General features: G+C 56.8%; 41 protein-coding genes and 9 pseudogenes (2 of these 50 cut by a window edge). 15 read left to right on the top strand and 35 right to left on the bottom strand.

Annotated features, from left to right (window positions below; genetic code table 11):
* From P9254_RS24365 to P9254_RS24340, 6 genes are all read right to left on the bottom strand, one after another.
* A protein-coding gene (locus tag P9254_RS24365; RefSeq protein ID WP_063169305.1) for a DUF4231 domain-containing protein crosses the window boundary here: on the bottom strand, positions 1–838 show its 5' portion. Its footprint begins 23 nt before the window's first position; 838 of the gene's 861 nt are visible here — the first part of the coding sequence; the start codon lies at positions 836–838; its stop codon lies beyond the left edge, outside the window.
* Between the two features lie 1402 nt (positions 839–2240).
* Positions 2241–2738, bottom strand: a complete 498-nt coding sequence (locus tag P9254_RS24360; protein WP_063169306.1) for an Lrp/AsnC family transcriptional regulator — start codon at positions 2736–2738, stop codon at positions 2241–2243.
* 493 nt (positions 2739–3231) lie between these two features.
* Entirely contained in the window at positions 3232–4755 is a 1524-nt protein-coding gene (locus P9254_RS24355; RefSeq protein WP_063169307.1) for a fumarate hydratase, read from the bottom strand.
* A 27-nt stretch (positions 4756–4782) separates the two neighbouring features.
* Positions 4783–6216 carry an NAD-dependent succinate-semialdehyde dehydrogenase gene (locus P9254_RS24350; protein ID WP_063170369.1) on the bottom strand — a complete coding sequence of 478 codons (1434 nt, stop codon included), beginning with the start codon at positions 6214–6216 and terminating at the stop codon, positions 4783–4785.
* A gap of 193 nt (positions 6217–6409) precedes the next feature.
* Positions 6410–7336: a LysR family transcriptional regulator gene (locus tag P9254_RS24345; RefSeq protein ID WP_063169308.1), complete on the bottom strand. Its 927-nt coding sequence runs from the start codon at positions 7334–7336 to the stop codon at positions 6410–6412.
* Between the two features lie 167 nt (positions 7337–7503).
* Positions 7504–7905 (bottom strand): hypothetical protein, encoded by a 402-nt coding sequence (locus P9254_RS24340; RefSeq protein ID WP_063169309.1) that lies wholly within the window; start codon positions 7903–7905, stop codon positions 7504–7506.
* A gap of 1485 nt (positions 7906–9390) precedes the next feature.
* On the opposite strand from P9254_RS24340, the gene P9254_RS24335 reads away from it, so the two are divergent.
* Positions 9391–9738, top strand: coding sequence for an IS66 family transposase (locus P9254_RS24335; RefSeq protein WP_063169310.1), 348 nt, complete (start codon positions 9391–9393; stop codon positions 9736–9738).
* Positions 9739–10451: 713 nt separating this feature from the next.
* Positions 10452–10826, top strand: coding sequence for a zinc ribbon domain-containing protein (locus P9254_RS24325; protein WP_063169311.1), 375 nt, complete (start codon positions 10452–10454; stop codon positions 10824–10826).
* Between the two features lie 22 nt (positions 10827–10848).
* Here the strand turns inward: P9254_RS24325 and P9254_RS24320 are convergent.
* From P9254_RS24320 to P9254_RS24275, 10 genes and pseudogenes are all read right to left on the bottom strand, one after another.
* Positions 10849–11006 (bottom strand): annotated as a pseudogene (locus tag P9254_RS24320) (integrase core domain-containing protein); the annotation flags it as partial.
* A gap of 24 nt (positions 11007–11030) precedes the next feature.
* Entirely contained in the window at positions 11031–11933 is a 903-nt protein-coding gene (locus P9254_RS24315; RefSeq protein ID WP_210326668.1) for an HpcH/HpaI aldolase/citrate lyase family protein, read from the bottom strand.
* A 133-nt stretch (positions 11934–12066) separates the two neighbouring features.
* The gene (locus P9254_RS24310) at positions 12067–13218 is read right to left on the bottom strand and encodes a CaiB/BaiF CoA transferase family protein (protein WP_063169312.1); all 1152 of its coding nucleotides are present in this window, start codon (positions 13216–13218) and stop codon (positions 12067–12069) included.
* 11 nt (positions 13219–13229) lie between these two features.
* Positions 13230–14483, bottom strand: coding sequence for a methylaspartate ammonia-lyase (locus P9254_RS24305; protein WP_063170371.1), 1254 nt, complete (start codon positions 14481–14483; stop codon positions 13230–13232).
* Positions 14484–14936: 453 nt separating this feature from the next.
* Positions 14937–15932, bottom strand: coding sequence for a succinylglutamate desuccinylase/aspartoacylase family protein (locus tag P9254_RS24300; protein ID WP_063169313.1), 996 nt, complete (start codon positions 15930–15932; stop codon positions 14937–14939).
* Positions 15933–16251: 319 nt separating this feature from the next.
* Complete coding sequence (locus P9254_RS24295; RefSeq protein ID WP_127273917.1) at positions 16252–16494, bottom strand: hypothetical protein; 243 nt, start codon at positions 16492–16494, stop codon at positions 16252–16254.
* Positions 16495–16518: 24 nt separating this feature from the next.
* On the bottom strand, positions 16519–18297 hold the full coding sequence (locus tag P9254_RS24290; protein ID WP_063169314.1) for an ABC transporter permease subunit: 1779 nt from the start codon (positions 18295–18297) through the stop codon (positions 16519–16521).
* A gap of 20 nt (positions 18298–18317) precedes the next feature.
* A complete protein-coding gene (locus P9254_RS24285; RefSeq protein WP_095769045.1) occupies positions 18318–19397 on the bottom strand; it encodes an ABC transporter ATP-binding protein in 1080 nt (359 codons plus the stop codon).
* Positions 19398–19596: 199 nt separating this feature from the next.
* Positions 19597–20703: an ABC transporter substrate-binding protein gene (locus P9254_RS24280; protein WP_063169315.1), complete on the bottom strand. Its 1107-nt coding sequence runs from the start codon at positions 20701–20703 to the stop codon at positions 19597–19599.
* 62 nt (positions 20704–20765) lie between these two features.
* Positions 20766–21929 carry a M20 aminoacylase family protein gene (locus tag P9254_RS24275; RefSeq protein WP_063169316.1) on the bottom strand — a complete coding sequence of 388 codons (1164 nt, stop codon included), beginning with the start codon at positions 21927–21929 and terminating at the stop codon, positions 20766–20768.
* A gap of 443 nt (positions 21930–22372) precedes the next feature.
* Here P9254_RS24275 and P9254_RS24270 point away from each other — a divergent pair, with 443 nt between their 5' ends.
* A complete protein-coding gene (locus P9254_RS24270; protein ID WP_164548526.1) occupies positions 22373–22543 on the top strand; it encodes a hypothetical protein in 171 nt (56 codons plus the stop codon).
* A gap of 85 nt (positions 22544–22628) precedes the next feature.
* Positions 22629–23260 (top strand): annotated as a pseudogene (locus P9254_RS24265) (IS5 family transposase).
* A 2-nt stretch (positions 23261–23262) separates the two neighbouring features.
* Here the strand turns inward: P9254_RS24265 and P9254_RS24260 are convergent.
* Positions 23263–24438 (bottom strand): M24 family metallopeptidase, encoded by a 1176-nt coding sequence (locus P9254_RS24260; protein WP_063169317.1) that lies wholly within the window; start codon positions 24436–24438, stop codon positions 23263–23265.
* 258 nt (positions 24439–24696) lie between these two features.
* Between P9254_RS24260 and P9254_RS24255 the strand changes: the two genes are divergently transcribed.
* The 3 genes and pseudogenes from P9254_RS24255 to P9254_RS29145 all read left to right on the top strand — a co-directional run bounded on the left by P9254_RS24255 (position 24697) and on the right by P9254_RS29145 (position 26464).
* Complete coding sequence (locus P9254_RS24255; protein ID WP_164548527.1) at positions 24697–24852, top strand: hypothetical protein; 156 nt, start codon at positions 24697–24699, stop codon at positions 24850–24852.
* A gap of 276 nt (positions 24853–25128) precedes the next feature.
* Positions 25129–26120: pseudogene (locus P9254_RS24250) on the top strand (MFS transporter).
* Positions 26021–26464, top strand: coding sequence for an MFS transporter (locus P9254_RS29145; RefSeq protein ID WP_224570031.1), 444 nt, complete (start codon positions 26021–26023; stop codon positions 26462–26464). Before P9254_RS24250 ends, P9254_RS29145 begins: the two are co-directional and overlap by 100 nt.
* Before the next feature lie 830 nt (positions 26465–27294).
* Here the strand turns inward: P9254_RS29145 and P9254_RS24245 are convergent.
* The 4 genes from P9254_RS24245 to P9254_RS24230 form a co-directional block, all read right to left on the bottom strand.
* Complete coding sequence (locus tag P9254_RS24245) at positions 27295–29634, bottom strand: penicillin acylase family protein (RefSeq protein ID WP_063170375.1); 2340 nt, start codon at positions 29632–29634, stop codon at positions 27295–27297.
* A 352-nt stretch (positions 29635–29986) separates the two neighbouring features.
* Positions 29987–30748, bottom strand: a complete 762-nt coding sequence (locus tag P9254_RS24240) for an amino acid ABC transporter ATP-binding protein (protein ID WP_164548528.1) — start codon at positions 30746–30748, stop codon at positions 29987–29989.
* Positions 30749–30824: 76 nt separating this feature from the next.
* Positions 30825–31799, bottom strand: a complete 975-nt coding sequence (locus tag P9254_RS24235) for an amino acid ABC transporter permease (protein WP_063170377.1) — start codon at positions 31797–31799, stop codon at positions 30825–30827.
* Positions 31800–31859: 60 nt separating this feature from the next.
* On the bottom strand, positions 31860–32702 hold the full coding sequence (locus P9254_RS24230) for a transporter substrate-binding domain-containing protein (RefSeq protein ID WP_063169318.1): 843 nt from the start codon (positions 32700–32702) through the stop codon (positions 31860–31862).
* A gap of 449 nt (positions 32703–33151) precedes the next feature.
* Here P9254_RS24230 and P9254_RS24225 point away from each other — a divergent pair.
* Positions 33152–33445, top strand: a pseudogene (locus tag P9254_RS24225) (alanine dehydrogenase); the annotation flags it as partial.
* Between the two features lie 447 nt (positions 33446–33892).
* Positions 33893–35110 carry a serine hydrolase domain-containing protein gene (locus P9254_RS24220; RefSeq protein WP_063169320.1) on the top strand — a complete coding sequence of 406 codons (1218 nt, stop codon included), beginning with the start codon at positions 33893–33895 and terminating at the stop codon, positions 35108–35110.
* 484 nt (positions 35111–35594) lie between these two features.
* Here the strand turns inward: P9254_RS24220 and P9254_RS24215 are convergent.
* The 12 genes and pseudogenes from P9254_RS24215 to P9254_RS24160 form a co-directional block, all read right to left on the bottom strand.
* A pseudogene (locus tag P9254_RS24215) lies at positions 35595–36059 on the bottom strand (IS110 family transposase); the annotation flags it as partial.
* 212 nt (positions 36060–36271) lie between these two features.
* Complete coding sequence (locus P9254_RS24210) at positions 36272–37927, bottom strand: MFS transporter (protein WP_063169321.1); 1656 nt, start codon at positions 37925–37927, stop codon at positions 36272–36274.
* Between the two features lie 1148 nt (positions 37928–39075).
* Positions 39076–39282 carry an SDR family oxidoreductase gene (locus tag P9254_RS24200; protein ID WP_199489648.1) on the bottom strand — a complete coding sequence of 69 codons (207 nt, stop codon included), beginning with the start codon at positions 39280–39282 and terminating at the stop codon, positions 39076–39078.
* Positions 39270–39551: pseudogene (locus P9254_RS24195) on the bottom strand (SDR family NAD(P)-dependent oxidoreductase); the annotation flags it as partial. The pseudogene P9254_RS24195 and the gene P9254_RS24200, both read right to left, overlap by 13 nt.
* 27 nt (positions 39552–39578) lie before the next feature.
* A complete protein-coding gene (locus P9254_RS24190; RefSeq protein ID WP_063169323.1) occupies positions 39579–39776 on the bottom strand; it encodes an SDR family oxidoreductase in 198 nt (65 codons plus the stop codon).
* A gap of 31 nt (positions 39777–39807) precedes the next feature.
* Positions 39808–40053, bottom strand: a pseudogene (locus P9254_RS29140) (SDR family NAD(P)-dependent oxidoreductase); the annotation flags it as partial.
* A gap of 462 nt (positions 40054–40515) precedes the next feature.
* Positions 40516–41409 carry a polysaccharide deacetylase family protein gene (locus P9254_RS24185; RefSeq protein WP_224570030.1) on the bottom strand — a complete coding sequence of 298 codons (894 nt, stop codon included), beginning with the start codon at positions 41407–41409 and terminating at the stop codon, positions 40516–40518.
* Between the two features lie 145 nt (positions 41410–41554).
* Entirely contained in the window at positions 41555–42958 is a 1404-nt protein-coding gene (locus tag P9254_RS24180) for an aspartate aminotransferase family protein (protein WP_063169325.1), read from the bottom strand.
* Between the two features lie 13 nt (positions 42959–42971).
* A complete protein-coding gene (locus tag P9254_RS24175) occupies positions 42972–44450 on the bottom strand; it encodes an NAD-dependent succinate-semialdehyde dehydrogenase (RefSeq protein WP_063169326.1) in 1479 nt (492 codons plus the stop codon).
* A gap of 973 nt (positions 44451–45423) precedes the next feature.
* Positions 45424–46602, bottom strand: a complete 1179-nt coding sequence (locus P9254_RS24170) for a M24 family metallopeptidase (protein ID WP_063169327.1) — start codon at positions 46600–46602, stop codon at positions 45424–45426.
* Positions 46603–47003: 401 nt separating this feature from the next.
* Complete coding sequence (locus tag P9254_RS24165) at positions 47004–48152, bottom strand: M20 family metallopeptidase (RefSeq protein WP_063169328.1); 1149 nt, start codon at positions 48150–48152, stop codon at positions 47004–47006.
* 36 nt (positions 48153–48188) lie between these two features.
* Positions 48189–49367: an aminotransferase class V-fold PLP-dependent enzyme gene (locus tag P9254_RS24160; RefSeq protein WP_063169329.1), complete on the bottom strand. Its 1179-nt coding sequence runs from the start codon at positions 49365–49367 to the stop codon at positions 48189–48191.
* A gap of 844 nt (positions 49368–50211) precedes the next feature.
* Here P9254_RS24160 and P9254_RS24155 point away from each other — a divergent pair.
* From P9254_RS24155 to P9254_RS24145, 3 genes are all read left to right on the top strand, one after another.
* A complete protein-coding gene (locus P9254_RS24155) occupies positions 50212–50679 on the top strand; it encodes an Lrp/AsnC family transcriptional regulator (protein ID WP_063169330.1) in 468 nt (155 codons plus the stop codon).
* A 409-nt stretch (positions 50680–51088) separates the two neighbouring features.
* Entirely contained in the window at positions 51089–52276 is a 1188-nt protein-coding gene (locus tag P9254_RS24150) for a M20 aminoacylase family protein (protein WP_063169331.1), read from the top strand.
* 79 nt (positions 52277–52355) lie between these two features.
* Entirely contained in the window at positions 52356–53789 is a 1434-nt protein-coding gene (locus P9254_RS24145) for an amidase (protein ID WP_063169332.1), read from the top strand.
* Between the two features lie 808 nt (positions 53790–54597).
* Here the strand turns inward: P9254_RS24145 and P9254_RS24140 are convergent.
* Complete coding sequence (locus P9254_RS24140) at positions 54598–54903, bottom strand: hypothetical protein (RefSeq protein ID WP_164548505.1); 306 nt, start codon at positions 54901–54903, stop codon at positions 54598–54600.
* A gap of 2 nt (positions 54904–54905) precedes the next feature.
* Here P9254_RS24140 and P9254_RS24135 point away from each other — a divergent pair, with 2 nt between their 5' ends.
* From P9254_RS24135 to P9254_RS24125, 3 genes and pseudogenes are all read left to right on the top strand, one after another.
* On the top strand, positions 54906–55235 hold the full coding sequence (locus P9254_RS24135; protein ID WP_272482847.1) for an ATP-binding protein: 330 nt from the start codon (positions 54906–54908) through the stop codon (positions 55233–55235).
* A gap of 771 nt (positions 55236–56006) precedes the next feature.
* Positions 56007–57014 carry a D-alanine--D-alanine ligase family protein gene (locus P9254_RS24130; protein ID WP_063169333.1) on the top strand — a complete coding sequence of 336 codons (1008 nt, stop codon included), beginning with the start codon at positions 56007–56009 and terminating at the stop codon, positions 57012–57014.
* 188 nt (positions 57015–57202) lie between these two features.
* A pseudogene (locus tag P9254_RS24125) lies at positions 57203–57483 on the top strand (integrase core domain-containing protein); the annotation flags it as partial.
* A gap of 51 nt (positions 57484–57534) precedes the next feature.
* Here the strand turns inward: P9254_RS24125 and P9254_RS29135 are convergent.
* Positions 57535–57671 (bottom strand): annotated as a pseudogene (locus tag P9254_RS29135) (transposase) (its annotated part continues 298 nt past the right edge of the window); the annotation flags it as partial.

The following is a 57671-nucleotide window of genomic DNA, read 5'->3' as shown; positions in this document are numbered from 1 at the left end:
ACTGGGTGTGCTCCCGTGAGAAAGCCAGTTCGGCTTCGTTCACCGCGGCGGAGAATGCCTCATCCGAGTTGGCGTCCGTAATAAGGTCGGCAGTCAAGCCGATCTCGTGAGCTGTCAACGTGTAAGCCGATGCCAATTCGTTAAATTTCTTGATCTGGGTCCACCCAATAAGGGAGGCGGCGATGACAATTAGCGGCTCGGTCGGCCAGCCTGGCATCGCGGGGTCAGCGATGCGTACTACGATGAACGAGAATCCCAGAGCGTATGCAAAAATACCAAGGCCCATCCAGACTTTCGCGGACCTCTTGTTCGAGCGCGCCTTCTTCTCGTACCACTTCCGTTGGTCGCAGATTCGTCTCTGCAGATATAGGTCTTTTCTTTCTTTTAGCGGGGAGTCCCTTATCGACATCATCTGGTCGGTTGTTTGGGGGGATGCTGAATCGGTGCCGCTCAACGCGCTACCAAGGTGACGATTGCTATCAAGGATACCTTCCATGAGCTTTCGAAAATCAGCTCTGGCGTCAGCGGCGCGCGCGTCATCGAACGGCTGTGCTCGCATCGCGAAGCGCCAAGTCAATGTCTTCACCGACTCTGCCAGAGCTCGAGCCTGATACCAGACCTGCTCGGGCTTTGTGACCGACCGGAAAATGAGGACTCCCATTGAGCAAAGAAATACCGCAGCATAGACACCGAAATAGGCTTTTGATGGCGACAAGTCCAAAGAGAGCACCGACGCTAAAAAAAGAAGAACGTACTCTGCCCGGATCAGGCGCAGAAACGTCGCCTGCTGCTCGTTGGATGCCACGTCGGCGCTATTATAGAGTCCAGGATATTTCATTTTTGAAGCACACCAGTCTATTTTGTGGCGGTAAATTCTTTAAGCCAGGATTTGGCAAACGTGAGGTTAGCAGTCGAGCTTACAGAGCCTATTCTTGAGCGAGGCGCGGTCCCTCTGTTCATAAACAGGAATGCAGGTCCTGTCCCATCAATGTAAGGGTATAGGCCCAAAAATTCTTGCCCGGAGAATGTTTCCGAAGAATTTTTTGCCACGGGCAGAACCGCTACCGCGGTCCGAAACCCATCGAAAAAGCCAAGCTCCCAAGGCATCCATCTGGATCCTGGAGAATTGTTTGAATGCACATAGATTAGCGTCTTTGACTGCCTCATACGGGTCCGCAGCAACTCGGCGGTGGCCGAGGAGACTTTTGTGCGGTCCAGTTGTGAATCTTCGACCCAATCTACGTAAGCAGTGAACCCAAGCTCCTCGAAAATTCGCTTCACACCGAGAACGATCTCTGCGTCCTTGAAAGAATGTGACAGAAAAACGTCGAATGACGATCTGGCTGTAGCTGCGGCCGTCTCTTCCTTTAGAACGATCGATGCGGCTCTATGTCCTCGACTGGCATTCGCAACTCTTTTCAGCTCTGCCTCGGTCAGTAGCACTATTCAAATCCCCCCATGATCTGTTCGCAATCTATGAACTTGACGCCCATTCGATTAAGCGACCCTTGTCTTGTGAAAACTGGCACCATGCTCTCCAGCCGGTAGCGCAACCTCCACCTTCTCAAAGACCACGTCGGGTGGCAGGAGTGACCGGCCTTGTCACCCACCTACGCGATCCCGGCACAGCCATGCTCCTCGCTTAGAAGGCTGCGGAGACCAGCAATGTCAAACAGGACAGACGATCTCCTAATCTCGAACAGCAACGAACTTAGGACGTAAAAACGCGATCTCCGAATGTCCGCAGGCGTCGAGGGCCGGGTTGGTCGCCAAGGCCGAGCGGGCCAGCTTGCACTCCCGCTACCCGTCGGCTTGCCAAACCCTCGCTGTAGATTTCGCCCCCTACACGGATGCGCTGACCGCGACTAAGCTCAATCGCCACTGATCGCCAATCCAGGGCGAAAGTTCCCCCCTTGAAGTAGCGGTAGAGGCATTTTTCGGCACTTCGCATCTTAGATATGGACGCCTCCTCAACCAGGCACGATCCGGTTTGGCTTCTCGCCGTAACCGTGCTGGGCAAGTGCGTCCGATGGCTGCTTCGATCCTCTCCTGGAATAGATCGGTTCCAGATTGCTCAAGCGCATCGTCCTTGCTCGCGATCAACTGGCGGATAGCGCTCGGCCACCTTTTTCCAGCAATTAGTATACCGCAAATGTCCCTTGAGTTTCGTCGGAATGGGTGCCTTTTGCCGACGAATCTACGGGATCCGTGCCAAACGCCGTTGAAACTTAGCTTTTGGGTTACCGTTGCCTCAGGGCGGACAAAGGTATCGGTGAATTGGACTTCACTGGTTTCGTGACGACAAGGCTATAGTATTGATCAATCCCCAAGCCTGCCTGCAGCAGTCCCTCCATGAAATCCTGATAGGCGGCCATAGAACGAGATGCGACCCGCATCAGATAATCCACGCGCCCCCCAATTGCCCAGCAGTCCAGGATTTCCGGAATGTCTTGGATAGCAGTTTCGAAGTGTCGTTGGTCCTCAAGACGATGACGATCCAGCACGACCTCCACCATCACAAAGATCATGCCGCCGATGAGGGCAGGACTCAGCCGCGCATAAAATCCCTCAATAATCCCCGCGGCCTTGAGTGCTCGGAGCCGCTCCGAACAGGCGGACGCCGAAAGATGAACTCGTTTTGCAAGCTCACTTTTTGAAATCCGACCGTCTGCCTGAATTTCGGAGAGGATCCGCAGGTCCCAACTGTCGAGTTGCACGGGATCGGGTTTCGACTTCATAACCTATGCTCTCAGCGATGACATCGCGTTGTGTGCCGATCAATTCTATCATCAATTGAAACGAGCGAATGTAGCAGTGGAAGGCATCCGTTCCAGGCCCGAGATGTGCCAGAATGGGGTACGAAAATCAGCTGAGGGTGAGCGATCCGCTGAGAAAAGCTGCAGAAGTAATTTGGCTATCGCCCCAACGCCCAACGGGGCAATGGTGCAGCTGGAGAGAATAGTCGGCGGCGGCGGAGACCATGATAAATAGATAACCGATTTTCTTGAATCTCGCTGCCGTACTTGATAGACGCGCGACTGCATTCGACCCTCGATCGCATGGACGGCATACTCAATGCAGTATTCACTCGCACATTCAACTATTAGGGTGAATTGAAGGCCTTGCTTGGCCGGCTCGCCGAGGCGCAGGGCACCGCAAATGCCGCTCGTCTTATGGCTTGCCCGATAATTTGGCGCTCGGGTCTGGCCGAAATCGCCCAACCGGAAAGACTCAAACACCGATGTTGCGTGCGATGCTGTCGGCTGCCATACGCTTACGCCACTCAAGAGGCCCGGAATTGTGAATGGAGTTTCCCTCAACATCGACAGCCATGACGACGGGCATGTCCTGCACATCGAATTCATAGATGGCTTCCATGCCCAGGTCTTCAAAGGCGACAATCCGCGCCGCCTTAATCGACTTTGAAATCAGGTACGCAGCGCCACCCACTGCAGCAAGGTATGGCGTTCTGTGTCTTACAATCGACGCGATGGCCGCCGGTCCCCTCTCCGCTTTGCCCACCATCGCGAAAAGGCCGGTTTCGGCGAGCACCTTGTCCGTAAAATCGTCCAAGCGGCTGGAGGTTGTTGGACCGGCGGGTCCAACGACTTCATTCCTCACTGCCCGGACGGGACCGACGTAGTAGATCACGCGGCCCCTCAGATCGACTGGGAGCGGCTTGCCGGCATCAATCAGTTCGACCATTCGTTTGTGGGCAGCGTCACGGCCCGTCAGCATCTTTCCAGAAAGCAGGAGCGTTTCACCGCAGCGCCACGATGCCGTCTCTTCCTTCGTAAGCGTATCTAAATTGACCCGCCGGACGCCGGCTGGGTTCAATTCGTCGGCTCCGATGTCGGGCCATTCGCGCAAATCGGGCGGCTGGAGGCTGATGGGTCCAGAGCCGTCCAAAGTAAACTTCAGGTGCCGGTTGGCGGCGCATTGCGGGATGAGCGCCACAGGCTTGGACGCTGCATGAGTAGGATAGGTCGCAACCTTGACGTCAACGACTGTCGTCAGACCACCAAGGCCTTGGGCGCCGATACCAAGCGCGTTGATCCGCTCATAAAGCTCAATCCGCAGCCCCTCTTCTGCGCTTGACGCCCCCCTTGCGATCAGTTCCGCCATATCTATGGGCTCGTTCATGGCCTCCTTGGCCAGCAGCATCGCCTTTTCAGCGCTACCACCGATGCCGACAGAGATCAGTCCAGGTGGACACCACCCGCTGCCAAGGGTCGAAACGGTATTGACCACCCAGTCGGAAACGGAGGCGGTGGGATTGAGGGTGGTAAAACGTGCCTTGTTCTCCGACCCGCCGCCTTTCGCGGCGATGGTGATCTCAATCTGGTTACCTTGCACCAGGTCGACATGGACAACTGCCGGTGTGTTGTCGCGGGTGTTGACCCGTCTAGCGAGGGGATCCGCAACGATCGATGCCCGAAGGGGATTGTCCGGATCGAGATAGGCTTGACGTACGCCCTCATTCACAAGATCCGCGAAACTGGCTGTTGACTTAATGCGGGCATCCATGCCGACCTTTGCGAAGACAACCACAAGTCCGGTGTCCTGACAAATCGGGCGCCGCCCAAAGGCCGCCATGCGGGAGTTCAGCAGAATCTGACCTATGGCATTCTTCGCCGACGGGCTCTGTTCTCGCGTGTATGCGTGAGAAAGAGACCGGATATAATCTGGAGGATGATAGTACGAGATGTACTGAAGGGCGTCGGCGACGCTCCTTGTGATGTCGCTACCGGCCATGGTCCGTGTTCTGTTTCCCACCGGATTTTATCCAAATGAACCGAGGCCATTGACCATTTTCAGAATCTGGAAGCTTCGCACCCCCTGCTCGCCGCCTTCATATCCATAGCCGCTTTGTTTGACTCCTCCATAAGGGGCATCAGCGGAAACCCCTTTCAGGTAATTCACACTAACAGCGCCCGCAGAAAGACCGCCCACAAGCCTCTGTTGCGTATCGGCCGCGCCAGTAAACAAGTAGGCGGCCAGACCGTACTCCGTGGCGTTGGCTTCATCGATCGCCTCTTCGATCGTATCGAAAGGAGCCACGGTGAGAATTGGTCCGAACGGCTCTTCATGAAGCACTCTCGCTTCCTTCGGTACGCCAGTCAGGATGGTTGGCGGCCAGTAAAACCCCGGTCGGTCAAGGGGGATGCCACCGGTCTCGATTTGGGCGCCGCCCTCTACCGCATCTTTGGTCAGGCGTTGCATGGCCTCGATTCGCCGCGCGTTTGCCATGGGACCCATCTGCGTTGCAGGGTCATCCGGTGGACCGATCCTGATTTTTCGGACCGCCTCCGTCATCCGGAACAGGAATTCCTCATAGCGGGATCGGGCGACAAGAATCCTGCTGGGCGCATTACAACTCTGGCCCGCGCACTCGAATTTGTATTCCGAAATAGCCGGTATCGCCGTTGCCAGGTCGGCATCTTCGCACACAATAACCGGGGAATGTCCACCGAGCTCAAGGATGCAGCGCTGCAGATTATTCGCGGCCAGTGTGGCCAGCTGTTTCCCAACAGCGGTCGACCCCGTGAACGTCAAGACTTTGACAATTGGCGAACTGAGCAGATGCCGTGATATATGCACAGGAACACCGAACACCAGGTTGACCACGCCTTCCGGTATCCCTGCTTGACGCAAAGATTCCACGACATGGACAGCCACGCTTGGCGTCTCTTCGGCCCCTTTGAGGATCACCGGGCAGCCTGCCGCCAGCGCGGGGGCGAGCTTGCGGGCGATGAGAACGGCTGGATAGTTCCACGGCGTAAAGGCAGCGACGACACCGAGGGCCTCCGGGACGATCATCCTGTTCGGACCCAACGGAATCGGGGTCGACAACTCATCGGCATGCCGGCCATTCCATTCCAGCGTTTCGACTGCGCGCGCGTACTCTCCTGTTGCTTCGGCAATCGTCTTTCCCTGTTCGGACGACAGGTCCCTGGCTGCGGCGCCAGCTTTCTCAGCCAGATTGCTGGCGGCAGAGACGAGGATCTCGCCACGCTCTTTGGCGGGGCGTGAGGACCACGCCTTGCGGCTGCGTTCTGCCGAAGCAAGAGCTTCATCCAAGTCTGGAACCGTAGCCGAGGCCACTGAGGCAAATACCTTCTCCGTCGCCGGGTTGATCACCGGCAAAGTGGCTCGGCTACCACCGGCTCGCCATTTGCCATTAATGAAGAGCTCGTAGCTCCTGGCGTGGGACATCGCGGGCTCCACTTGTGATTCTGGCCATGCGAGCGCCGTTTCAATTTTCGAAGCCGCTGAGCTCGCTTGAGCCAGTTTCATCGCGATGGTCGCAGCGGGTCAAATATCGATTAGTGCCTAAATCCATCTGGAATCCAGATCGATCTGTTCCGACAGGAAGGAAGTCATGCCGTTGTTTACAGATCGATGGTTCTCAGGTCGCGTCAGGAGCCGATGCTACCCAGCCCCGGCTCTCAATCAATTCTCTGGCGACCTTCGGAATGAGCTTGCGGACCGCAGAAACGGCCGCAGAACGCTCATCTTTGGGATTTACAGCAAGCACCACGGAGCGGGTAATTACCGGATCGACTATCTTGACCGTCCGGACCAGCCCTTGAGAGGCTTCTTTCTGAACGGCAGACGGGGCGAGAATAGAATGCGCTTTTCCCTCTACGACCATGTTGATGATCGTTGAGAGCGAGTCCACTTCAAACTTGACGTCCATCGCGCAACCGTGTTGTGCGACGACATCAGCCACCGAACGCCTGACATTGTTGTTGCGCATGGGAACCGCCAGGGGGAATGCATGCAGGTCGGCCAGAGATATCGCATCTTCAAACGGTGGCTCGCCGGACGGAACCACCAGACAAAGGTCTTCGCGCGCTAGCACAGTCATTCGCCCCACACTGTCCGCAGTGCGGTACAGAACCGCCAGATTGAAGCGTCCAGCCGCCATCCATTCCTCTAGCGGTCCCGTCATACCCTCGACCATCTTGAGGGACACCTTGGGCAGTTCGTGTCTTACCGTCTCAAGCAGCGGACCGCTCAGGACGCGAGCAGCTCCAGACGGAATGCCAATAGTCACCTCCCCGGCGGGGGAAGCGGCTGTGTTGGTCAATTCCACCTCGGTAATTCGAATTTCTTTGAGAATCGCCCGCGCCCGCTCCAGGAGTTTGGCTCCTGACGCCGTCACGCTCACGCCGGTCCTGTCGCGTATCAGCAGCTGAGTGCCGAAGCCTTCCTCCAATTGGCGCACATGCAGACTCAGCGCACTCTGGGCGACATTCAGAAAGCCAGCGGCCTTCGTGAAACTGCCTGCTTCGACCACGCCAACAAAGTATCTTAACTGCCTGATTTCCACGGGTACTCTTCCGAGGGCGGACTGCAATGATGTAATCTATCTCGAAATGTGATGGCGCGACAGCAATAATTGCAGAGCGACATGACGCCTAACTGTCGTGTCATCTCAGTGTGGTTTGACCAAAACCGTAACCTATGTGTCCAGAATGGACCCAACCCGCCGAGGCTTCAACCGGCCAACTCGGCGCCCTGATCCATGGAGATGATTTCTCGGACCCTTCGAATAACCGGTAGATCGACCATCTTCCCGTCCAATGTGAACGCGCCTTTGCCTTGCGCCGTCGCATCTTTTTCGCCGCGAGGACACGACGGGTCCCTCGAGTTCTTGTGCGCTTGGTGAAAAGCCCCATCGATGTTTAAATGGATCGCCTGCGGCCCCACGAAGTTATCATTGTCTAAGAATCGCCGATGCTTCCTATCGAGCCGAGACTGCCGCATGGGGAACAGAACGGAAAGGTTCGGCGTCAAAAGCAGGTCGAGTTCTGGGGCACCGCCAACAGCTGCACTGAAGTCTTCAGTACCAAGCGCCATTGCAACCAGCGGCGCTAACAAGATGGGAAAGGAGGTCATTGCTATTGCCGCTGGCGGACTTCGGCCGGCCACCCCATTTCCTCTTCCGAGAGGTGAATTGTCCAACCAACCCTGCTGACTAATGACGAGCATGATCGTATCGTCAACGTGTCACAGAATTGCTTGCAAGCTCACGGCCTCAGCTGGGCCAACGAACATTGAACTCCGTGGACGAAGCCTGGACCCGTCGTCATCCAAGTCAATCCGCGCCTCGATGAGGGGACAGATCCTCAATTGGTTCAGCTGGCTTGCAGTATTGCACCTAGCAGTCACGGCGAGGACTGGGATTTGCGAAGAAGGCATTCTCGCAGTGCGGCCGTACGGTACCTCATTCCTGGCACACTGGATTAGATCGCTGGCGACATTAAGATCAGGTGTGACCGAGGTGAAATTTTATGTCGAAAACCTGAAGGCAGGGCGTCAGGCAGGGCGATTACAGAGATCCTATCGGACATGTCATCGCAGTTTCATCCACCATTGCTCGACCGAGGCGACACTCATCGTCCCATCAACCTAATCCATTGGTCGATCACGCCGTTCACGACCCTTGGCGAAGAAGGAATCAGCAGCCCCTAGGCTCAATTGGAAAGCGGGGCGGGGTCCATACGTATCTTCGTTTCCGGGCACCTCATGCTAATGAAGCCGCGACAACAGGTTGGTTATGCACCCAGGTGCTGGCCAATCCGGCTTGACTGGAAAGTTTCATACCCAGGCCTGGCACAGGCGAGCGTGATGCCGCTCTCGCTATGTTGGACCGCAGACGCCGCGACGGCGCATCGACTGGCGCTGGCGAAGCCTAGGACGCGCCAGTCAAGGACCTGCAAAGAGCAAGATCACGCCGCGCGTTGCCTTCAACGCCCATTTGAGCAGAAAGCAACAAGCCTCGCGTATAGCGATCGATGACCGCACGAAGCGCCATCCGGGCTATGATCTCAGTCAGCACTGCCCTAAGGGGTCAGAGGAGGGTTCGGTCAGTCAAGACCTCAGACGGCATGGCCAAGGTCAAGCTGCGAGGATGTGCCACCGCGGGCGCGGCATAACTTGGCGGGCTACAATTTGGTTCGCTTGCCCAGGCTGCTGGCAGCGCCGGTAGTCGGCCGCGCCGGACTGGCACCTACGTCTGGTCCATGAACGGTTGCTTTAGCAAAACCGAAGTCCTCGCCAAAACTCTTCGCCGACGTGCGACGACCGCGCCGGTGCTCGTTCCGGGGTCGGCAAGACGAAGACAGGCCTACTCTGGATTTATGCCCGCGATGACTGATTAGGGAGGGAGCGGACCGCCGGGCGTCTTATGTCTATGCGCCGGACCGAAAAGGCCCAGCGTGCGATCGCTCATCTCGCAGGCTCTCTACCGGAACTTGCAGGTCGACGGCTATAGCGGGCCATCGCTTGCTGGCCGACGAAAAGCGGCTTCACGCTCGCCTTCTGCCATGCCGCGCCCGATCGAGGCGCTAAGAAGGATCCGCGAACTCTAAAAGATCGAGGATGACATCCGTAGCCGAGGCCAACGAGGCCTTGCTGCACGCAGGCAAAAAGTGCTCAACCATCACGGCACTGGACCCAGGGCGGCTAGAGAAGCTCGGCCAAATCAGTCAGAAGACCAAGCTCACAGCGGCGATCCCCTACACGCTCTCGCGCTGGGAAGCGCCTCTCGCGCATCCTGGACGAGGCCATATCAAGATCGACAGCAACGTGGTCGAACGCTCAATCATACGCAACTCTTTTTGCAGCTCCGGCGGTGGCGCTGAGCACTGGTCAGTCATCGTGTCGCTGGGTGATCGCCGGGATTGGCCGGATAGCCTGAAGCTAAGGCCGTCGAGCCAGACCCTCTGACCTGCCACTGAACTTTCAACCAGTGGCGATTAGCCTCGGCCGTTTCTGTTATGGCGCGGTTTGAGCAACGGGCGGAGGCGCGAAGCCTTCATTGAGTGCAGCGTCGGAGCCGGTTGCGGCGAGGGTTCCGGCGAAGACCGCCGGGGTCAAATAGCGAGCGAGGAATGCGGCCTCACGGTGTTGAACAACACCAGGAAAGAACACCCACAGGACCGAGGAACGCAAGTTTCTTTATCCGTGGCATCCTTGGGCCGGGCGTTGTGTTCACGTTCATGAGGTGATCGAGAACGCCGACCGGGAGGTTTTCCGCTGCAGTCTCTCCCGCCACGCCTCCGATCGGTGGCTGGAAGTTCCGGCCTGGATGTTTGATCGCGGTCTGCACCGCGTGGCGCATTGCCCTGCCCCACATATCGATCCCAGAACGCTTGGCGTCTTGGTGACACTGCTGCAGGACCCGACGGCCAATTCCCACACCCCATCGCAATTGGAGGATTCGGGCGCAGCATCGGGTCCTCACGAAGCGAACCGGGGAGAGGTCCATACCGCGCCAGCCTACGACATATCAGTTCGATCTTCTCCAACCCGCACGACGCGCAGACCGCGCAGATGCCGCCATTCGCTCGCGCAGCCGCCGTAAGGCGCGAGATGCTGGCGCTGATTCCGGGTGCACACGAAGGCTACGTCGGCTGGGAAAGGCGGAAGCGATCCGCAAGATGGTGAGCGACCACGTGCCCACGAGCCGGCATCACGGGGCGCCCAAGCATGGCGACGCTCTGCTCGCCGACCTTGTCCGCTGCCGGCGCTGCGGCCGCGAGCTGACGGTCCGCTACACGGGAACCAAGCACAACATTCCGCGCTATTCCTGCTGGCGTGGTCTGCTTGACAATGGCGAGCCGCGTTGCATCGCCTTCGGTGGACTCGCGTCGATCGAAGGCGTTCATCCTCTGCCGGACGGTCCATGGGTCTTCAGCCGATCAACGCTTGACGAACCGGCGGCTCAGCGCATCGTTCATCGCGCGCGGCAAAACCCAAAATACCCCATGGGATCGCATCCAGATCAGCAAAACCTATTCACTCAAATGACATAGACAGATGAGTGTTATGAACAGGATTTAGGTCCTGCCTCCATTCGGCAGTGGCACTGCGGGCGTGGTCGAGGCCGAAGAACAGGCCATCGTTCAACAGCTCGTCTCGCATTCGGCCGTTGAGGGAATCGCGTAGCCATTTTGCATCGGCTTGCCCGGCGCGGTGTAGTGCCATTCGCTCCTGTTCAGCCGCTGATAACAGGCCAGTCAGTTGTTGCCCACAAGAATCAGGATCTCGTGGGCGCGCCGCACCACTGGCGGATCTATCATTTTGCCATTCAACGAGAATGCGGACAGTCCACGCGTGGCGGCATCATTTGCCGCCGCGACAACTTTATGGGCCCACTCGAGCTCCTGGGCGCTTGGCGAGAAAGCCTCATTGAATATGGCCACCTGTGTCGGATGGATCGCCAAAGCTCCGGCAAAGCCAAGCCGCCGCGCCCGCACCGCGGCCTCACGAAGTTTATGCGTGTCCGAGAACTCGCCGATGCTTCCTATGAAGCCCAGCGGGAGCAAGCCGGCCGCGCGGGCGGCAAACAGAACAGAAAGGTTCGGCGTCAAAAGAAGGTCGAATCCTGGGGCGCCGCCAACAGCGGCGCTGAAGTCTTCAGGGCCAAGCGCCATTGCGACCATCCTTGGATGCGCCGACGCAATGGCCGCAAGCCTTTGCAAGGCGCCCGGGGTCTCAATCTGGGCAAGGAACCGGATGCCTCCCTGCGGAAGATTTCTTTCACGTTCTAGTTCCGAAACCGCATTCGCGATCTCTATAACCCACTCTGCCGAATCCGTCTTCGGAAGAACCAGTGCGTCAACACCCGCCATCACGGCTGCATCGAGATCGGCCGCCAAGGCGCGCAGACCATGATTCACGCGGACCAAAACAGATGCGCCTTTCCGGCCCACCTCTGCCACGCATTCAGGAAGCTGCTGCCGTGACTCTCCTTTCCGATCCTGGGGCACGGAATCCTCCAGGTCGAGAATGACGCCATCTGCGCCCCGCTCATGGGCCGTCTCTACAAAGCGCGGAACGTGAACAGGAACGAAGAGCAGGGATCTCCAGCGCGGTACAGACATCGCGCCTTCAACGGCCGCAAAGGTGTCCTTGATCATGGAGACGCCTTTGCGGCCGATTTTAGCGCGGGCGCTGCCAGTGAGCTTTCTAGGCGGCCGGTGCGCTGAAATGATCCGAGGTACACAGGCATTTTGTAAACCGCGAGCAGTCTCACCTTACTGAAACGCGCGCTCACGCTGACGCGGCTCTTTCGCGCAAAAGCGCCCGCACCTCCTCGCGGACAGCCTCGGTATGAGAGCCAAGAGCCGGGACTGGGCGAAGCGAGGGGAGCTCCGAGTTGAAAATCGCCGCCGGCGCTATCGTCTCGACGGCTCCATCGGGTGTTCCAACCTGCACCCTGCGAATGTGTGGATGCTTTGAAACATCCACCACTTCGTTCAGTCGGCCATATGCCAGGCCGGCCGCCTCGAGCTCCTGCATCGCATCGTGGCAGGATAGTTCAAAAAACCGCTGTTCAATGATCTCATCAAGTTGCGCACGATGAGCGAGGCGCTCCATATTGTCAGCAAAACCAGGTGCGCGTGTGAGCCCGGACTGCTTCAGGAATTTCTCGCAGAAATTCACCCATTCGCGGTCATTCTGAACCGAAAAGATGACCTCTTTGCCGTCGGCACAGCGATAGGCACCATACGGCGCGAGCGACGGGTGTTTCACGCCTGCGCGTACCGTCTGGTAGCCGCTGTAATCATTTTGCAAAACCGGCACGTTCATCCAGTCGGCGACGGCATCAAACAGTGACACCTGGATGCTGGTCCCTTCGCCGGTGACCTCGCGGTGGTACAGTGCCTGAAGAATGGCGCTGTGCGCTGTCATGCCCGCCGAGATATCGCAAACCGAGACCCCTACACGCGCAGGCCCCTGTTGGTTGCCGGTGATAGCGCATAGACCTGTTTCGGCCTGGACGATCAGATCGTAGGCCTTCAAATGGGAATACGGCCCTGACTCCCCGAAACCAGAAATGTCGCAGGTGATCAGCCGCGGATATCGTCGACGCAGATCAGCGGACGCGAACCCCAGTTTTTCTATGCTGCCCGGCTTTAGATTCTGGATGAAGACATCAGCACTGGCAATGAGCGTGTCGAGGACGGCGCGATCCGCCTCCAACCTCAGGTCTAGACAGACCGACTCCTTACCCCGGTTGAGCCAGACGAAGTACGCGCTCTGCCCCCGCACCAGCTTGTCGTAGTTTCGGGCAAAGTCCCCTTCGGGCCTTTCGACCTTGATCACCCGGGCGCCTGCGTCAGCAAGGCGAGACGATGCGTAGGGAGCTGCAACGGCCTGTTCGACCGCCACAACCGTGATGTCCTTGAGACTGTTTAGCATCAGGGCGCTTCCTACGCGGCTTTCAGGTTTTGTGCCCGACGCCGATCAAGCATGGCGAGCAACCGATTTTGTTCGTTGCCTACAATGGAAAGACCTTCGTCGATGCCCATGCCAGGCTTCGCGAGCATCATGTCCGCCTGTGTTGCCACCGAAATGTGAACCGTCGCTCGCGCGGAGAGATCCGTCTCGCTGCAGCTGCCTCCCACATAGGCGTCCACGTTGTTCTCTTTGCACAGAAGCACCGCACGGGCGCTGTCGGCGATCGAGCCCACGTCCGGCGTCTTGATCTGCACGAGATGGGTCGCCTTAGCCTCCGCAAACAGACGCACATCCTCTAAGGTGTTGCAGCGTTCATCGACAACGATGCGCGCACGTGACGCGCGCGCATTCAGAATGCCGACGATCTGCCCGTAATTTTCGACCTGCGCCGGCGTAGACCCGAAGTCGGCTGGCGATTCGATATTCACCGTGAACTCCGGAACCGCGTCAGCAACCTTACTGATGAAGTCGGCGATGCGCTGGACGTCGAGCCCGATCTCCATACCGATCCAGCCGTACACATCGAAATGCAGCACCGGAGAATAGTCTGGTTGGCCGATTTGCTTGACGCGGTGCGCCACCCATTTGACGAAATCCAGAAAGGTTTCTCCCCCAACGCCGAATTTGCTACGCGAGTTGATGAGGCCATGCGGGATCACATCCACCCCCTTCAGGATCATTTTATCGACATTGATTTCGCGCGCATCACCGCTCTGGCAATAAATTGGGACACGACGATGCGGCATGGATAGGCAAAATTCCGAACAAACCACCTCCGCCATGGTACGACGCGCAGCATGGGCAGCAGCGCTTAAAAGGGCTTGGCTGACCCCATATTCGATGCATAGTGGGAGTCGTTTCCCAGTATGGAGATCGAAGACACTGGAGCAGGCTGTCAAAAAGCTGGACGCATCAATGTTTAAGAGCCGCGGGACAACAACACGTGACGTGAGATCCATGATGGCTCCGACGTCAAACAGGGGGTCACGCCCGCCAGCCCCTGAGTATTGCACTCCCATCATATCGCCCCAGGCGACCATATCGTCTTCCAGGACAAGCCCGACGCTTAAGCAAGCTGCCGGAACACGGATATCACGGAAGCCGGGCGTCAATGGCTCGCCGACGTAAACAAAACCGTCCTGGCCAACCCCTGCCCTAATGGCAGCTTGATCGTCATAAAAGAAGGCGCCGTTGCCGGGCGTGAGAATGACGTCTTTGATCTGCACTGAATTATACTCGAGTTTGGCCAAGCTATGAGCTGCGGCCGGATTTGCGCGCTCTGTCCTAAGTTATGCCCCGTTCGGAATCGGTTTTGCCAATATAAAGCCCCGAACGTGCCCATCTCGTTTTAAGATACGATAAAGTTGTTTTACGGGCGTCAGCGGGGACGGCACCGTCCGCCTCCCCTCTTGGTCGCGGTGCGCCGGATCGTCGCCCCTGCTTCCATAACAGAAGCTAGGCGATCAATCCGTCCGGCCAGCTCCCATCTCGGACCGCCACTTTCAACCATGGTTAGTATAAACCAAGCGATCAAGGATCAAGCAATCTTTTTGGCATGATTTTGGAAGACAGGATCAGCCGCTGATCGATCCGAGGAGCTGGCCTATAAGCTCCAGTCGAGGCCAGTGCCTTCATACCGGAGTTACTACAGCTGGCCAAGGCGCGGCTAATCTGTACCTCTAGTTATGCAGCGGCCGCGCAAGGATGGCTACCCCTTCATTGCGGTCGACATGCGCGCCCGATCCTATGGCTAGGACGATTGATGGCCCAGGCGCTCGGATGTCAATGGACGGAGCGGAAACAGAATCCATAGAGTGTAGGATACCTATAAGATCTCCCGACCTCACTTCATCCAACACAGAGCAGCGAGGTTCGAAGATACCCTGCGCGGGCGATTTCAACTCGTCTGATATCAGCGTCTCAAGGGTCTGACTGGACCTTTTGTTACGGAAAGACACGTCCTCGACTTTTCCTTCGACGAGTCCAAGCATAACGAGCGCGTTGCGAACTCCAGCTTCATAAATCGCTAGAGCTTCTGCGCTAACCGTACCACCGCCGAATTCCGCGCAAACGAATACCTTCCCTAGGCTATGTGCCCAACTGTCGAACATCCCAGCCGTGTCGTCATGTTGCCAGAGCAATGTTACGGGCAGCTTAAATGCCGCTGCCATTGCGAGCGTCTTAGCCATGAGATCCGCATCAGCAATTGGATGCGTGATGACCGCCGGGGGAAAATCCCACGTTGGGCCGAAGCTGTGCAGATCGAAAACGATGTCGGCATTTGGCAACAATACGCGTGAAACCGCATCCGCGATTCGTTCCGTAACAGACCCGTCGGCACGGCCCGGAAACACGCGGTTCAGATTCAAACCATCAAGCGGAGTATTGCGGCTCCATGCTTGAACTGCCAATGGATTAAGCACTGGCAGCACGATGATCCTACCACTGGTTTGCGCTTGTGGCAGCCACTCGATAAGCCGCCGCGCGACTAATGGCCCCTCCATTTCATTGCCATGATTCCCACCGGTGATAAGAAGGCGCGGTCCATCGCCCTTATTAAGACTAAAAACCGGAAGCGAGAACTCTTCATGGTCGGCGCCTCCCGGCACAACGAGGTGTCCTCTGCTCACGCCATGCGCATCGAGATCAAACGTAAGATGTGGTGCTTCGTTCATTGCTTAACCTATTGCGGGTGATCTGGCGACTTTGACCGGGCATATGGTCTTGTACACGGCTATTTTTTTCGCCTGGAACTATGCACACGCGGTCACCACTTCGCCAATATAATGTCCGAGACGGCACCATCGCGTTTTCAGATGACCAGGGCTCGCTCTGCTGACCTGTCCCTTGGTTCGTCACCTTGATCCCGGTGCACTAAGGGAGGAGGAAGGTCAAAGTCGCGGTGGGTAGCCGATTTCAGAAATCGCGCGATCAGCCGGTTGACGTTGGCTAGCTGTTCGTTGTTCAGACGGGCGAAGGATCTGTGCGATCCGGTCAGCGCCGTTGACCTCGAATTCCATCCTGGCGCGCAGCAAGAGGATCGGCAGGTCTGAGCTTGCTGGCGAGCAAGGCCGGCCGATCCCAGACATAGTCCGAATCCTTGATCCGCATGTGCCAGATGATAATTGCAAGAGCTTTACTGGTTTCCGTTTTGGACCAGGTGGCCATTTTATCCGCCCGTTGAAGCCCCGAACAGATGCTTGTCGCCAGTCCGTAGGAATAGGTCGGACGCATCATCAGGAAGTGGATCTGCCACGCCAGTTAGGCAGCGGCTTCCTGTAATGTTCGCTGCATGCTCGGTCGAGAACGCCACCAGACGGCATAGAGGACAAGCATCCAGATTAAAGGCAGAAGCATCAAAAGAGAAGCGACTGCAGCAATCGTCGGGTCGATTTGGTGGCGGATATTCTCCAGCATCTTCAAGGGCAACGTCCGCACCGACAGACCGCCGACCAAAGACGTTATGACCGCTTCATCGAATGACTGGAGGAATGCGAACATGGCGCCGCCGATCACTCCCGGCCTGATTAACGGCAGTGTTACGCGAAAAAACGTTTGCAGTGGTCCGGCACGCATACTCTTGGCCGCCTGCTCTAACGTCCGATCGAAGTTGGCCAACGTCGCAGAAACGATCACCACCACAATTCCAACAGCGCCGATACTGTGAGCGAGGGCGATACCACCCTTTGTGCCGATTAGACCAATCTGGATGAGACCCAGATAAGTCGCGATACCGACCACGATAACTGGAAAGGTGATAGGCGTGATTATGATCATTGTCAGCACGCCGCGAAGTCTTGCGCTTATTCGGCTCAATCCGAAAGCAGCAAGTGTTCCCAATAGAGTAGAAATAACAGCTACCTCGACACCAATCTCGACGCTGGTCCAAGCTGCTCCGCTCCAAGATGCATCGCCGAAAAACGAGCGATACCATTGAAGCGACAGGCCCGAAGGCGGAAATTGCAAAAATGCCCCGGAACTGAACGACATGATGACAACGATTATCCCTGGGAATAAAAGAAAGGCCATCACCAAAACGATAAAAACGATCGCGACGACTTTAGGCCATCGCCTTTCCGCCCCAGGCACGTAGCGCCGTCCCGTCCACCGTTTGACACGATAGGGACGCAGAATTTCGCTGAAGTTTCGTTTGATAACAAGAACAATGGGTAGTCGGGACATCGAGCCCTTCGGAGCTCGAGTTTGGCTTTGCTCTTGTTTGCCGGAGAGGTCAAGCCCGACCATGGAAAGCACCACAATGGCAAACCCGAGAAGGATGAAGGACGCAGCGGCAATGCGCGGAATATCGAACGAGCTATTCACCTCGGCCGCAATGAAGGTTGAAAGCATGGCATCGCGCAATCCCCCAAGTGCCGCCGGCGTGATATAGAATCCTAGGCAGAACACAAAAACTAGGAGCGAGCCACTCCGTGCGCCTGGAATGCTAAGGGGGAGAAATACACGCCTGAAAGCGGTGAAAGGTCCCGCTCCCATACTGCGTGCAGCAGCCATCAAGGACCGATCGATCCCCATCATCGCACTAACCAAGGGAAGTATCATCATCGGCAGCATGATGTGGACCATGCCAATATAGACCGCGGTTCGGTTATAGATGAGTTGCAGAGGTCGATCGATCAATCCGACGTCCAGCAAGATGTTGTTGATGACCCCGCGATCCCCAAGAATAACAATCCATGCGTAGGTACGCGCCAGCCCACTGGTCAAATAGGGGATGATCACGAGAGCGATGAGCGTCATGCGCAGAGTCTTGGATGCCGTGACGATCAGATACGCGGTTGGATAGCCTACGATTAAGCAGATGGCAGTTGCGACCAGACTTATTTCTATCGTTTGAAAGAGCACCCGCACATTAGCTGGCTGGGCGAAAAACGCTCCGTAGTATTGGAACGAGAAATCGGGGGCATTGACACTGCTTAGGAAAAGCAAGGTTATAGGGGCACCGAAAACCACAAGCAAAAGCGCGAACGCGGGCGCGGTTAACCCAAGTGGCACCTTGGCCATTCTGCGCAAAAGCTTCATGGATATCCCTTATCAATCGCTTATGGCGAAACGAAGCGAATGTCTGACCGCAGCCACGTGAGGCAAACCTCCTCGCCTGGCTGGAAAACAGGTTGGTCTGCCGCGACATGTTCCCGGACGATGAGAACATTGTTGCCAACGCGAACATGGTATTTTCGCAGAGGGCCGGCAAAAATCATATCGTCGACCGCACCGGCAACATATTGCCGCTGGTCCGTTTGAGCCCACTCCGCAGTCTTCGGAAGTACACTGATGCGCTCTGGCCTTATCATCGCAACGGTGCCGATTTGCGGCGCGTTGCCCCCTCTGGCCAGCAACAAGGCATCCTCGAGAATGTTCGCCTCACCCAGAAATTTAGCGACAAAGCACGATGATGGCCGATCATAGAGGGCCTCTGGTGTATCGATTTGCTCGACACGTCCTGCGCGCATTACAACAATCCGGTCTGACAGAGTAAGCGCCTCCTCCTGGTCATGCGTAACGCACACCGTCGTGATACCGAACTCCTTGTGCAAGCTCTTCATCTCGATCTGCATCTGCTCACGCAGGTTACGGTCGAGTGCGCCAAGCGGTTCATCAAGTAATAGGAAGGGTGGATCGGCAATCAGCGCGCGGGCTAGCGCCACGCGCTGCTGCTGACCGCCACTCAATTGGGATGGCATGCGACCGCCGAATTCCCCTAGATGCACGCGCTCAAGCATACGGGCTACCCGAACCTTCCTCTGATCGGGAGCCATGCCCCGCATTTCGAGAGGGAATTCCAGGTTTCGAGCCACTGTGAGATGCGGGAACAGCGCATAGCTCTGGAACACAATTCCTTGATCGCGCCGGTAGGACGGGACCGAAGCCACTGAATGGCCGGCGATCATAATATCACCCGAACTCGGGGCCTCAAAGCCGGCCAAGAGCATCAGGGTAGTGGTCTTACCCGAGCCGCTCGGGCCGAGAATCGTCAAGAACTCGCCGCGACGCACGGTCAGCGACAGATCCCTGACCGCCGGAACACTCCCGTACATCTTGGTAACACTGCTGAACTGAATTTGTGGCACCGATTGGTTCACATCTGCAGCGTCAACTTCCGAACGGGGGGCGGTATTCATTGCGTGCATGTTCACTGTGGCTCCTCCACCATCGCTGGCGTGCATTAGCAGGCATTTGCCGTACCTTCTGCCGTCGTACCCGATGCCGTGAGCGGAGAGGCTAGTGGGCTACCCCGCTCCCCGTCACATTTTCAGCATCAGTTTCGACTTTAGCCCGGTATGGAGTTACCCCGACCGGACTTTCGCACTTCAACCAACCCTACTGCAGGATCCACTCATTCCACCGCTGGATAAGCATCTCAGTGTTGGAAACACCGCTGGGGCCTACCTCATTGTACCATTTGCCGTTGATGGAAACGCTGCTCTTGATGTAATCTGGGTGGGTAGGGAGCTTGCGCGCAACTTTCTCGGGAAGAAGTTTGAACGCATTGCCGTTGCTTGGTCCCTCAGGAAACAATTGGCAAAATGCTGCCTGACGTTCCGCGCGAGTGGCGAATTCGATAAACTTCTGCGCAGCCTTCGCGTTGGGTGAACCCTTTGGAATGACCCAATAATCCCACTGCAGCTTCGCCTGGTTTCGATTGATCTCCGTCGCGGCGCCCTGATCGATCAACAGTAGAGCTCTTCCGTCATACGATTGAGCGATGTCAACGACCTTATCATGCAACATCTGTTGAATCTCTGATCCGCTGCTCCACCACTTACGGATGTGCGGCTTTATTTTGTCCAAACTGGCAAACACCCGGTCGATATCCATCGGGTAGAGCTTATCGGGAGATACACCGTCCGCTAACAGGGCCTCTTCCCAGGGTCCTTCTGAACCAAACTGGCCGGACACCAAGGTGCGAACGCCGGGAAACTTATCAGCATCCCAGAATTCAGCCCAGTTTGTCGGCCGGGGTTTATCAGCTGGGAATACGTCTGTGCTATATACCATATTATATGAGTAAATCAAATTTGCCACGCCAAACGGTTGCTTGGCAAATTCATAAATTCCGTCTAGCTCTTCTTTCCTGAACAAGGAGTAATCAATTTCTTCAAGAATTCCTTTCTTAGCTGCGACCAAGCCGGACCCTTGCGTAAGCGCCCCGACATCTACCGTGACATTGCCCGATTTTACCATCAACTCGACCTGTCCCATACCCATGTCGTCGGTGATTGGGTTGACCTTGATACCGGTCTCAGCTTCAAATGGCTTAGCGTAAGCCTCAATGTTAGCCTTTCCCCAATCGCCGCCGCCTAGCACTACGTTGATCTGGTTGGGTGTTTGGGCCGCAACGCGGCCCGCAATTGAAGACAGAGCGCCAGCCGCCATGGCGGTCGATGTCGCCTGCAGCAATCGTCGGCGATTTATTTCGTATTTCATGTCGTTACCCTCTTCTTGTGATCTCAGCCTTGATTAGCCAAGGTTGTTTTGCTTGGACAATGTCATGGTGCTAGAGCAGCCTCGGCCAAGTTGACCCAGTATCCAATGCCGTATGGCAGTGCTTCATCGTTAAAGTCGTAGGTTGGATTATGGAGAGCAGCAGTCGATCCATTTCCAAGCAGTATACATGCCCCCGGCCGCGCCTCTAGCATGTACGCGAAGTCCTCTGACCCCAAACTAGGTTTGACTTTGGGGTTCACCGATGAATGGCCGACCAGAGCACGCGCCACCTCTGTTGCCCGACGCGTTTGATCGGGATGATTGACAGTGAGGGGCTCCAGGCGGCGATGCTGAAACTCGACCTTCGCCCCGGAAGCGCGTGCAATATTTTCCGCGCACGCCTCAATCTGTTTTTCAGCGAAGTCGCGCAAAATCGGTGACAGTGTCCTGACTGTTCCGGCAATCTCCGCGCGTTCGGGAATGATGTTGTAAGCTTGTCCGGCGTTCAGCTTTGTGACGGAGATCACCAGGGACTCGGTGGGGTCCGTGTTGCGTGAGACTAGTGTCTGCAAGCCTAAAATGATCTGAGCTGCAACAACGACGGGGTCAATTGTCAGATGGGGAGCGGCCGCGTGACCCCCTCTGCCTTTGACCACAATATCGAACTCGTCGAGCGCGGCAAAAATCGAACCTTCGCAAATGCCGAACGCACCAACCTCCATGCCTGGCCAATTGTGCATGCCAAAGACCTGAGATATCCCGAAACGGTCCATGATCCCCTCCTGGACCATTCTTTGGCCGCCGCGGCCATCTTCCTCGGCAGGTTGGAAGATCAGGGCAACGGACCCTTTGAAGTTCCGGGTCGCGGCGAGGTATTTCGCGGCGCCAAGGAGCATTGCAGTATGCCCGTCGTGACCACACGCGTGCATCTGTCCGGACCTTTTCGACGTCCAAGGTTTGCCTGAAGCTTCGAGTATAGGCAGAGCGTCCATGTCGGCCCGCAACCCGATAGTGGGCCCATCTCCGAGTTGACCTTGGATCAACGCAACCACGCCGGTTTCAGCTATCCTGCACTCGATGTGGTTAATCCCGAAGGAAGCCAGCTTTTCCGCCACAAATGCCGCTGTGTCATTCACCCGATAGTCAAGCTCCGGATTCTCGTGCAGGTACCGGCGCCAAGTCATCGCTTCGATCTCGATCTCCTTGAACCTGTCAACGCCAACCATAGGCACGTTCCCGCATTTGAGTAATTTGGATCAGGCGCCGGTGCGTAATTAATGATCGATGCCACCGGTGTTTTCGTCAAATGCAGTTTGGATATCGTAACCATCTAGAACCGAGATAGCCCCGCGTTCAGGCCTCGGTGTTGGCGCCGGCGACTGCGACCCGATAACAAGCCGTTTGCCCTCAAATGGATAAGCTTCGGCCTTAGAGGACCAGCTGCGAAGTGCTGGCAATCATAAACTCTGGCTCTGCTGGCAACGGCCAATGGCAAAGGTCTGAGTAGGAAGAGCTGTCACCATCGCGACACTCCTCCCCCTCCCACGACCTACTTTCCAGGACTGCATGCGCTTTGCCACTCAATCCGCAAACCGCAGACCCTAGGCGGCGTGGACAAATTCGATGTTAGCAGGGTCGCTTTCCTGCGATCGGGTTGTTAGCATTGGGAATGACACTGGAAGAAGAGAGCGAACGAGCTACGTCGATGCTGATTGGCAAGGTTGTTCGCCGTGTCATGCGCCACCGCGATGGAGAGGTGGTGATCGAGTTTGAGGATGGCAGCCGATTTTTCGCGGATAGCGACAGCCCTCTCGAACTGTCCATCACCTTGGCGGAATAGTATATCCGCCTTACGGAATTTCGGACGTCGATGCGATTGACGTAGCCCAAGAGGATTGATTCAAGGCTGCTTTTTGGAGGCAGGTTTGAGCAGGGGCGATCTCACCGAAGCAGAATGGCGTGTTCTCAAGGGCTTGCTGCCCATCGACCCTGACAAACGCGGCCGAGGTAGACCTCCCAAGCAGAATCGTTCGATCATCAACGGCATTCTCTGGCGGCTCCGCTGCGGCGCTCCATGGCGGGATGTCCCGCCCAAATACGGCAGTTGGAACACCATCTATCGTCGGTTCCGACGCTGGAGCGAGGCCGGGGTCTGGGAGACCGTGGCGGTAATGCTCGCCGAGGTCATGGCGGACAGCGGCCACTACAGCATCGACAGCACCACAGTTCGCGCCCATGTCTCGGCAGCGGGCGGAAAAGGGGGACTCGTGCACCGGACGCCTTCCTTGCGGACAAGGGCTACGATGCCGATACCATTCGCGCCGATCTCGCCGAGCGGAAGATTAAACCCGTCATACCCGGCCGATCAAACCGCCGCGTGAAGATCGAGTATGACCGGGCGCTCTACAAGCAGCGGAACCGAATCGAGCGCATGTTCGGCCACCTCAAAATCAACCGGGCCATTGCCACCCGCTACGATCAATTGGCCAATAGCTTCCTCGGAATGGTCTACCTAGCCACCGCCAGATACTGGCTCAAATTTGTCCACGCCGCCTAGCATCACGCCCGATAAAGTGTTGGCGGGATTTCGCTCAGGAGTTCCGCGCCGCGCTCTGTCACGAGCACGTGTGCGCCGGCACCAAATAGGTAGCCACTTTCGCTGCACAAAATGTTTGGCATGTGCAGGGTCATGCCAGCTCGGAGTGGTTCATTTACATCGGGCTCCAGGCTTAGGTCGCCGCGCTCAGTCCAATTGATGCCAGTTTGGTATCCTGTTCGTTGGCGGAAGACGCCCTTGCGTCCAGATCGCTTCAACACCTCGCCCCCAGCAGCGTGAACGTCCGCCGGCGTAGCACCTGGTCGAATCGAGGAGACAAGGGCCGCAATGACCTCTTCAGCCAAGCCGTGCAAAGATTCGGTTTCGGGATGTTTGCCAAGGACTGCGCATCGAACCATTCCCACTGTATACCCGTGTTTCGAAGCCCCTATCTCCAGAAAGGCAGGTTCGTTGTTGCTGAGAGGATGATGGGTCGCTGGCGCATGGGGCAACTTCACTCGCTCTCCAAACAAAATGGTACCCGGCGCAAGCCCGATATCCCCAGCGGCGTTGCTGGGGTCGTTTGTTACCGCCGCAGCTAGGGCCGCTGCCATTTCGATCTCCGTAATGCCGGGACGAAGCGATTGCTGAAAGGTTCGAATTGCCACGTCAGTGAGTCGAACAGCATCGCGCATACACGCCAACTCAAGTTCTCCTTTCACTGCTGACACTGACGAGACCAGTCGGGTGACGTCAGTAATCTTCAGATCCGGGAGCTGGTCTTGGACTGCGCGCACGTCGGCGGGCGCGAGATTCCAGCAGCCAAGCTCGAAACCGACTCGCTTATTGTCCAGTCCGAGTCGACGCAATACATCGGCGCAGACCCTGCCAAAATCAGGCTGATGTGTATAGGTTTCAATTTCCTCGATGCAGCTATATGAACGTACTGCCTGCTCGTCATATTCTCGGACAACAAATATCGGGACCCGACCCGGCATCAGAATAAGAGGGAAAGGCGCGAAATATCCACCGCTCCCATCGTAGCCGCTGAGATACTTCAAGTGGCCGTGCGCCGTTACTACGATTGCGTCCAAGCCTGCCGTAGCAACCGCATCCAGCACATTGTTTTGCCGGCGCTCATACTCTGATATCGGAAACGGTACACCAGTCAGAGGAATTGCGGAGCGTGTCGTCGCCATATCTCACCTCAATCAGTGTGTCGTGGTTTGGTTGCGCAAAACGCGCGATCGCGTCCATGTTCGAAATTGAACAAAAGCTTCGCCGGCTCATGCGGGGTGACAATCCCCTTTCCTGGCGGCTAGCGTCAAATGCTGTTTTTATATCGGCTGCATCTCGCAGCGAGATGCGCATAGTGCCTTCATCGGCCGCTCAATGCAGGCAACGCTGGTCTCCGACAGCTTTGTTCTCGCCAGAGGATCGCCGACAAAGGCGCCGAGTTGCTCGGCAAGCTCGTCAGCCTCGGCCAGAAGAACCATGCTGACGACCTTGAGCTTGGCAGCGAGTCGGCGCGCCTTCGCATTCTTGCCGGCGAAGCCGCCGACGCCGGGGGAACTGTGCCGGCGCCACGCAACAGCATGTTTGCACTGATGTAAGGCCGCTGCGACACCAGCGACGGCTCTCCGCCGCCACCTCCGCATCTCGCTACCAGATGACACTAATACAAAGACTGCATTTGGCGCATCCGACGTGTAAGAGGATCGTGTCGCGCGAAGTGGTTAAGCTTGGCGGAACCGAATCGGTCGGAGCAATGAGCAAAGCGGCGGGCGCAGATGCGGATGTAGTTTCGCCGAAGACGTTTGCGCCGCTCAGGAATACGACATTTCGCTCAATCTGGTTTAGCCTCTCAAGTCTCTTCCCTTGGCTGGCTGATGCAGACCGTTGCTATCAGCTGGCTAATGGCAACGGTTCCGACCTCCGATCTGATGGTTGCGCTCGAGCAGGCTTCGTCTAACCTGCCCGCTTTCATTTTGTCCATTTTCGCTAGGGGTTCTCGCCGACAACTTCAGCCGTCGAAGAGTCATGTTCGCCGGCCGATGCCTAATGGTAATAGCATCCGCGATGCTACGGCTTCAGTGGTGCTGGGCTTTATCGCCCCGTGGATGATCTTCGGCTTCAGCTTCTTGATCGCAAGTGGTGCCGCGCTCAACGATACCGCCTGGCAGGCTTCTGTTGGCGATATTGTGGACCGACGCGAAGTTCCCGCTGCCGTCACCCTCCTCTCCATTGGCTTCAACACTGCACGGACCGTGGGACCGGCGCTCGCGGCATCATGATTGCGTCGTTCGGACTTATGACGGCTTTCGCTATGTTTACACTCACCTATATGATCCCTTTGGTCACCATATGGCGATGCAAATGGAAGGTTCGCTCCTCACTTCTCCCACGTGAGTCAATGAGGACGGCCATCTATGACAGGCTGCGCTTCACAGCGATGTCATCGGAAATCAAGACGGCGATCGCCCGCGGAACCTTCTTTGGCCTGTCGGGCATCGCCATACTCGCACTGCTGCCATTGGTTGTCCGCGATCAGCTGGGCGAAGGACCGCTCGCCTATGGCACCATCATCGCCGGCTTCGGCACAGGCGCCGTCATGGCTGGCGTCGCCAACAGCCTATTAAGACGGAGCTTGTCAGAAGAGCAACTAATGACGCTGGCATGCGTCGCCTGTGCGGCGTGCTCCCTTTTTCTGGCACTGCCTCTTCCATTGCGAGCGGCGTCCTGTTTCCCCTTCGCGAGGGTCGCGAGGCCGAGCCCGACCCTTTGGAGGAATTCGACGCGCCGGCAGTCGCCCTCAGTCTCAAGCCGAGAAGCGGCCCCATCGTGGTCAAAGTCGAGTACCTCATACTCGTGGAAAATCTAGAAGAATTCCTCGCCATGCGCGGGTGCCGGCATGTACAGAGTCGCGTTGGTGCTCGGCACTGGACTCTCCAGCGCAACCTTCAGGAGCCTGTGCTATGGACGGAGACATTCCGTACGCCGACCTGGACCGACTACCTTCGCCTGAATCATCGCCTTACCGAGGCCGACAAGGAACTGGACGAGAGAATCATCCTCCTCCACAAAGGAAAGCATTCTCCACGAATAACATTGTCAATCGAGCGCCCCACGAGTGCTCCACGCAAGCCTGAGTCATCAACGCCTTTTTTCCCCCGCCATTCAACGAAACGGCCAGCGTGCCACCGCAGGCTGAATGAAGATACATAAGAAGGCACGTCAACTGCTAACCACATCGGGCGGGCAACAAGCATCGCCGCCTTCGGGTATATGACAGACAGAATGTAGCGGACTTGAAAAATGAAAGGCGCTCACCCACCGCCAACATTTCTCGGCTGGTTCCCGGCATTCAAGGTCCTGCGGCTATACGCGAAGGCGGCAAGCCGCGTTGAAGTCGTCGATATTCAGTCGCATCGAAGGACAATGACGTGTTGCCCTGATGCCACTCTCTGCGAGGTTAGCTTGTTTCTCGGATGAGGAGACAGACAATGGTCTGCCCCCTGAAAGGTCCTCCCTGAGGTATGTGTCCATTCTTGAACTCGGCTCGACAATGATAGCGAACCCTGTTGACCGTCGCACTGTCAGTCTCGAATCAAGTGCTCTCCTACAGCAGATGCGATTATCGCCAATGCGTACTGGTAGCGCCCGAAGCGCGCGTTATCGGCAGCCGCCGAGGGCCGTGATGCGGCCGCGATCGAGCCTTGTAGTAACAGACGCGCTCTCCGGTGGTCGGGCCAGCACCTTACCCCTCTTCCCTATGGCCCCAAGGCAGAGCAATTGCCAATGCGGGACATCCCGCTTCTAAGTCTCCTGCAACATTATTGGAGGCCGCGACGGCCCTGCTCGTGACGATCAGGGGTGGTCGCCGCACACCAGCGGGATCATTGCCCCACAAGCGCATCCAGATTCCGGCCGGGCGTTCCGCTGTCAATATCAAAGTCGGCCGGCGGGCGCTAAAGTGTCGATCCTCACCTTGCCGCCAGGTGAGTTCGACCGATATGTTCCTGCTACAATGGTAAGCGGCCTATACTGTCGCATCCTCAACAGTCAGCGGGAGACAGGACGACCCTATGTTCGAGCTCCCTCCGTATGGACTCCTCTGAATATAACAAGGGCTTGTATTCGCCCCGTTGCCAATCGTGATTGAGGTCACGATAATGACTTGAGATCGGAACACCCGACTGACCTGGATTGTTAATAAAGAGACTGTCATCCCATGACCCAACGTCCATGATTATCCGCACTGACGGTCCTTCTGAAACAGAGAATTGGCCGCTTCGGTAACTCGAAAAATTGAGCGTTGAGCTACTTCCGCCGAGGGCTATGGCGCCCAACGACCATTGTTCAGACGTCAGTGCCTGCAGAGGGTGGCGCAAATCAAGCTTATGTATACTGCCCCATGCCCATGAGGCAGAATCGTCGCCAAATCGACATATGCATTCACTCCAGGCAGAAGTTAGGGATTCCATTATGGAATGCTTCAACTTTTCACTAGGCTCTGCCTGTTCGAGCCAAGAGGCTATGGCCGAAGGCTGTAAAGGCACGAGCAGTGCCAACACTTCATCGTCAGCGCTTTCTAAGCGAGCTACTGTCGGGCCAAGGTGTTTGCTAAGCCAAATCTCAAAGAACGCGGCGGCTGGCGAACTCGCATCCAAATGCCGGTCCCAGTTAGAAAATAAGTGCAACGCAGGCATGTTTGCAACCGAACCGAGAAGAGTGTCTAGTTTCGCAAGAATACGAACTGCTATCGGCGAATACACCGAACATTGCAGCGACATGCAGTCCCGCAACGAGATCTTCTCTGATCGTGAGAGAGTTGTATGAAGGGTATCATGTCTGCTGCTGTCAGACCACTCGTAGCCAAAAGCAGGATGCGATCTACTCCATTCCTCCGGAACATTCATTGCGTTGGCAGTGGCGACAAAACCTTTGGCGGGGTTCATCTCGAACGGCCCATCGTCCGGTGACAAATACCCTTCCCATTCGAACCGACCGTCTCCTGGAACCGGAAGCAGGCCGTCCCAATTTCTTCGGACCGGAGCCGCACCTGACGGTTTCCACGCAATTACATTCGACGTGTCCGCATAGATGTGATTAACTGAAGGACAACCCCAGTTTGCTAGACTGGAGGTGTATTCTGAAAATGTCTTAGAGCGCATTACGGCCAAGCTGGCCATGTAAGGTGCCATGCCGGGATCCATCCATACGGTTCTCAGTGCGAAGGCGCGGTCTTTTTCAGCATTTTGGTTTAAAATGGGTCCATGGCGTGTGAACTGAAGCTTTACCTCCTGGTCGGTGTGGGCGCGAACTGGAATTTTCTCGTGTATAGTCTTCACCTGCTCCCAGGCCCCTTTATATAAGTATTTATTTCCCTCACTCTTGGTTTCGTAAACATAAATATCTTCTTGGTCAGCGCCGAAAATAGTCAGACCAAAGGCGGCTGTCCCGTTGTGACCCATGGAGATTCCTGGGATCATAGGCTCTCCAGCGCCAATTACATCGAGCCCGGGCATACTCAGGTGTACAAGATACCTGATGGACGGAAGGACGTGCTTGCGATGCGGGTCTAGAGCAAGGATTGGTCGCTCCGTTGTGGTTTTTGTTGCGGATATGGCCCAGTTGTTTGAGCCCTCTTGGAACACCGTCTGCATGATCTCATCACTCGGTGTTACGCGGGTCCAACGGTCAGCTTCCTGAAGACTTGCTGCAAGTCTTTCCCTCGAGAATGAGACGGGACAGATTGCCAAGCGAAAATCCTGCAGTACTCGATCTGTCATAAAGGCGAGGTCAAGGCCCTCCGCTGGTCGTGGCGCTATCGGAGGTGACAATTCTTGTCTCAACCTGTCGAGGCGGGTACCTCGTTCCACACCTGCCAATGCCATCACCCTGCAGCGCAGAAGCTCCGAAATCGCATTTCGGGTTAGTGAGTGCGTTCGCACGCGAACGACGTCTTCGGGTTTCCAATAGTCGGGAGTGTGACCGAGGAGGCCAAACTCGGGTGGCAAGGCAATCAAACCGTCATGGCAACTGTCTACGTAGGAATTGATCCCCTCGGCAAACGCTGAGCATATCTCTTCGGAATCCGGGCCGTACGCCTGCCATTCTGCACTCATGGCTCCGCGAAATAAAAAGAGACGCGCCGCCCGATCCTGCTCCAAATATCCGGGGCCAAAGTCTCGTGACAGGAGACCGAGACCTCGTTTGCGCGCAATATCAATTTGCCAGAGGCGGTCTCGAGCTGCATTCCAACCCTGCGCGAAAAATAGGTCGTGCAAGTTCTGAGCCTTGATATGAGGAACCCCCCATTTATCAATGTCGATCGTGACCTCACTCTTAAGCTTGTCGGAGCTGTGGCGGTCGAAGGTTATGTTCTTTAACATGTGTTGATCCGTTTGGTTCACCCAAAGATGGTCGGGAATCTGCCAGAGGACGACGTCTGCAGATTGTGGTCGGTTGCGGGCAGAGGGTTGAGGCCGCACTCTTGCAACCTGATCATGTGTGGCGAGCCAATCCTCAGCGCGCCTGGACGCGAACTGGCACGGTGGGCTGCGCACAAGCTCAGCGGGATCCTACTCTCGCGCTTCCGGGAACGAGGCGCTTGCCGAGAACGCTCTGATGTATGTCAGCCAATACGTACGAATACAATATCCGCACATGTTGTCTCGCTGGCCTGAGGCAACGCATTCGATACACAGTAACTCGGTCGAACGGCCTCGTTGAAGGATGGCTCCCTCAATGCGACAAGATCTGGCTGAGAAACAATTTCGTTCTTTCGTGCTGCGGGTTTCTGAAGAAGTCGTGCGGTGTACCCTCTTCGACGATCTCACCTCGATCCATGAAGATTACTCGATCGGCCACGGCGCGCGCAAAGCCCATCTCGTGGGTGACGCATACCATGGTCATGCCGTCGCGTGCGAGTCCGGTCACAGTCTCGAGCACTTCAGCGACCATCTCTGGATCGAGCGAGGAGGTCGGCTCATCGAAGAGCATGACTGCAGGCTCCATACAGAGGGACCGGGCAATTGCGACGCGCTGCTGCTGTCCCCCGGAGAGCTGAGCCGGATATTTGTTCGCCTGTTCGGGAATGCGCACGCGCTCTAGGAATTTAAGCGCGATCTTTCTAGCCTCACCCTCTGGAACGCCCTTTATCCACATCGGCGCCGCCATACAGTTCATCAGCACGGTCATGTGCGGGAAAAGATTAAAGTGCTGAAAAACCATGCCGACGCTTTTGCGAACTTCAGCTACGTTGCGCATTTTGTTATGTAACCTAATCCCAGTGACGGTAATCTCGCCATCCTGGTGCGCTTCGAGCCGATTGACGCAACGGATCAGCGTCGACTTTCCCGAGCCTGAGGGCCCACAGATGACGATACGTTCGCCCTTGCGGACGGTTAGGTTGATGTCAGTTAGTGCTCTGAAGGCACCATACCATTTGGATACATTCTTAGCTTCGATGACTTCGTCGCTCAATATTGCATCTCTCTTGTTCATTGGCGCATCTGTAAGTGCCTTGAAAATGGCCGAACCAACTTAGACGTCTTTTTTAGCTTGACCAATGAATTCACGATCATCGCTTCTTACTTCTGGCAAAATGGTCCTCGATCCGGGATTGGACCAGTTCCAGGCAGGCGGATAAAATCCAATAAATCATTGCCGCTGTTACTAGCATCTCCATAGTATGGAAGGTTGGCTGGCCGAGTGAGTGAGCTAGATACGTCAGCTCCCAAACGCCAAGAACCGAAACGAGAGAGCTGTCTTTGAGCATTGAGATGAACGTGTTTCCCATCGGGGGAATGATAACCGGAAGCGCTTGCGGCAGAATGATTCTGCGCATTGTGAGCGCAAAGCCGAAACCTAATGACCGGGATGCCTCCCACTGGCCGCGATCGATGCTGGCTATGCCCGAACGGAAGATCTCCGTCATGTAGGCACCACTGCATAGCGAAAGCGCCAACACGCCTGCAGGCACGGCATTAATAACGTAACCTACCTGGGGCAAGCCCATGTAGATCAGATAAACCTGCATGAGAAGCGGCAGACCCCGGAAGCATGAAGTGTAGAAGCTGACTATCGCGTAAGCCATGCCGTTGCTTGACAGTTTCGCAATCGCGCCGATTATTGCGATAGCCGACGCAAATAGCAGTGACATCGCTGATACGTAAACTGTAGTAACTACCCCCTGCGTAATTAGAAATGGCAGGTTTGCCCAAATAAATGGCATGCTTAAGTCAAATGCCGCGAAGAGCGAAAGGAACAGTAGCACCAACTCAAACCATACGATCCCGATTTGGATTTTGAGCGGGACAAAACCAATCAGCACGAGGTTGAGGCAGAACATTGCGGCAATTACAAAAGCGATCGCAATGCGACTGTAAAACTTCACTTGTGCGTGATCGCCAATCACGGGCCGTAGGAGTTCGCCCATCGTGGTGCCCGCTACGTTGAAGATAAGAAAAACCGCGAGCACAATTGCAAATATGCAGCCGATAAACCATGGCTTGTGGACGAGCACCTCAGATTCAACTGTATCGTGGTAAAGCATAAGCATTTTCTTCCTAAGAAGAGGCGCCCCCGGGAAGGGGACGCCCACGATTGTGTCATGTTATTTATCGACGCTGAAATCCCCCCCGAACCACTTGACCGAGAGTTTAGCAAGAGTGCCGTCATCCTTCATCTTCTTGACCGCGGCAGCGACCTTGTCGATAAACTCCTTATCGCCACGCTCGATTGTGACAGCGCCCGGGGCGTAGAATAAGGGATCGCCAATAACCTTCAATGGATAGCCAGATTTGATTGCCGCAGCCGCCGTCGTTCCTTCAGTAATGACGCCATCGAGACGAACACCATCGCCGAGGCGCAGGTCGTCAAGCGTAAGAGAGTTAGCACTTGGATAAGCCTTCACTTGGCCCGCTGTAAATTGATATTGTATTGGCTTAGCGCCGATCCATGCCGGTGTGAGCTTGTGATTGGCATACAAATCGCCAAGAGTTCCCGCTCGGACGCCGACGATCTTGCCCTCCAGGTCGGAAGGCTTCGTCGCTTTGCTATCCTTGTGAACGACAGCGACTTCGCCTTCGTAGAAGTACATGGCCGGGAAGGCGAATTTTTTGGCGCGATCGTTGGTCGGCGTCATTTGACCCATGGCCATGTCCCAACGCCCCCCCCACTGGCCTGCCTGAATGATATCCCAGCCCGGGGTCACGAATTTGATCTTCACGCCCAAGTAGTCCGCAATGCCCTTCGCGACCTCTACATCATCACCGTCGAGTTCATGTTGGTCGTTCAAGTGAGACAAGGCTCCCCAGTCGGACCCGACCGCTACCGTCAATGTCTGTGCCGCGAGCACACGATCAAGGACTTCGCCGGCGCAAGCCTTGGCTGACAAAGACATCGACGCAACCGCCATGGAGACTGCAACTACGACCGTCGTTACATGATTGTTCATCTATAGTTCCCTTTTTTCTCGTTCTTATTTTCTTGAAAGCTACCTTCGTCGCCACCGAGAGGAGTGTCTTAGCGGTGCGCCATTGCTCCCTGCTGATTGGACCCATCCCGGTCCGTCATTTAACGAACGACACCTTATCGCTCTGCATTGTTGGCATTCAGCGAAATCGAGTTCGATGATGCAGGTTTCCTGCGAACTACCCTTGGCTTTCGCCGGATCGCTCTGGCGATTTCACAAAGCACGGATACCCTGGCCTCAGAGAGGTCGGCGAACTCGCCAACTCGCTGGACTCCGAAGGCTGCAGATTGCATCGCCACAAGACGTCTTGTTTGGAAGGATCTAAACTGGACTGGCGCGTTGAATTACACCTTGCAGGGCTGACTCTGGTCACGTGGGAACTGCGGTCCAAGCCCCTCTCTCTCCCTAATCTCGACCTCCCTAATCTCGACCTCCCTAATCTCGACGACCTCTTCGCCGGCCGTGTGCGCACCCGCTACTCAACCGTCGGGGCGCTCGAGGAAGAATGCTTCTCTGCCGACATCGTGGTCGGGGCCGTGCTGATCGCCGGTGCTGCCGCGCCAAAGCTCGTCACCCGCGAAATGATGTCCGGCATGAAGAAGGGCTCGGAGCTGGTCGACGTCGCTATTGACCAGGGCGGTTGCTTCGAGACGTCGCATGCGACGACTCAAGCCGAGCCCACCTACGAAGGCGACGGCGTTATCCACTATCGCGTCGCCAACATGCAGAGTCGCCCATGCCATTTCGCGATTTCTTGCCTTGCGAGTTCGCACGTATCCCTCTGGGTCAACATCGTTGATAGACCAGAGAATTTTTGACTCATCGTAGCTCGGACAGCGGAGACGCGTTACAATTGTCAACCCGTTCGGACCCGGTTTAATCGAGATGTACTCGGCATACTGCGCATGATGGCTCATGCCTCTTGTAGCTGGAAGCGTTCGGCAAGTTAGGTCCTACTTGCCACGCGAGAGCGGGGCCGCAAGTATGCGCCGGCCGCAATACAACGCTGATTTGCTGCGTTGTCGAGGACATTTCGCATAGAATGCGCGCCTGCCGCTGCTATGATCATAACATGTTGTGATTTAGTCCAGTCCGAACTCCCGAGGTTGGGTCGCAACTCTCGATAGCCAGCTGGCGCCGGGGGCGCCTAGGCATGAAATTGGATCCCATGTATGACAGAATTCAAACAACGGCAAACCGTCGGTAACGCGTCGGAGAGCGTACTCGAATTCGACGGACAGCAATACCTGGACGGCCGTGCATCGGATCCTCGCGAATTTGGCTGGATGCGCGGTGCGCCGCCGCCGCCAGACAAGCGTGTAACATTCGAGAATGAAACTGTTTGGACCTTTCCTCAGCTTCGCTGGTCGCTATCGCATATGCGTGAGCTGCGGCCCACAGTCCAAGTGTGGCGAGGGCGGGGCGGACCGTCGCAGCTTGAGTGCAGCAACAGGTCTACCGAAATCGATGGGCTCACGTTCGTCGACATGGACGACCGCACCAACCGGTTCGAGGAGGCGCTATTCGACACCTACACCGACGGCATTTTGGTCCTGCATCGGGGGCGGATCATATACGAACGATACTTCGGCGCACTCGCGCCGCACGTACAACATTCGTGTCAGTCAATCACCAAATCGTATGCGGGCACCCTAGCCGCGGCGTTGGTGCATGAGGGCATTCTCGACGACAGGAAGACAATATCGCAGTTTGTGCCGGAATTACGAGGTACAGGGTGGGAAGATGCAACGCTCCGCCAAGTCATGGACATGCAAACTAACGTTGCTTTTACTGAAGATTACACAAGTGTAGACAAGTCATATAGATGCGAATACCTGCGTACCATACGAAAGGAAGGGGCGCACGGCAAATTTGTCTACAAAGGCGTCGATACCAATGTTATGGCTTGGGTTATGTCGCGCGCAACGGGCCGGTCGTTCGCACAACTGTTGGAGGAGCGCTTATGGTTGCCACTGGGCTGCGAAGAAGACGCCTATGTCGAGATCGACCCGACAAACGGTATGCCGAGGGCGCATAGCGGACTCAATGTGACGTTGCGCGACTTGGCGCGTTTCGGCGAGCTGATGCGATGTGAAGGCTCGTGTAATGGCAAGCAACTGGTTCCCGCGAGTGTTGTCTACGACCTTCAAGATCTCGACCACCCCGCCAAGCCGGACCTCCCATTCGGCTATACATACCGAAGCCAATGGTGGGTATCACACGACGAGCTTGATGCTATTGAAGGTCGGGGCCTTTACGGCCAGAACCTGTACATAGCGCCAAAGGCGGAGATGGTGATTGCGCGCTTCGGGTCGCACCCCGCTTGCGACCACATTGATCGGATTAGAAGGCCGCAGATGCAGGCATTGGGGAGGATGCTCCGCGCGTAACTTGATGCACTAGACGGTCACCGCGCTTGTTTAGGAATTTCCTGCAAATTCGCGGTTGAAGAACTGGGGCGCCTACGCCGAATTCCTGCGTTCGGCTAGGGGGCAATTGGCGCAAAAGGCCTGTAGACGCTGCTACGCTTATGAAGTAAATACCAGAAGCCTCGCTTCCCATATGCATAATGCAGACCGATCTGGCTCGCTTTTGCTGAGGAAACAATGATCACCGAACATTGCATATTGATTGGGGCCGTCGCGACTTTGTATTGCGAGAATGGAACCGGTGGACCTATTGTATTCTTGCATGGTGCCGCTTTCGGGCTTATCCGTCAGCTTGACCTGAAACAAAACCCAACCCAAACATCAACGAGACCCAGGATCAGACCGAAAAATGGCCGCCTTCAAATCGGAATGCTGGCCGGAATGAAATCGGAATGACTGGCCGGCTTCAAATCGGAATCGGTGGCCGGCTTCATCGGAATACGCAGGCAATGGTATCGGCATCAGTGGCAGCGCTCTTGCGCTGCTTCTGGACGGTGAGATCGGCGGTTACCTGGGAAAGCCGGGCGACCAGCGCCTTGAGCCGCTGCTGGGCCGCGCTCGGCGGCAGCGTCGGCTGCAGCCGTTTGACCTCGCTATAGCGGGCGATGACGGCGGCGTCGATCCTGTCGGTCTTCTCCAGGAAGCCCATCGCCTCGGCGAATCAGCGTACGCTCCTCGCATTGGCCATGCCGCAGGCTACTCCCAACTCCCACGACAGCAGGAAGGGAAGCCGTTCGTAGCCGCCACTGGCCTCCATGACGACGAGCTCGACACCATTGACCTAACACCAGGCAGCAAGCTCGGCTATGCCTGCCGCATCGTTGCGAAAGCGGCCCGCCGCTCCGCTCGGCACGACATGGGTATCGAGCCAGTCTTTCGAAACATCCACTCCACAGATAGTCTTGTTCACGGTAACCTGCCTTGTGCGTGCGATTGGAGCCAAGCGACTATTCGGTCGTACGTGACGAAGGCGAAGATCCCAGGCTCACCCACGGTTGTGGCCGGAGGGGTGTCGGGCGACTTCGCCTTGCTTCGAACCGGATGGCCATCCGGTTCGAGGCTCAGTCGCTTCCATCGCACAAAGTCCTCTGCGTGCAGATACAAGGGGTTAACCTCGAAGAGTCAGTGTCGGAGAAAATAACGTGCTGATTCATCGGACTTTAGGGCCGAGCTTGTTGGTCGCTCGATAAAAAGCATGATTTTAGGCGGAAGCTGTCCTGCATGCAATTTCAGCACTTGTTTACCCAATTCCTTGTCTGCTTCCGTGAGACGATGGTTCAGGCGAAGGTAGTCGGTCCAGGTCGGCGTGCGGAATGTCTCTATCCATTGCATAGGCTCCTGAAGGTTGCGCTGGAGAGTCCAATGACGAGCGCCGACGCGACTGTGCACATGCCGGCGCGCCCGCATGAGTTCCAGGAATGCTTCGCGATTTTCCTCGGGCACTAGGTACTCGACTTTGACCACGATGGGACCGCTTCTTGGCTTGAGATTGAGGGCGACTGCCGGTGCGTCGAAGTCCTCCAAAGCATCTGGATCGGATTCGCGGCGCTCGCGAAGGGGAAACAGGAGGCCCGTGGCGGCGACCAGCAGAAGGGCTCCAGCGGAGCCCTCCAGTGCCAAGGTCAGTGAATGGTTCTGGGCCACCGTGCCCCACACCCAACTGCCCGCTGCGATGCCGCCATCGATCAATGCATAGTAAATCGAGATGGTGCGCCCCACGACCCAGCGCGGGCTTGCCAGTTGCACGGTCACGCCGACCCCGGACCAGGCGGTGACCCAGCCCGCGCCACCCATGGCGAGTGCAATTGCCGCCACTGCAATCGAAGAAGTCAGCGCAAGCGAAAGGGAGCATGCCGCGCAGGCGACGCATGCGAGCGTCATCAGCCGCTCTTGTGACAAGCTCCGTCTGAACACGCTGTTCGAGATGCCGGCGAAGACGGCGCCTGTCCCGAATCCGGCCATGAGCGTGCCATAGGCGAGCGGTCCGCCTCCCAGCTGGTCGCGGACAACCAGCGGCAGCAGCGCGAGAATGGCGATGCTCGCCAGACCAAAGAGGGTTCCGCGAGTGATCGCCGTCTTAATCTCCGACGACATCGCCGTGAAGCGTAGCCCGTCATAGATCGCCGTCCTCATCGACTCACGTGGGAGAGGTGATGAGCGAACCATCCACTTGCAGCGCCATATGGTTACCAAAGGGACCAGATAGGTAAGACTGGTTACGGCGAAAGCCGTCATCAGCCCAAAAGAGGCAACTACTATGCCACCGAGCGCCGGGCCTACGGTCCGAACAGTGTTGAAGCCAACGGAGAGGAGCGTGACGGCGGCGGGAACGTCGCGTCGGTTCACCATATCGCCAACCGAGGCCTGCCAGGCTGGATCGTGGAGAGCGCCGCCGCATGCGATCAAGAAGCTGAAGCCGAGGATCATCCACGGATCGACAAAGCCCAGCACCACAAAAGCCGTCAGCATCGCAGATGCCAATACCATAAGGCACCGGCCGGCGAACATGACCCGGCGCCGGCTGAAATTATCAGCCAAGGCCCCGGCGAAGACGGATAAGATGAACGCTGGCAGGTTTGAAGAAGCCTGAACCAGCGCGACCATCAGATCGGAAGTCGAAATCGTAGCCATCAGCCAGCTGATGGCAACAGTCTGCATCAACCAGCCGAGCGAGCTGACCTGCGTGGCGAACCAGATTGAACGAAAGCTCGGATTTCTGAGGGGCGCAAATGCTCCTGGCGAATTTGGATCGGCGACTTGGTCCGCAAGACTGCTCATCAATCTAACTCTTGCCTATGAGCCAGTTTTACATTGCTCCGACAGCCAGCAGCCGCCCAACCCGTTGAAGGTCCGAATCGGCCAATGTGCGCAAATAGTTACAACGCCCGGCAGGAGATTGAACTCGCTGCCGGGCCGATGCGCCTTGGGAGGAGGCGTAGTTGGAACCTTTGTGAAGACTTGGAACCAGCCGCATCAGGCCAGCCTACACTTACAATATGAGGATCAGACCACTCCAGGATTTTAGTGCATTGAATGGGTACTCTTCCAGCAATCCTCGCCAACAAATGCAGGAGATCGGCGTCGAGCTCCTAAATCTGCATAATATCGGTGATTCGCGGGCGAGCAGTGCAGTGGGCACATTCTCCAAGCTAAACGCTGAACGGGCTTTTTGCTTCTCAAATCGCCATAACAGGGAGAGATGGGCAAATACTACTTCAATATGCTCCCAAGGACGCTGAGTTGACTGCAGCCTCAGCAGAGCTCTCCGCGTGCCTTTTTGCGGCTCCCCGCGGTGCTCGCGCCCGCCGCGCCTGCAAAGGCTTTCCTCAACAGTCGTTCAGTTCGAGCAGCCTTTGCCAACTCTGACTCAAAAGCTGCCCGACTGGATTGACGGCCTCAGCTTCTTCGGCGGGTCACTGAGGCGATCCGTCTGCTACAACCTGGTGTGGCCAAGGCGCTGTGGTTCGCGCCGACGCTGAACGCGACCGTTGCGACAATGACCGAGCAGTACGACACTGCCATATTGATCGCTGGGAAGCGCGCGAAGGGTAAATTCAACTTGCCCACCACCGCGATCAAATGTGCGCCGGGTAATGGCGCCGCTAACAGGATCGACCACCGGAACCGGTTACCGGCAGAGTCGGTCTGCATCCGGGAATTGCAGGGCCATCCTGTGTATAGGCTTAAATTGCGCTATTCTTCTCTACTGTGACAGGCGGGAGCCGCCGTCGACGGGGATCACTGCGCCCGAGACGTAGAACGCGTCGTCCGAAGCAGGAAGGCGATCACCGCCGCCTGCTCCTCCGGCGAGGAGACGCGCTCGAGCGGATTGGCGCGACCATCAGGCGTTGGTAGCTGCGTACGTGCAGCGCTCGAGTCATGTCGGTGGGGACCACGCCGGGCGCCACCGCATTCACGGTTATACCCTACAGGCCCTGCTCGCCGGCCTGCTGGAGCGTGAGATACGCGATCCCGGCCTTGGCCACCGAATAGCCTACCGTTCCGGGATAGCCCGTAAGCCCGAGGATCGAGCTGACATTAATGATCCGCCCGCCCGGCTGGCGCATCCGCGGCCGCAACTCGCGGGTCAGGCTGATGACTGCACGCAAGTTGATATCGATCAGCGGGAACAAAAGGCATCGTCAGTATCGGCGAGCGACTTCGAACCGCCAATGCCGGCATTGTTCACGAGGACGTCGAGCGTCTCGATCCTTGCGGCATCCAAGGCGGCCAGAACCCGCCCTGCGGCGTCGGGCATGGCCAGATCGCAGACGAGCGCCGTCTGGCCAAGGCCCGCAGCTGTGTCGTGCACTTTATCCAGAACATCCACTAGCAACACCCACGCCTCTTCCGAGCCAAGCCACGCCGCTGTTGCGGCACCGATCCCGCGCGCCGCGCCGGTGACGACGACAGTGTTTCTGACCGGAGCTTAGGCAAGGCTGCCTCCGTCGACCGTAAGCGCGGCGCCGATGGTGAAGCCCGCCGCATCGTCCAGCAGATAGCCGACAGCTGTCGCCACCTCGGACGGCAACCCCATTCGGCCCATCGGATGCGCAGCGATGATCTTCGTCCGGCGCTCGACCTGTGCCGCTTCTCCCCGGGCGAAGGCGACGCCGGCCTCGGCCAACGGCTGGCGATGGTTCCGGGGCAGACACAGTTTGCGCGGATATTTCTGCCGCGTGGTTCAGCGCCAGCGTGCGAGTCATCATCACAACCGCCGCCTTGGTCACCGAATAGATCGGCACGTCCTTCGAGGCCTGCAGACCAGCAGTCGAGCTGAAGAGCACCACCGATCCGCGGCCAAGCTCGCGCATCTGCGGGATGCAGCTTGCAGATTCGCCAAATGGCCCCGACGTTGAAGCTGAACATGGCTTCGTACCCTTCACGTCTATCAGCCGCTTCATCGCACCGTAATGCCAGCGGCCGCGACCAAGCCCTCAACCGGCCGGCCAAAGCTCTCGCGGGCGAGGTCGACCAGCCCTTCCAGCATCGCCGGATCGGTCACGTCGCAGACAACTCAACGGGCACCAGGACAGGCGGCCAGAGTTTGGTCCAGAGCCTCTTGCGACAGGTCAGCCAACACCAAATCCGCTCCACCCGCCGCCAGCAGTTTGGCACTGGCCGGGCCAAGCGCGCCACCCGCCGGTAATCAGCACCGTTTTTCCGGCAAAGGTCGTGTCAATCAAGATTGTAGTCCTCCTCCAAGATAAGAACTCCCACTGTACCCGCTCTGAAAGCGAATACCGGACAGCGGATGATCCGCGTCATTCCAAATCCATTGGTGACCGCCGCAACGGTCGAGGCGCAGGACGGCTTGCGCCGCCCCAAGAACACCGCACTCTACCGGCGTTCCTGTCTGAGAGTTTTCAGAGACATGAGGACGCACGCTCGGCGACCTGATGATGTGTGGCGAACCAAACGTCACCCTTTGCTTTGGCGCGTCGAATTAATTCTTCTACGATCCAGATCCGTGAGCGATATCCAATGACGTGTGGATGCAGAGTCAGCTGAAATAAATCGGCATCTTGATAGGCCCCTTCGAACTCCCGAATAAATACAGAAAGCACGTCGTCGACTGATAAATCTGGCCGTGAAGACCCATCGGGACTCATCCAAAGATAAGTGGCATCGTCTCGAATCCATTCGACCGGTATTTCAATCACTCCCGTGGGTTCCTCGTCTTCCAGCAGCTCATAGCAACTATCATCGGCCATAAGGGATGAGTCGTATGTCAATCCGGTTTCACGTATGATCCGTAGAGTTGCGTCGGAAAAATCCCAGGAAGGCGTTCGAATTCCCGTCGGGCGTTTGGAAGTGATTTTTTCAAGAGTGTCGGCACTCCTCATCATTAAAGAGCGCTCGCTCTCTGCGCTCAGTTCCGAGTTTAGCTCGTGTATCCAGCCGTGCATGCCAATTTCATGGCCTTCATCGACAACTGCGCGTTGCTCGTCTGGATACAACTGAGCGATCACAGCGGGAACGAAAAAACTCGCCGGAACGTCGTACTTTCTCAAGAGTTCCAAAGCCCGAGGCATCCCTCGTCGGCTCCCGTACTGACCCCAGGATAATCTGCTTAGCGATCGCCCTCCCCTGCGCAATTCGTTCGACTCATGATCGACGTCGAACGAGATGGCGAAGGCACAGCGTTTACCGCCGGGCCACATTGGTCTTAGTGCCTTGCCCGCTCTGACTTTGTTGATGCGCCGCCGCCAATGGCTTTCAGGCCATTCCCAGGGATTGAGTGCGGTCGAATTGGCCACCAGTTCCTCCTGAGCAGTGTCTGCATTGAATTCCGCCGAAAACTCAATGAGCGGAACGCGGCACCAGCTCAGCTGGCAGCCCCGCAAGCCGATCAGGCCGTCGCTTGAGTTTGCGCCTTGATTACGACAAGATGGCCCAACTCATTCAGATTTTCTCACTCTCGCGAACAAGCTCATCCATAACCGAGCGCACGGCGCTTTCTGCGATTGCAACAATCTCCTCCGCCTCAGCTTTGGTTGTAACCAGCGGCGGAGCAAAGCCCAAAATGTCCCCGTGCGGCATGGCCCGAGCGATAAGACCACGGTCACGGGCGGCCTTCGAGATTCGCGCACCTACCTTGAGCGCCGGATCGAAACGCTTCCGATTGTCGCGATCGGCAACGAACTCGATTGCGCCCATAAGACCGACGCCCCGCACTTCGCCGACGATCGGCAACTGCGCGAACCTCTCCTGCAACTGCGCCTGGAAAAACGCGCCGACGTCACGCGCATTGCCGGGGAGGTCTTCTTTCTCGACAATATCGAGGACCGCGTTGGCCGCGGCGGCGCCGATCGGATGACCAGAGTAGGTGTAGCCGTGCGAGAATGCCCCGACCTTGTCGGCTCCATCCTCCAGGACTTTATACACCTTCTCACCGACGATTGCCGCTGAAAGCGGGAAGTAGGCCGACGTCAAACCTTTAGCGATCGTGATGAGGTCTGGCTCGATGCCATAGTGCTGTGAGCCGAACATGGAACCGGTGCGGCCGAACCCTGTGATCACTTCATCGGCAATCAGCAGCACATCATGTTTTTTGAGGACCGTCTGTACCGCTTCCCAATAGCCTTCCGGCGGAGGCGTGATACCACCTGTGCCGAGGACGGGCTCGCCAATGAAGGCGCCGACGTTGTCCGGGCCGAGCCGCTCGATCAACTGATCAAGCTCGGCGGCGCGGCGAGCGGAGAATTCGCGCTCGGTTTCGCCCGGGGTTGCGCCCCAGTAATGATGTGGAACACCCGTGTGAACAATCTGCGGAAGTGGCAGGTCCATGTGGTCGTGATAAAAGCTCATGCCCGTCATCGAGCCCGACACGACGCTGCAGCCGTGATAGCCGCGTTCACGGGAGATGATCTTCTTTTTGGTCGGCTTGCCACGCAGGTTGTTGTAGTACCAAACAAGCTTGGCCTGGGTCTCGTTCGCATCCGAGCCGGACATGCCATAGAACACCTTGCTCATCTTGCCCGGCGCCATCTTCACAAGGCGATCGGAGAGGATCGCAAGCTCGTCGGTCGTGTGCGCCGCATAGGAGTGGTAATACGCCAAGCGATAGGCCTGACGCGAGATCGCATCGGCGACTTCCGTGCGGCCATACCCGACATTGACGCAGTATAGGCCGGCAAAGCCATCGATAAATTGGTTGCCATGCGCGTCCTGGATGCGGATCCCCTTCCCTGTCACCACGATCGTTGGGTCGCCGAGCTTGCCAGTGGCGAAATCTTTAAGCTGAGTGAAAGGATGCAAGACCGAGTTGCGGTCCTTTTCGGTGATCTCTTTGATGTTGATGGTCATTGAATGCTTCCTTTCAGGCCGCGATGTTGCCGATGCAGAGGTATTTGGGTTCGAGATATTCGATAAGACCGTGCCTTGAGCCCTCGCGACCAAGGCCGGATTGTTTCCAGCCGCCGAACGGAATGCCCGGCCCCGTAAATTTTGGAGTATTCACGGCAACCATGCCATATTCGAGCCGGTCGGAGAGCCGCATGGCTCGGTTGAGATCTTGGGTATAGACGTAGGCCGCAAGTCCCATCTCGGAATTGTTGGCTCGCGCGACCACCTCCCGTTCGTCGTCGAAGGGCAGGATTGCAGCGACAGGTCCAAACGTTTCGTCCTTCGCAATCACCATGTCATCGGTCACATTAGCAAGCACGGCCGGCGTGACGAAGTTCCCGCCAAGCGAATTGTGCTGTGCGCCTGCTACCATTCGAGCCCCGGCTGCTAGAGCCTCAGAAACCTGGTGCCTGCATTTGTCAGCACCAGACGTCTTTGTCATCGGACCGATGTCGACACCTGGCTCCAATCCGTGCCCGACCTTTAGTTTACTGGTGGCCTCGGCAAATTTTTCCGTAAAATGCTCGTAAATCTCTCGCTGCACATAAATCCGGTTTGCCGCGAGACAGTCCTGACCGGATGTCGCGAACTTGGCTGCCATGCAACCGGCGACCGCAGCGTTGATCGGCGCATCGCCGAAAAGGATGAAAGGAGCATTGCCGCCAAGTTCGAGCGAGACTTTCTTCACTGTCTTCGCGGATTGCTCGAGAAGGATTCTGCCGACCTCGGTGGAGCCCGTAAAAGAGAACGCACGCACGTGGGTATGCAACAACAGCCGTTTGGCAAGTGGCGGAGCTTCGCCCGTGATCACCTGAAACACGCCGGGCGGAATGCCAGCATCCCCGGCAAGGCGGGCAAGCGCGAGGGCCGACAGTGGCGTTTCGGGTGCCGGCTTTACAATCATTGTGCAGCCAGCGGCCAGTGCAGCTCCAGCCTTTCTGGTGATCATTGCCGCTGGGAAGTTCCATGGCGTAATGGCGACAGTCACCCCGATCGGCTGCAAATGCACGGCCAGCCTGCTTGCGGGGAGATGGCTGGGAATCGTTTCGCCGTAAGCCCGCTCCCCTTCCCCTGCAAACCAATCTAAAAAGCCGGCAGCGTATGAAACTTCGCCGCGGGCTTCAGCAATCGGTTTTCCTTGCTCGGCCGTTATGATGACAGCCAGGTCTTCGGCGCTCTCCCGCATGCCTGCCGCCCATTTCCGCAGATATGCACCACGCTGTAACGGAAGCATGTCGCGCCACTTGAGGAACGCTGCTCTTGCGCAATGGACCGCGTCGTCAACGTCGGCGTCTGCGCAAGCCGCAACTTGAGCGATCTCGTCACCGCTGGCAGGATCAAACACGGCAAGAGTATCTGATTTGGAGAGCCAGGCGCCGTTCAGATACGCATCACCACGCAAAAGGTCTGGCCGTTTGAGCCTGCGTAATGCCGTGATTGACGTACCCCTCATCTAAGACTCCAATGGTATGCTGATGCCTTTAGGTTATTGCTGCCACAGCGCCGATCGGCAGCGCAGTTGATGCCCCTTTAGCTGCATTCCTGCAAACAGCAGCCAATTCGCGTAGAATTGGACACGGCTCACAACTTCACTTGCCAGGAGGCTTAGCGACCGCGAGCGAAGGTCGCGCTGGTCGCCGGCGGCGCGGAAAGTAGTTGGTTCCAGCGCCGATCTCCCGATCCCGAGTTCCCGATCTGGCCTCGTGGCATTAAGTTCTCGACCGACACCGATCAGGCGCACTGACGCAGGCGCAACCGCCTCGAATCTTAGACGGAACTCGCCGCAAGGCTACTTTCGTCCGGCACTGTGCAGGGTGACCGCGACCGCTTCAGACACGATGGCATCGCGGACGACTTCATTCGGAAGGAGGTCTTGGGGTCCCGAAATTGAGGTCCCCGCGATAACCCAGACATTCACTTGGTGAAGTGGTGAAGTCGCACGAAACAGCAGAAAAGGATGAAGCGAGCCCCGGGCAAAAGGCGAGCTTCGCTGCCGAGCCATCTATCGGGAACAACGTGTGCTGATGTCGCGACGTGTTGCACGGACGGGGCGGACCATACTCGCGTTCCCACCGGCGCGCAGGGTTGGCAAGAGCCCGCTTCAGGCGCGCGTAAACTCGTCCTCAATGCTCCTCAAAAGCTAAGTCCTCTTGCGTCATCCGCGCATTTGTAGAATGGGGCAACGTTCACGCCGCGCTCGCGTCACAGGTGGCTCATTTCGGCCTACGGATCTTAATCTCCGCTGATGCAGAGAACTCATGTGCTAGGCGAGATTCTCCTGTCCCAGAGGTTGGGCATGCCGCACCTCTCAGACAGCGCCGTCCTTAAGCTAGATCCGTTCATCCGCTCGCCGCAGAAACAAATTTCAACCGGCTTCGAACGGACCCAGTGAGATCGCAAAACGATTTGGGTCACATCCAAATCACCTAGTCCACGACGATCAAGCGGCGATCAACATCTGCCAATCGCTCACCGCCCCTTTCGGTTACAATAAATGATTCAGAGATGGCGGCGCCGAACCCTTCGAGCCTAACCCCCGACTGAAAATGGAAGCACATTCCTGGTTGTAGGATGGTCTTGTCGCCCGCGCGAATACTAACCGTGCGTTCGCCCCATTCCGGCGGGAAGTTGAGTCCGATTGAATAGCCGGAGCGGCCTATCTTGATATACCCGTTCCGCTTGAGGATATCTTGCCACACCGCATTAAGCTCCTCAACGACGGTACCAGGCTTTGCCATCTCGAGCACAGCATCCCCGCCTTCCACTATAACCTCAGCAAGACGCGAGACCTCTGCGGGTGGCTTTCCGATGTGGACGGTGCGGCACAGCGGCGCACAGTAGCGGCGTCGGGTGGCGCCGAACTCCATGAGAACCAGGCCAGAGGTCGGCAAGGGCTCCTCGGTCCAACTGAGGTGCGGAGCGTTCGTTTGTTCGCTAGTCTGGATAAGAGGAGGACCGCTAGAGTCGCCATATTTACCGTCCACCCCTCGTGTCTGGGCCCGGTACACCTCCGCGACGACCTCATGTTGCGGCACTCCAGGCCTTAGGTTAGCGATTGCCGTCTGCATCGTATGCGTTGCAAGGTGGCCCGCTTCTCTCATGTAGACTAGTTCAAGGTCAGATTTTATAAGCCGTGCCCAATTGACTAATTCGCGGCTATCAGAGAATTTTGCATTCGGAAGGCCTTTGACGAGATGTTGATGTGCTCGGGCAGTATAGAAGTGGGCGTTAAGCTCGACACCGATTCGATCAGATCCCCAGCCGCGCGAATTGATAAGCTCGCAAAGATCGTCAAATGGATGTAATTCTGGATGTTGAAGTCTATGATCGGAAAATGAGCTTATATTTTCTCTAGGCAGATCCGTCGTTATATAAGCGGAATTTACATCGACGAAACGTCCGAACCAGAGGGGCATGTCCGACTGGAGATGCACTAAGACCACCTGAGGCACGTAGAACGAATAGCCGTCAAAGCCGGTAAGCCAATACATATTCGCGGGATCCTGGCAGATCAGCAAGTCCAGCCCCGCTCGCTCCATCCGCTGCTTCACGTCATGAACACGACGCCGAAACTCCTCGGGCGGAAATGGCTTCTCATATTTCATCTCGTCGAGTCCTTCAAAACAGGCATTCCTCGAACGGATCAGGCATTCGTCCTGTCCGCATACTTTCTCTTCGTATCACGTCACAAGAGGCTGTTTTCCCCGAGGATTTCTTCTTGTCGCGGAAAATCTGCATTTCCTAGGCACTTGCCGTACGTTATCCGCATATGAGCGCCAAATTTTCGGTGGCTCTGCGTCTCCGGTGGAAGATCATGCCCTCCCTATGGTGAAGACGCACTCTGCCTGTCGCAACAGAATTTCAAGCACGGGCGGCAAGATCTACGTGGGAAGCGCCGACGAGACCAGCGAAGATCGGGACGTTGCGGCCGCCACGCTCATGCAGCATCCGGGGCGTCCGCGGCCCAATGGACGGGGTTTGAGCACCCCCATCAGGCCGGCCACTCCTAATATGTGAGCATGATTCTCTGGTACAAATCAGCAGCCTTGGTCAGTTGATCGATTTCAACGAACTCGTTGTTCGTATGGGCTTGGGCAGTACGCCCGGGTCCGATAATCACACACGGGATCCCAGCCAATGACAGCTGATTTGCATCCGAGCCGCCGGTGGCTCCCTTCTGCTCTCCGGTCCCCGCGACGTGGGCACAAGCCGCTCCTGCGACTGCTGCAATTTTGCTCGACCCGGAACTGATTGGAGGCGGGTCTTCCAATGCGGGAAGCAATGACCGAACATTGATCTTGTCTTCGCCCTGGCGAAGGCCTTCCAGTATGCTTTCTACCTCCGCCAACGCGTCCTGCGGCCGCTCCCCGGGTATGAGACGCCGATCGACCCAGATACGGCATACCGGCGGTACAGTGGTAAGTTCCAAACCTCCTTCGATGAGGCTCACGGTCAGCTGTGATGACCCTACCAATGGGTGCTGCGCCCGAGACACAAGGGATCGATGGTGCTCATCAAGTGCCAATACCACCTTGGCCATGCCCGTGATCGCGTTCACTCCGAGATGAGGCTTCGACGTATGAGCCGGTACACCCTGAACCTCGATTTGCCAGCGGACAGAACCCATGTGAGCTACAACGAGCTCTAATTCGGTGGGTTCACCGACTACCGCACCCTCATAAGCGACACCGGAATCGGCTATAGCGCGGGCGCCAAGTTTGCGGTACTCTTCGTCAATGCTGGCTGCCACAACAACCGTGGCCCGGGGCTGCCGTTCACCAAGTGAGCTAAGCGCAATCAACATAGCTGCAAGTGAGCCTTTTGTGTCGCAGCTACCTCGCCCATATATTCGCCCGTCCCGTTGCTCACCCGAGAATGGATCTGATTCCCACCTATCGATAGGAACGGTATCCATATGAGCAATGAATAGAATACGCCTATCGGGTTCTTTCCCAGGTACCCAGGTCAGGAAATTCGAGCGACCATCGGCCACCTCCTGTATCCCGTAAGCCAGCTTCCGCTCCTTGCAAAAACCCTCGAGGAACTTGGCTACACCTTGCTCTCCACTACCTTTTGGCGACAGCGATGGATTGATGCTCTCGATCTTTATAAGATCTTGGAGAAGTCCGATAGTCTCGGCGCTCTGGGTCGACATGTACTCTCCTGTGTGCATGAACTAGCCGTGTCGCTCTTACTTCGACCAGCTCTTGGCCAGATTGATTACGCGATCGACTTCATCGGCGGTGTTGTAAAGATGCAGGGAAAACCGGAGCATGCCTCTGCGTATTGAGACGATTACCCCGTTCTTCGTGAAATGCTCGTGAAGCGACCGAATGCGGGCGTCGACTGGGCGCCCTTCAACAAGATCGCTGGAATCGCCAACGGCTACGATACTTCCAGTGTGAGCGCCTGGTGGCCCGCCGCAGACCGGAAGCCCGATATCTAAGAGACCAGTGGCCATACGTTTTGCGAGTGAGGTAACGCTCTGGTCGATCGCCTCGGTTCCGATATCAAGTAGCTGGCCCATTGATGCATATGCAGCCAACATGCCAGGGAAGTTGTAATGCCCGATATCAAAGCGGGGCGCGCCAGAGCGCAACTTTACAAAACTAGGTACCGGAGCTGATTCTGGCGCGTTTCCGAAATCTACGCTGAAGCGCGCAAGATAGGCCGGGCTCAGCCGATCGGCCCATTCTTTACGGCAATATAAAAAACCCGATCCATAAAGACCCATCAAACCCTTCACAGTGGACACTGCTACACCGTCTACGCCAAGTCGATTGACGTCGGTGTGGAGTATCCCAACAGATTGCGTCGCGTCCGCCAAAAGAAATGCACCGTAGTGCCTACAGGCTTCGGATATCTGCTCCATGACGGTCCGAAACCCCGGAACCATCGTCACCGTCGCCAAGGCAACAACGCGGGTATGAGAATCAATCGCCTTTACGAATGCATCAGGGGGAATTGAGCCGTTATCCGGCTCTACGACTCGCAACTCGACATTGTAGCGGTCTCTGATCTGAATCCATGGCAAGATATTATTTGCGTGTTCCAATTTTGGGCATAGAACGACGTTGTCTCCATCTCTCCAATCGATCGCATTAGCGATGATGTTGATGCCTTCCGATGCATTCTTGGTAATTGCAATTTCATCGTGATCTGAATTGATAAATTGTGCGAACCTAGCGCGAGTACGCTCGACGTGTTCGAGCATTCTTTCTTCGTCGTTTAGGCCATGCAGCCGATTGTTCAAATGAGGCTCGATTGAAGCCAATGTTGTGCTTGATATGAGGCCCTGGTTCGCGACATCCATGTAGATGGCGTTTGCTGTGGCTGGAAACTCCTTTCGGAGGATGTCCAAGGGAAGCATATGGCTTTCTCTCCTGGGAGTGCGGACGGCGGTTGAGCTACCTTGTTCAGGCGATCGTTCCGGCAAGGGTAAGAATGCCGCCAGACTGGTCTGCGCTGACCTGCCCATTTTACACGGTGCTCGTGCCGACTTTGGTCTAACATTCGGTCTCCCACGCCGCATTCCTGCGCCAAACCGCGATTCACGCAGAGATCGCGAGCCATTCTCGCGGATCACTGAAGCGTCTCGACGGAATGCAGCTGCAACAACTGCCTCACGAGAGATCAATTTGGGTAATTCTCAGACCGCGGATAGGGCTTCTTACCAGTGCTTGGAGCGACGTTAGCCTGACTGAGCCGACGACCTTCTCCTCCAGCCCCACACCCATGCGGATCATAGTTCACTCGCGGCCGACGCGCGAGGGCCGTAAGGCATCCGAAAGCCGGGGCCGGTTCATAGCCTGACTCTCATGGTCTCCGATTTATGCTGCAACGCCGACACCCTTGGTGATGTCGCTCCCTAACACGCTTGCCTCGAACTGATGCGAGCGTGCTGCAACTCATGTTTTCTGCGCCTGAGCAACGAGATCGGTAGGATCTTTTCGACCGGGGATCGCCCCCACCCGATCGAATCTGCCGTTCTTGCGCTGGCCCGCAACTGCTCACCAGCAACGCCCATCGATTCAGCGGCACCCCTCAGATAGTTATACTATGCCGGTATTGTGCGCAGATGGCGAAAGAAACGCCGATTTTCTGCGACTTGGACCGACTTTAGCGCCGAGAGGGCGTTTGGCACTTGCTACATTTTGGACGTACGGACTGGCGGCCTTGGCATTGGCCGATATCATCATGAGCAGAGATTGTGAATGGATCTGGATCGAATTGACCGGAAGATTCTCAACGTCGTGCAGCGCAACAATCGCCTTACGACAGAGGAATTGGGCGAACTTGCCGGACTATCGGCTACCGCTTGTCAGCGGAGATTAAAGCGACTTCGAGACGCTGGCGTCATCGAAGCGGACGTTGCCATAGTTTCACCGGAAGCCGTCGGTCGGCCCCTGCTCCTGCTGGTATCCATCACTCTCGAGCGCGATCGCGCCGATATCATCGATCGTTTCAAGCAGGCAATTCGGCGGACGCCTGAGATCATGAACGCTTACTACGTTACGGGTGAAGCGGATTTTATTATTACGGTCTCTGCTCAGGACATGGCCGAGTACGAGGCGTTTACCCGTCGTTTTTTTTACGAACATCTTGAAGTAAAGGGGTTCAAGACAATCGTTGTAATGGATCGGATCAAGGCGTCGTTTGCTCTGCCAATTGCTGAAGAGTAGCCTTCAAAAGAGCCCGCCCAGGCAACCACCACGCGCCTTCCGCGGGTCGCAGTTGTCCCGCACTTCTGAATGTCGGCTGTCCTATTTTGAATGGTCCCGCATATATACCAGGGCACCTCCTCTCAGCCTGCAGGTGTTATGCGCCAATGACCAAAAAACGATGATATTCTGCGGGACCAAGGCGCCCTTCGCGCAACCAAGCTCTTTGGCACTTGCTACATTCTGGGCGGAGCGGAATTCAGGATTGTCGGTCCCCGGCTAATTGGAGCGGCTTCAGTCGGCGGAATAGCTGGGGTGCCTACGTCGCACAGAGGATGCTGTGCTCCCGGCAGCGCGGAAACGGGTCTCCCGGCTCTCGCAAGGACAAAGCGTGAAATTCGCCTGCAACCGGCAAGAAAGGAAAGTCCCCGTGGCAATTCTCAATAGCGTCGCAGAGTTTCTCCCCGAGATAGTGGCTTGGCGCCGGGACATCCATGCACATCCCGAACTGGGCTTCGACATCCCCCGTACTTCGGCATTTGTCGCCGAGCGCCTGCGCGAATTCGGCTGCGACGCCGTCGCGACCGGCATCGGCAAAACCGGCGTCGTTGGCGTCATCAAGGGCAACGGCGTCGTGAGCGACGGTAACCCAAAGGTTATCGGATTGCGCGCTGACATGGATGCGCTGCCGATCAACGAAGCGACCGATCTGCCCTATGCGTCCAAGAACAAGGGCTTGATGCATGCGTGTGGGCATGACGGCCACACCGCGATGCTGTTGGGTGCCGCGCGCTATCTTGCCGATACTCGGAATTTCGCTGGAACGGCGGTCATGATCTTCCAACCTGCCGAGGAGATCGGTACCGGCGCCGTTGCCATGCTAGATGACGGTTTGATGGAGCGGTTCGGCATCGAGCACATCTACGGAATGCACAATCGTCCGGGCTTGCCGGTAGGTGTCTTCGGAATCCGGCAAGGTCCAGTGATGGCGGCAACTGATAGCATAGAAATTAGCATTGAAGGGCGAGGGGGGCACCCTGGAAGGCCTCATGAATGCATCGATCCGATTCTGGTCGGCGCTCAGCTTGTGACGGCCCTGCAGCATATCCTGGCTCAGAACATTGACCCTGTCGACTCGGCAGGAATTTCGTTCCACCAGTTCCAGTCCGGGCAGAGACTAGTCCCCGTCGTTCCGCAAACAGCGGAGTTGGTGGGCACCATGCGGACGCTAAAGCCGGAGGTGCGCAAGTTCGTGAAGGAGCGGGTGGGCGAAGTGGTCGCCGGCATCGCCCAGATAACCGGCGCGAAGATAGATATTAAATTTCAGAGCTTCGACGCAATTCTCTTCAATGAGGTCCAGCAGACCGACCTTGCGAGAAGCGCGGCCAAGGGCGTGGCCGGTGAAAACAATGTGCTCGAGACGCCACCGGTAATGGGGGGGGAAGATTTCTCCTTCCTGGCGCAGGCGCGGCCGGGTGCTTTCGTCTGGTGCGGGAACGGTGACAGCGCCGGCCTGCATCACCCTGCCTACAATTTCAACGACGAGGCGATTCCTTATGGAACATCGTACTGGATCAAGCTCGTAGAGAACACGTTGGGATCCCGTCCGACGTCTTGATGATCGGTCTGACAAGGGCCGCAGAACGAATGAATAACTGCCGTCTTATGCCAGGCTTGAATGTAGCGGACCTCGTAAAATGAAAACTCGTTCATCCGTGCCAACATCTCTTGAGGGTCTGTCGGCGTGCGAATGCCTGGAACTCTACCGAAGGCGGCAGCTCTCGCCTGTTGAAGTCGTCGATGACTGTCTCAGCCGCATCGACGCCAACAACCCGGCGCTGAACGCATTTTGCCTCGTCGACCACGAAGGGGCCAGGTCTGCTGCCCGGGCCTCGGAGGGTCGATGGATGAAGGGGGAACCAGCCGGAGTACTAGATGGCATTCCGGCCACCATCAAAGACCTCACCTTGACACGAGGCTGGCCGACAAGACGTGGCTCATTGTCCGGCAGCACCGAGGGACCCTGGACTGAAGACGCCCCTGTTCCAGCCCGTATCCGTGAGACCGGTGGCGTTATCCTGGGCAAGACAACCACTCCAGAATTTGGCTGGAAAGGGGTAACAGACAGCCCGGTCTACGGGATCACCCGCAATCCCTGGAATCCTGACCTGACACCAGGCGGGTCGTCGGGAGGGGCGGCAGTTGCGGCTGCGCTCAACCTTGGCTTTCTTCATCAGGGTAGCGACGGCGGGGGATCAATCCGGATACCGGCGAGCTTCACGGGGACCTTCGGCTTCAAGCCAACCTTCGGCATCGTTCCGCAATGGCCAGCTAGCGCCATGACAACGCTGTCTCATTTGGGGCCGGTGACCCGCACCGTTGCGGATGCGATCCTGATGATGAATGTGATTGCACGAAAGGACGCTCGCGATGGCTATGCGGGTCCGGCGTACCTAGGTCTCGACCCCGATCCAGCAAAGACCACCATCAGGGGCCTGCGGATCGGCTACAGTCGGAACCTCGGCTATGTCAAGGTGGCGCGAGATATCCAAAACGTTACCGATAATGCGATCGACCAGCTTCGAGCTCTTGGGGCCGAGGTGGCCGAAGTCAATCCGGGATTTGCGGATCCGGTGGAGGTGTTTTCTACATTCTGGTTCGCTGGCGCCGCCCGTATTGTGTCACGAATGAACAAACAGCAAAGACAATTACTAGATCCTGGCTTTCTGGAAGGTGCCGAACGCGGGCTGAAGATCACCCTTACCGAATTTCAGGAAGCTGAGGCGATGCGGTTCGAGCTCTCCGCTCTGATGGCGAAGTTCCACGAAAATTACGATCTCTTGGTCACACCGACGATGCCTATCGCGCCGTTCCCCGTCGGGCGAAATGTGCCGGATGATAGTTACAAGGGGTGGGTGGACTGGACGCCCTTCACCTACCCTTTCAACTTGACCCAGCAACCAGCAGCATCGATTCCATCGGGCCTGGATGATCAAGGGCTGCCCGTCGGGCTACAACTGGTCGGCGCGCGCTATTCCGACACCTCCGTCCTAGCCGCGGCATATACGATCGAAAGTCGCCTGGGGCTTCCTTCTTTCGCGAGGAGCAGATTCCACGCTGCCACCCCTTAAAACTTGAGACTGCCGCGCTCAAGCACCTGACGGCCTCCAAGCGGTCAAGCCACGGACGCGAATGTCATTCGATAAAGGGGCGCGGCGTCATAGATGGGCAGTCCTGTCCTACGACGGATTGCTGACGTCACCATCGGGGACAATGTACATTCAAATAGGAGTGCGTCAATCTTGGGATGTGCGGCGCGAAGTCGCGACACAGACTGCAACCCGGGGACTCCATTTCGGTAACACTAGCCGGCCGCGTATTACCTTCGATGCCGCCGATGGCTACTCTTGCCCCTGCGGATGAATCCATGCCCAGCAGCTCTTCGCCGCAGTGTCTTGAGTCTGCGGCCAGACGGCGAGCTTTGCGCCGGCCGGAAGCTGCCGGAGGAGCGTGGGCGCCAGTAGCAGGCTCGACATGGCCACGGGAAGTTTGACAGACGTGGCCAGTGCAGCCTGGCACCAGATACTGAAGCCGCAGTCCCTGGTTATCGCGACGGCTCCGCGCTCAACCAACCGCCTGGCAGCTGCAATGTAGGCCGGCTCGAGAGAGGCATCGCCAGGACTGACCCTCTCCGCCAAAGCCCCGGCCGCGGTCTCTATTATAATTGGGAAGTCGAAGTTGCCGGGTTGAAGACCGACCCCGATGCGGTGGCGGAAATTCACCAGGGCGCAAGTCCGATCTCCAGCCTGTGATTTTTGCAACACTGGCCATCCAATGAGGATCCAACTGCCGTCTGATCGTGACAATTCAGCTGCGTCAAATGCCTTTGCCGCCAAGATGGCGCGTATCGTCAGGTTGTGCTGACCAAGCTGGGACGCTCTACGAGCGCAGGAATCCTGCATTCGCCTGACGCTTCCGGCTCGGTTGCAAGGCTCGGGAATAGTAATGACGAAACAGTGGATCAGCACGCCGTAAGCCCAGTGCAAAAAATGCGGGCTTCGTGCCGAACCTTTTTTTGGAACGGCGGGCGCGGATCTCATCATTGAGATTACCGGAAAGCCTGTCCGGACTTTTCCGAAGCCGCACTGTTATCCTGTTCGAGAGCGACGCATCGATGGTTCCTTTCCCCGCCTCATCGACAAGCTCACCCGTGTCCACTTGGCTCATCCACGACGACTTCGGCAACCATGCTCTCTCCGATCAGCAGCGCTTCCACCTCTTCGAAAATCGTCGAGGAGCGCTATCAGAGAAAATCCACCCTGATCACCGCCCAGGTCCCCGTGGCAAGCTGGCACGACCTTATTAACGACAGCACGGTCGCCGACGCTATACACGACCGCTCGTGCACAATGCACACCGCATCGCCCTTCAGGGCGAGAGCATCCGAAGAAAAAAGCCTCGGCCCTCTTGACCGACTCCGAGAACACCGAAATCAATCAGCCCTACAGCAACCAGGCTGCCGAGGACCAACCTCGACGAACTGTCGGACTTTTGTGAAAACGCTGTCCGGGAATTAGCGGAATCGCTGTCCAGCTTTTGAAGCGCGCAATAACACTATGGCCGTCATCGAAATGAGCAAGGCGAAGTGCTGATTGCCGCGTTTGTTCCGGGATTAAGCGCCAGCCTCTCAAGAAGATTTATGCCGACTCGCCATCATTGTTGAAACTGCTGCAGCGCTCGCACGTTGAAGCCGGCCAGGCCGGGCATACGATTATGCGGATCGCCTTCGCCCAACTTCAATTCTGGACGCCAGGGCTCGATGTAAGGGACCGGCGAGCGTCAAAAGACTGCGGATGGGTCGCCGCTCGTCCCCTGGGATACGATCTCTGTCGGATTTTGTCGCGCCTGCGACATAGTGGTTGTGCGGGCCAGTTTAGTACCTGATATGACCGTAAGTTTGATATCAAACTCAAAGCACTGGCCGACGTGCATTTTGCGAGGTTGGCACGGTTTTTGAAGCGATCATTTCGCGTCGGAGCGCTCTCATCCGCCGGTTATCATCTGTTTTGGCATAAACCCTGCATAAGGCTTTATTGATGGTACCGCAACCCAACTCGCCGTCTTTCGAGCTACTTGGGCAAAAAGAGCACCGCCAGCGGAAAGGGTCGGGAACCGGAGAGGGAACCGGGTGGTGGACCTATGTTTGTGGAGGGGGTTGTGAAAAGGGTCAGCCATGGTGCTTCGAGCCTCTTGTACTCGTGCAGGTCGTCAATGTTGATATAGCGGTTGGCCTCCATCCAGTTTTCATTGGTTTCGTGACAGCAGACAAACGTCAAAGGAGATAGCTCATGCGAGTAGCCATCGTAACGAACAGTGATTTCAACGGTGTGATTAACCGGTTCGGTCAGCCTTGTCCGCAGCCGCCGCAGCCTTGGCCGCATAGCGGCACGTTGGAAGATGTGGTGGCGGCACTTCAAGAGGGCGGCCACGAGACGGTAGTGTGTGAAGGCGATAAAGGACTGCTCGCCAGTCTCGAGCGGTTCATGCCACCTGATCCGCAAGGTCGCCCCTCGGGAATGGTCTTCAACTTGGCGGAGGGAATTCAGGGCGAAAAGCGTTACACTCATGTTCCTGCCATGCTTGAGATGGCCGGTGTTCCATACACTGGATGTAGCCCCTTCGGGATTGGGCTGACGGGAGACAAAGTCATTACCAAAATGCTCATCCGCGATCAGGGCGTGCCGACTCCGAACTTTCGCGTGATGCGTCGCGGCACCGAGAACACCGGCGACCTGAGATTCCCAGTGGTAGTGAAGCCGCGGGAGGAGGACTGCAGCTTCGGATTGCAGATCATACATGAACACTCTAAGTTGCGGCAGGCCGTCGAAGTGATCGTCACGCAGCATGCTCAGGATGCGCTAGTGGAGGAATACATCGAGGGGCGGGAAATCTGCGTTGCGTTGCTCGGAAACGGGGAGCCCGAAGTTTTGCCTCTAGTGGAGCAGGACTTCGGTGACCGCGAAACGCGTGTTATGAATTGGGATGCGAAGTACGTGGCGGCCGCAGCGGTGCCCAAGATTTGCCCGGCGAAAATCGAGAGCGGGCTTGAGACGATGTTACGGGATATTTCGGTTGCGACCTTCCGTGCCTGCCACTGCCGGGACTATGCCCGCGTCGATTTCCGGATCGATCGCTCAGGCCAACCGTTTGTCCTAGAGATGAACTCGGTGCCGGCCCTTGGTATACACTCCAGTTATGGCACAGCTGCAACGGCCGGCGGACACAGCTTCGTAAGCTTGATCAATCGCATCCTCAATGTCGCCCACACCCGCTATTTCGGAATCGGCGTCTCATAGTGGATTGATCGGATCAAAAGAGTCCGATTTCGGGATTCCGTTTTGCGGTTTGGCGTGCGAGTTAGATGCATGCGCAATAGCATCCCCCTTCACCGTTTTGGCCAGCGACCGTCAGCGCCTGCAAGCGCTCGTCGCGGCGCCAGGAAGCCCGCAAGCACGTTCGGGGGCCGCATCGTCGCGCTGTGCTTCGAACCACGAAGCCAAAGCATACTTGGACCACCGGCTAGGTCGAGCGAATGAACCGCACCATCAAGGACGCGACGGGCAAGCGTTTCCACTACGACGATCATGACCAACTGCGTCGGCATCTTGCCGACTTTGTTGCGGCCTACAAATTTCGGCCGCAGGCTGAAGGCCCTCAAAGGTCTCACCCTACGAGTTCATCTGCAAGGCATGGGCTTCCCAGCCCGAGCGCTTCACTCTCAATCCGCTCCACCAAATGCCTGGACTTGTCTATTCGGCGTGTTGAAGTCAATCCCATTCAAGCTTCCTAGGCTGACCTGCCGACGCGATTATCCTAGCCTGATTGATGTAACCGCGGCGTCAAACCGAGATACGGCCCCACGTCCTTCGAATTCCTGAAGGGGGCAGGAATATCGACCGTGGCGTTGAAACCCAGTGCAACGATAGGGCCGACGCCCAGCACGGTCATCAACC

Origin of the sequence: Mesorhizobium sp. WSM4983, assembly GCF_029625765.1 — a bacterium.
GTDB lineage: Bacteria > Pseudomonadota > Alphaproteobacteria > Rhizobiales > Rhizobiaceae > Mesorhizobium.
The sequence above is the reverse complement of the archived record's forward strand: the minus strand, read 5'-3'. Positions and strand labels throughout refer to the sequence as shown.

Excerpts from the sequence above, each read along its gene's own strand:
- P9254_RS24165 (WP_063169328.1), bottom strand. The coding sequence starts at position 48,152 with ATGTCGACCCAGAGCGCCGAGACTATCGGACTTCTCCAAGATCTTATA.
- P9254_RS24335 (WP_063169310.1), top strand. The coding sequence starts at position 9,391 with ATGACATCCGTAGCCGAGGCCAACGAGGCCTTGCTGCACGCAGGCAAA.
- P9254_RS24310 (WP_063169312.1), bottom strand. The coding sequence starts at position 13,218 with ATGCTAAACAGTCTCAAGGACATCACGGTTGTGGCGGTCGAACAGGCC.
- P9254_RS24145 (WP_063169332.1), top strand. The coding sequence starts at position 52,356 with ATGAAAACTCGTTCATCCGTGCCAACATCTCTTGAGGGTCTGTCGGCG.
- P9254_RS24135 (WP_272482847.1), top strand. The coding sequence starts at position 54,906 with ATGCTCTCTCCGATCAGCAGCGCTTCCACCTCTTCGAAAATCGTCGAG.
- P9254_RS24290 (WP_063169314.1), bottom strand. The coding sequence starts at position 18,297 with ATGAAGCTTTTGCGCAGAATGGCCAAGGTGCCACTTGGGTTAACCGCG.
- P9254_RS24315 (WP_210326668.1), bottom strand. The coding sequence starts at position 11,933 with ATGATCAAGGACACCTTTGCGGCCGTTGAAGGCGCGATGTCTGTACCG.
- P9254_RS24210 (WP_063169321.1), bottom strand. The coding sequence starts at position 37,927 with ATGAGCAGTCTTGCGGACCAAGTCGCCGATCCAAATTCGCCAGGAGCA.
- P9254_RS24170 (WP_063169327.1), bottom strand. The coding sequence starts at position 46,602 with ATGAAATATGAGAAGCCATTTCCGCCCGAGGAGTTTCGGCGTCGTGTT.
- P9254_RS24220 (WP_063169320.1), top strand. The coding sequence starts at position 33,893 with ATGACAGAATTCAAACAACGGCAAACCGTCGGTAACGCGTCGGAGAGC.
- P9254_RS24350 (WP_063170369.1), bottom strand. The coding sequence starts at position 6,216 with ATGTCCCACGCCAGGAGCTACGAGCTCTTCATTAATGGCAAATGGCGA.
- P9254_RS24325 (WP_063169311.1), top strand. The coding sequence starts at position 10,452 with ATGGTGAGCGACCACGTGCCCACGAGCCGGCATCACGGGGCGCCCAAG.
- P9254_RS24160 (WP_063169329.1), bottom strand. The coding sequence starts at position 49,367 with ATGCTTCCCTTGGACATCCTCCGAAAGGAGTTTCCAGCCACAGCAAAC.
- P9254_RS24260 (WP_063169317.1), bottom strand. The coding sequence starts at position 24,438 with ATGGCGACGACACGCTCCGCAATTCCTCTGACTGGTGTACCGTTTCCG.
- P9254_RS24175 (WP_063169326.1), bottom strand. The coding sequence starts at position 44,450 with ATGAGGGGTACGTCAATCACGGCATTACGCAGGCTCAAACGGCCAGAC.
- P9254_RS24275 (WP_063169316.1), bottom strand. The coding sequence starts at position 21,929 with ATGGTTGGCGTTGACAGGTTCAAGGAGATCGAGATCGAAGCGATGACT.
- P9254_RS24355 (WP_063169307.1), bottom strand. The coding sequence starts at position 4,755 with ATGGCCGGTAGCGACATCACAAGGAGCGTCGCCGACGCCCTTCAGTAC.
- P9254_RS24360 (WP_063169306.1), bottom strand. The coding sequence starts at position 2,738 with ATGAAGTCGAAACCCGATCCCGTGCAACTCGACAGTTGGGACCTGCGG.
- P9254_RS24295 (WP_127273917.1), bottom strand. The coding sequence starts at position 16,494 with ATGATGCGTCCGACCTATTCCTACGGACTGGCGACAAGCATCTGTTCG.
- P9254_RS24300 (WP_063169313.1), bottom strand. The coding sequence starts at position 15,932 with ATGAACGAAGCACCACATCTTACGTTTGATCTCGATGCGCATGGCGTG.
- P9254_RS24235 (WP_063170377.1), bottom strand. The coding sequence starts at position 31,799 with ATGCTTTACCACGATACAGTTGAATCTGAGGTGCTCGTCCACAAGCCA.
- P9254_RS24245 (WP_063170375.1), bottom strand. The coding sequence starts at position 29,634 with ATGTTAAAGAACATAACCTTCGACCGCCACAGCTCCGACAAGCTTAAG.
- P9254_RS24130 (WP_063169333.1), top strand. The coding sequence starts at position 56,007 with ATGCGAGTAGCCATCGTAACGAACAGTGATTTCAACGGTGTGATTAAC.
- P9254_RS24270 (WP_164548526.1), top strand. The coding sequence starts at position 22,373 with ATGACACTGGAAGAAGAGAGCGAACGAGCTACGTCGATGCTGATTGGC.
- P9254_RS24155 (WP_063169330.1), top strand. The coding sequence starts at position 50,212 with ATGGATCTGGATCGAATTGACCGGAAGATTCTCAACGTCGTGCAGCGC.
- P9254_RS24280 (WP_063169315.1), bottom strand. The coding sequence starts at position 20,703 with ATGAAATACGAAATAAATCGCCGACGATTGCTGCAGGCGACATCGACC.
- P9254_RS24240 (WP_164548528.1), bottom strand. The coding sequence starts at position 30,748 with ATGAACAAGAGAGATGCAATATTGAGCGACGAAGTCATCGAAGCTAAG.
- P9254_RS24180 (WP_063169325.1), bottom strand. The coding sequence starts at position 42,958 with ATGACCATCAACATCAAAGAGATCACCGAAAAGGACCGCAACTCGGTC.
- P9254_RS24340 (WP_063169309.1), bottom strand. The coding sequence starts at position 7,905 with ATGACCTCCTTTCCCATCTTGTTAGCGCCGCTGGTTGCAATGGCGCTT.
- P9254_RS24230 (WP_063169318.1), bottom strand. The coding sequence starts at position 32,702 with ATGAACAATCATGTAACGACGGTCGTAGTTGCAGTCTCCATGGCGGTT.
- P9254_RS24285 (WP_095769045.1), bottom strand. The coding sequence starts at position 19,397 with ATGAATACCGCCCCCCGTTCGGAAGTTGACGCTGCAGATGTGAACCAA.